Origin of the sequence: Methylosinus sp. KRF6, from assembly GCF_018887255.1 — a bacterium.
In the GTDB taxonomy this organism is placed as follows: domain Bacteria; phylum Pseudomonadota; class Alphaproteobacteria; order Rhizobiales; family Beijerinckiaceae; genus Methylosinus; species Methylosinus sporium.
In genome coordinates this window covers 3,649,981-3,706,760 of the sequence record NZ_JAHLJF010000001.1, presented here as the reverse complement: position 1 = coordinate 3,706,760, position 56,780 = coordinate 3,649,981, and the positions used below count along the sequence as shown (strand labels likewise).

General features: G+C 66.0%; 48 protein-coding genes and 1 tRNA gene. 25 read left to right on the top strand and 24 right to left on the bottom strand.

Features of this window, described 5'->3' with window-relative positions; translation table 11 throughout:
- Positions 1-1,039: 1,039 nt before the first annotated feature.
- The 5 genes from KP010_RS17615 to KP010_RS17595 form a co-directional block, all read right to left on the bottom strand.
- Positions 1,040-1,360, bottom strand: a complete 321-nt coding sequence (locus KP010_RS17615) for a hypothetical protein (protein ID WP_216281270.1) — start codon at positions 1,358-1,360, stop codon at positions 1,040-1,042.
- A 597-nt stretch (positions 1,361-1,957) separates the two neighbouring features.
- Positions 1,958-3,082 (bottom strand): ABC transporter permease, encoded by a 1,125-nt coding sequence (locus tag KP010_RS17610; RefSeq protein WP_216281269.1) that lies wholly within the window; start codon positions 3,080-3,082, stop codon positions 1,958-1,960.
- The gene (gene rbbA / locus KP010_RS17605; RefSeq protein WP_216281268.1) at positions 3,083-5,824 is read right to left on the bottom strand and encodes a ribosome-associated ATPase/putative transporter RbbA; all 2,742 of its coding nucleotides are present in this window, start codon (positions 5,822-5,824) and stop codon (positions 3,083-3,085) included.
- A gap of 2 nt (positions 5,825-5,826) precedes the next feature.
- Complete coding sequence (locus KP010_RS17600; RefSeq protein ID WP_253203657.1) at positions 5,827-6,837, bottom strand: HlyD family secretion protein; 1,011 nt, start codon at positions 6,835-6,837, stop codon at positions 5,827-5,829.
- A 1,508-nt stretch (positions 6,838-8,345) separates the two neighbouring features.
- Entirely contained in the window at positions 8,346-9,983 is a 1,638-nt protein-coding gene (locus tag KP010_RS17595) for an FMN-binding glutamate synthase family protein (protein ID WP_142862870.1), read from the bottom strand.
- A gap of 746 nt (positions 9,984-10,729) precedes the next feature.
- Here KP010_RS17595 and KP010_RS17590 point away from each other — a divergent pair.
- Entirely contained in the window at positions 10,730-11,542 is an 813-nt protein-coding gene (locus KP010_RS17590) for a uridine kinase (protein ID WP_142862869.1), read from the top strand.
- A 7-nt stretch (positions 11,543-11,549) separates the two neighbouring features.
- Positions 11,550-12,383 (top strand): molybdenum storage protein subunit alpha, encoded by an 834-nt coding sequence (locus KP010_RS17585; protein WP_108915445.1) that lies wholly within the window; start codon positions 11,550-11,552, stop codon positions 12,381-12,383.
- 124 nt (positions 12,384-12,507) lie between these two features.
- Here KP010_RS17585 and KP010_RS17580 read toward each other — a convergent pair whose 3' ends face one another.
- Positions 12,508-13,953, bottom strand: coding sequence for an MFS transporter (locus KP010_RS17580; RefSeq protein ID WP_142862868.1), 1,446 nt, complete (start codon positions 13,951-13,953; stop codon positions 12,508-12,510).
- Positions 13,950-15,080: a cobalt-precorrin-5B (C(1))-methyltransferase gene (locus KP010_RS17575; RefSeq protein ID WP_142862867.1), complete on the bottom strand. Its 1,131-nt coding sequence runs from the start codon at positions 15,078-15,080 to the stop codon at positions 13,950-13,952. Before KP010_RS17575 ends, KP010_RS17580 begins: the two co-directional genes overlap by 4 nt.
- Positions 15,081-15,176: 96 nt before the next feature.
- Between KP010_RS17575 and KP010_RS17570 the strand changes: the two genes are divergently transcribed.
- From KP010_RS17570 to KP010_RS17560, 3 genes are all read left to right on the top strand, one after another.
- Positions 15,177-15,728 carry a YbhB/YbcL family Raf kinase inhibitor-like protein gene (locus KP010_RS17570; protein ID WP_185966493.1) on the top strand — a complete coding sequence of 184 codons (552 nt, stop codon included), beginning with the start codon at positions 15,177-15,179 and terminating at the stop codon, positions 15,726-15,728.
- A gap of 3 nt (positions 15,729-15,731) precedes the next feature.
- Complete coding sequence (gene cbiB / locus KP010_RS17565; RefSeq protein ID WP_142862866.1) at positions 15,732-16,709, top strand: adenosylcobinamide-phosphate synthase CbiB; 978 nt, start codon at positions 15,732-15,734, stop codon at positions 16,707-16,709.
- Positions 16,710-16,876: 167 nt separating this feature from the next.
- Positions 16,877-18,139 carry a polyhydroxyalkanoate depolymerase gene (locus KP010_RS17560; RefSeq protein WP_142862865.1) on the top strand — a complete coding sequence of 421 codons (1,263 nt, stop codon included), beginning with the start codon at positions 16,877-16,879 and terminating at the stop codon, positions 18,137-18,139.
- Between the two features lie 182 nt (positions 18,140-18,321).
- On the opposite strand, the gene KP010_RS17555 is transcribed toward KP010_RS17560, so the two are convergent.
- The gene (locus tag KP010_RS17555; RefSeq protein WP_142862864.1) at positions 18,322-19,371 is read right to left on the bottom strand and encodes a WcbI family polysaccharide biosynthesis putative acetyltransferase; all 1,050 of its coding nucleotides are present in this window, start codon (positions 19,369-19,371) and stop codon (positions 18,322-18,324) included.
- 217 nt (positions 19,372-19,588) lie between these two features.
- Between KP010_RS17555 and KP010_RS17550 the strand changes: the two genes are divergently transcribed.
- From KP010_RS17550 to KP010_RS17540, 3 genes are all read left to right on the top strand, one after another.
- On the top strand, positions 19,589-20,650 hold the full coding sequence (locus KP010_RS17550) for a GSCFA domain-containing protein (RefSeq protein WP_142862863.1): 1,062 nt from the start codon (positions 19,589-19,591) through the stop codon (positions 20,648-20,650).
- Positions 20,651-20,722: 72 nt separating this feature from the next.
- Positions 20,723-21,151: a DUF1772 domain-containing protein gene (locus KP010_RS17545; RefSeq protein WP_142862862.1), complete on the top strand. Its 429-nt coding sequence runs from the start codon at positions 20,723-20,725 to the stop codon at positions 21,149-21,151.
- Between the two features lie 100 nt (positions 21,152-21,251).
- Entirely contained in the window at positions 21,252-21,710 is a 459-nt protein-coding gene (locus KP010_RS17540) for a DUF2147 domain-containing protein (RefSeq protein ID WP_142862861.1), read from the top strand.
- Between the two features lie 179 nt (positions 21,711-21,889).
- Here the strand turns inward: KP010_RS17540 and KP010_RS17535 are convergent, their stop codons facing one another.
- Both KP010_RS17535 and KP010_RS17530 read right to left on the bottom strand, forming a co-directional pair.
- Positions 21,890-22,768, bottom strand: a complete 879-nt coding sequence (locus KP010_RS17535) for an anti-sigma factor (protein ID WP_142862860.1) — start codon at positions 22,766-22,768, stop codon at positions 21,890-21,892.
- Positions 22,769-22,778: 10 nt separating this feature from the next.
- On the bottom strand, positions 22,779-23,279 hold the full coding sequence (locus tag KP010_RS17530; protein ID WP_142862859.1) for an RNA polymerase subunit sigma-24: 501 nt from the start codon (positions 23,277-23,279) through the stop codon (positions 22,779-22,781).
- A gap of 300 nt (positions 23,280-23,579) precedes the next feature.
- Here KP010_RS17530 and fabI point away from each other — a divergent pair, with 300 nt between their 5' ends.
- The 3 genes from fabI to KP010_RS22850 all read left to right on the top strand — a co-directional run bounded on the left by fabI (position 23,580) and on the right by KP010_RS22850 (position 25,193).
- The gene (gene fabI / locus KP010_RS17525; protein WP_108915435.1) at positions 23,580-24,458 is read left to right on the top strand and encodes an enoyl-ACP reductase FabI; all 879 of its coding nucleotides are present in this window, start codon (positions 23,580-23,582) and stop codon (positions 24,456-24,458) included.
- A gap of 149 nt (positions 24,459-24,607) precedes the next feature.
- Entirely contained in the window at positions 24,608-24,889 is a 282-nt protein-coding gene (locus KP010_RS22855; protein WP_142862858.1) for a type II toxin-antitoxin system RelB/DinJ family antitoxin, read from the top strand.
- Positions 24,858-25,193 carry a type II toxin-antitoxin system YafQ family toxin gene (locus KP010_RS22850; RefSeq protein WP_142862857.1) on the top strand — a complete coding sequence of 112 codons (336 nt, stop codon included), beginning with the start codon at positions 24,858-24,860 and terminating at the stop codon, positions 25,191-25,193. Before KP010_RS22855 ends, KP010_RS22850 begins: the two co-directional genes overlap by 32 nt.
- Positions 25,194-25,284: 91 nt before the next feature.
- On the opposite strand, the gene KP010_RS23145 is transcribed toward KP010_RS22850, so the two are convergent.
- A complete protein-coding gene (locus tag KP010_RS23145; protein WP_281405373.1) occupies positions 25,285-26,877 on the bottom strand; it encodes a L,D-transpeptidase family protein in 1,593 nt (530 codons plus the stop codon).
- Positions 26,878-27,147: 270 nt separating this feature from the next.
- On the opposite strand from KP010_RS23145, the gene KP010_RS17510 reads away from it, so the two are divergent.
- The 5 genes from KP010_RS17510 to KP010_RS17490 all read left to right on the top strand — a co-directional run bounded on the left by KP010_RS17510 (position 27,148) and on the right by KP010_RS17490 (position 30,959).
- Complete coding sequence (locus tag KP010_RS17510; protein ID WP_166141332.1) at positions 27,148-28,251, top strand: choloylglycine hydrolase family protein; 1,104 nt, start codon at positions 27,148-27,150, stop codon at positions 28,249-28,251.
- Between the two features lie 147 nt (positions 28,252-28,398).
- Positions 28,399-28,483, top strand: a tRNA-Leu gene (locus KP010_RS17505).
- Positions 28,484-28,692: 209 nt separating this feature from the next.
- Positions 28,693-29,517, top strand: a complete 825-nt coding sequence (locus tag KP010_RS17500) for a bifunctional 2-polyprenyl-6-hydroxyphenol methylase/3-demethylubiquinol 3-O-methyltransferase UbiG (protein WP_166141333.1) — start codon at positions 28,693-28,695, stop codon at positions 29,515-29,517.
- Positions 29,518-29,553: 36 nt separating this feature from the next.
- The gene (locus KP010_RS17495; protein WP_142862854.1) at positions 29,554-30,633 is read left to right on the top strand and encodes an SGNH/GDSL hydrolase family protein; all 1,080 of its coding nucleotides are present in this window, start codon (positions 29,554-29,556) and stop codon (positions 30,631-30,633) included.
- Positions 30,634-30,731: 98 nt separating this feature from the next.
- A complete protein-coding gene (locus KP010_RS17490) occupies positions 30,732-30,959 on the top strand; it encodes a hypothetical protein (protein ID WP_108915616.1) in 228 nt (75 codons plus the stop codon).
- Between the two features lie 5 nt (positions 30,960-30,964).
- On the opposite strand, the gene KP010_RS17485 is transcribed toward KP010_RS17490, so the two are convergent.
- Positions 30,965-31,306 carry an Hpt domain-containing protein gene (locus KP010_RS17485; RefSeq protein WP_185966492.1) on the bottom strand — a complete coding sequence of 114 codons (342 nt, stop codon included), beginning with the start codon at positions 31,304-31,306 and terminating at the stop codon, positions 30,965-30,967.
- 374 nt (positions 31,307-31,680) lie between these two features.
- On the opposite strand from KP010_RS17485, the gene KP010_RS17480 reads away from it, so the two are divergent.
- A complete protein-coding gene (locus tag KP010_RS17480; RefSeq protein WP_216281264.1) occupies positions 31,681-39,042 on the top strand; it encodes an apolipoprotein acyltransferase in 7,362 nt (2,453 codons plus the stop codon).
- Between the two features lie 311 nt (positions 39,043-39,353).
- Positions 39,354-40,358 carry a TorF family putative porin gene (locus tag KP010_RS17475; protein ID WP_142862823.1) on the top strand — a complete coding sequence of 335 codons (1,005 nt, stop codon included), beginning with the start codon at positions 39,354-39,356 and terminating at the stop codon, positions 40,356-40,358.
- Positions 40,359-40,471: 113 nt separating this feature from the next.
- Here the strand turns inward: KP010_RS17475 and KP010_RS17470 are convergent, their stop codons facing one another.
- From KP010_RS17470 to KP010_RS17460, 3 genes are all read right to left on the bottom strand, one after another.
- Complete coding sequence (locus KP010_RS17470) at positions 40,472-41,416, bottom strand: hypothetical protein (protein ID WP_142862822.1); 945 nt, start codon at positions 41,414-41,416, stop codon at positions 40,472-40,474.
- Positions 41,417-41,486: 70 nt separating this feature from the next.
- Positions 41,487-43,952, bottom strand: coding sequence for a YfhO family protein (locus KP010_RS17465; RefSeq protein WP_142862821.1), 2,466 nt, complete (start codon positions 43,950-43,952; stop codon positions 41,487-41,489).
- Positions 43,953-44,134: 182 nt separating this feature from the next.
- Entirely contained in the window at positions 44,135-44,869 is a 735-nt protein-coding gene (locus tag KP010_RS17460) for an aldolase/citrate lyase family protein (protein WP_246659827.1), read from the bottom strand.
- Positions 44,870-45,018: 149 nt separating this feature from the next.
- Here KP010_RS17460 and KP010_RS17455 point away from each other — a divergent pair, with 149 nt between their 5' ends.
- A complete protein-coding gene (locus tag KP010_RS17455; RefSeq protein ID WP_142862819.1) occupies positions 45,019-46,215 on the top strand; it encodes a DUF2336 domain-containing protein in 1,197 nt (398 codons plus the stop codon).
- Positions 46,216-46,236: 21 nt separating this feature from the next.
- Here KP010_RS17455 and KP010_RS17450 read toward each other — a convergent pair whose 3' ends face one another.
- The 4 genes from KP010_RS17450 to KP010_RS17435 all read right to left on the bottom strand — a co-directional run bounded on the left by KP010_RS17450 (position 46,237) and on the right by KP010_RS17435 (position 48,366).
- Positions 46,237-46,758, bottom strand: coding sequence for a GNAT family N-acetyltransferase (locus tag KP010_RS17450; RefSeq protein ID WP_142862818.1), 522 nt, complete (start codon positions 46,756-46,758; stop codon positions 46,237-46,239).
- Positions 46,755-47,030, bottom strand: coding sequence for a DUF1778 domain-containing protein (locus KP010_RS17445; protein WP_142862817.1), 276 nt, complete (start codon positions 47,028-47,030; stop codon positions 46,755-46,757). The genes KP010_RS17450 and KP010_RS17445 overlap by 4 nt, the downstream gene beginning before the upstream one ends.
- Before the next feature lie 121 nt (positions 47,031-47,151).
- The gene (locus tag KP010_RS17440; protein ID WP_142862816.1) at positions 47,152-47,943 is read right to left on the bottom strand and encodes an NAD kinase; all 792 of its coding nucleotides are present in this window, start codon (positions 47,941-47,943) and stop codon (positions 47,152-47,154) included.
- Positions 47,944-48,051: 108 nt separating this feature from the next.
- Positions 48,052-48,366 (bottom strand): hypothetical protein, encoded by a 315-nt coding sequence (locus tag KP010_RS17435; RefSeq protein ID WP_108915613.1) that lies wholly within the window; start codon positions 48,364-48,366, stop codon positions 48,052-48,054.
- Between the two features lie 163 nt (positions 48,367-48,529).
- Between KP010_RS17435 and KP010_RS17430 the strand changes: the two genes are divergently transcribed.
- Complete coding sequence (locus tag KP010_RS17430; protein WP_166141340.1) at positions 48,530-48,697, top strand: hypothetical protein; 168 nt, start codon at positions 48,530-48,532, stop codon at positions 48,695-48,697.
- Position 48,698: 1 nt separating this feature from the next.
- Here KP010_RS17430 and KP010_RS17425 read toward each other — a convergent pair whose 3' ends face one another.
- The gene (locus tag KP010_RS17425; RefSeq protein WP_108915424.1) at positions 48,699-49,904 is read right to left on the bottom strand and encodes a GNAT family N-acetyltransferase; all 1,206 of its coding nucleotides are present in this window, start codon (positions 49,902-49,904) and stop codon (positions 48,699-48,701) included.
- A gap of 163 nt (positions 49,905-50,067) precedes the next feature.
- Between KP010_RS17425 and KP010_RS17420 the strand changes: the two genes are divergently transcribed.
- The 3 genes from KP010_RS17420 to KP010_RS17410 all read left to right on the top strand — a co-directional run bounded on the left by KP010_RS17420 (position 50,068) and on the right by KP010_RS17410 (position 51,893).
- Positions 50,068-50,307, top strand: coding sequence for a zinc ribbon domain-containing protein (locus tag KP010_RS17420; protein ID WP_108915423.1), 240 nt, complete (start codon positions 50,068-50,070; stop codon positions 50,305-50,307).
- 79 nt (positions 50,308-50,386) lie between these two features.
- Positions 50,387-51,334 carry a 50S ribosomal protein L11 methyltransferase gene (locus KP010_RS17415; protein ID WP_142862832.1) on the top strand — a complete coding sequence of 316 codons (948 nt, stop codon included), beginning with the start codon at positions 50,387-50,389 and terminating at the stop codon, positions 51,332-51,334.
- Between the two features lie 325 nt (positions 51,335-51,659).
- Entirely contained in the window at positions 51,660-51,893 is a 234-nt protein-coding gene (locus KP010_RS17410; protein WP_108915421.1) for a hypothetical protein, read from the top strand.
- Positions 51,894-51,907: 14 nt separating this feature from the next.
- Here the strand turns inward: KP010_RS17410 and KP010_RS17405 are convergent, their stop codons facing one another.
- The 4 genes from KP010_RS17405 to KP010_RS17390 form a co-directional block, all read right to left on the bottom strand.
- A complete protein-coding gene (locus KP010_RS17405; RefSeq protein ID WP_216281262.1) occupies positions 51,908-53,017 on the bottom strand; it encodes a M48 family metallopeptidase in 1,110 nt (369 codons plus the stop codon).
- Between the two features lie 23 nt (positions 53,018-53,040).
- A complete protein-coding gene (locus tag KP010_RS17400; RefSeq protein WP_142862814.1) occupies positions 53,041-53,601 on the bottom strand; it encodes a LemA family protein in 561 nt (186 codons plus the stop codon).
- A gap of 136 nt (positions 53,602-53,737) precedes the next feature.
- On the bottom strand, positions 53,738-54,157 hold the full coding sequence (locus KP010_RS17395; RefSeq protein WP_142862813.1) for a hypothetical protein: 420 nt from the start codon (positions 54,155-54,157) through the stop codon (positions 53,738-53,740).
- The gene (locus tag KP010_RS17390) at positions 54,154-54,846 is read right to left on the bottom strand and encodes a hypothetical protein (RefSeq protein ID WP_246659826.1); all 693 of its coding nucleotides are present in this window, start codon (positions 54,844-54,846) and stop codon (positions 54,154-54,156) included. Before KP010_RS17390 ends, KP010_RS17395 begins: the two co-directional genes overlap by 4 nt.
- A gap of 210 nt (positions 54,847-55,056) precedes the next feature.
- Between KP010_RS17390 and def the strand changes: the two genes are divergently transcribed.
- Both def and fmt read left to right on the top strand, forming a co-directional pair.
- Positions 55,057-55,593: a peptide deformylase gene (def, locus tag KP010_RS17385; protein WP_142862811.1), complete on the top strand. Its 537-nt coding sequence runs from the start codon at positions 55,057-55,059 to the stop codon at positions 55,591-55,593.
- 7 nt (positions 55,594-55,600) lie between these two features.
- The gene (gene fmt / locus KP010_RS17380) at positions 55,601-56,530 is read left to right on the top strand and encodes a methionyl-tRNA formyltransferase (RefSeq protein ID WP_142862810.1); all 930 of its coding nucleotides are present in this window, start codon (positions 55,601-55,603) and stop codon (positions 56,528-56,530) included.
- Positions 56,531-56,780: the final 250 nt, after the last annotated feature.

The following is a 56,780-nucleotide window of genomic DNA, read 5'->3' as shown; positions in this document are numbered from 1 at the left end:
ATCTTCGCTCTATGAGAGCCGCGTTGTGCATTGAGCTTCACGACACGCGCCTTGACGACGACGCGACGCGATCGAAACCGTCCGGCAGAGTCGCGCCGCCAGCCGCCGCCGTTTCTCGGAAGGGCCGCCGCCACCTTCGCGCCTCGTCCCCGCGCGTTGAACCGGCCGCTTCCTTCTCCTTTCCGGCCTTCCGCCAACGCCGGACCTCGGCCGATCCGGCTGGGATCGCCGCCGGCCTTTCGGACGGCGATCTCGACCTGCCGGACGAAGGAAAGCGAGCGCGGACTGACGCTCTTTCCGCCCGCTCTGGATCGGCCGGGTCGAATATGGAAATCCTCTCTGTCGTCGCTCGCCATTCGGAGATGATCGGCGCCGAAATCGGTCTGCGCAACCGCCCTCGAACGCCGATCGCAGTCAGGCGTGAAAATACCCGCTGTAGCGTACAGCCGGCGGGACATGCCACGCCGCACCTCTCGAGCGCCAGCGTCTATGAGGCTGTAAAATCGAACGAATTTGATTCTGCCGGAAGCCGCCGCGCATCTCGCGGCGCCATGCCTGCGCGTTTGTAGCCTGCAAAAACCAATGTGCAGACAACAAATTACGAGCCCCGCGAGGTGCGAACGTCAGTTCGCTTTATCTTGCCGTCTTAATCGGGCCGTCTTAATCGGGCGTCGTCGTGTTGTCTTCTTCGCCATGTGTGTCTCCGTCTTGGGATAGTATCCGTTTATTTTCTTCGATGCGACAGCCTGCGCCAGTATGCGATGAGAAGCGCCTGGGGGTCCATGCAGTCTTTCGTGCTCGGTCCCGCGTGCCGGGCGGGCGCACATTTTTGCATCGGGATCGCGGGGCCACACAAGCATTCGGGCGCGCTGTCGGCCTCCGAGGAGGCGTCGTCGCCGGCAAGATATCGTGCTCTCCGCATCCGCTTCGATCTACCAGGTTCTCTCCCGCCGAATGGCGGAACTCGTGTCGGCGCCGCGCCGTCAATTCGTCGTCATCTCGTCGTTCCTGTGCGTTTCGGTCGACTCCGGCGGCGCGCTCACGACGCGATCGCCAGCGTCCTCTTCGCTCCTCTTTTCGGCGAGCCCGAGGACTCCTCCTGCGCCGAGAAGCGGAACGCGCTGCCGTCGATCCACATCCGATGCATGATGACAGCGAGCTTGTGCCACCGCCACGACGGCGCGCTTGTGGCCGCGCTTCGCCGCGATCTTGACGTGCTCGCGCCTTCAAGTGTGTACCATTTCTTGGGGCGCACGAGCACGGCGAGCGCACCCGCTGCATTCTGAATGCGGCGCGACGTCAGTCCGAAATGCGCGCCGACGGTCTGGGATTTGGCGAAGCAGGTCGGATCGTCGACCACCGGCGACAGAACTCGTCGGCAGCGTGCGCAGCCGCTTGTATTCGCCCCGCAGTGTCGACTAGGCGCTCATCACGCACTCCGTCGCGCTCGCGATGAGCCGAACATAGGCCACGAACACGCGCACGCGCGTCTCGAATGAGCCGCGTTGAACGCTTGGACCCACCATCAGACCGAAATTCTTCAGCGTTGTCGATGTCGAGAAACTTGCGCTTCAGCGTGAGCCGATGCGCGTCAGCAGCAACCGCAGCCGTTGGCATCTCATTCGGTCGAAGCGTCGGCAGTCGCTCCACTAAGGTCCGAGATGATCGCGATCTCGTGCCGCGGCTATGTCGTTTCCAGGCATAGATTCGCTCTTTCAACTCGGTGCCGGCCACCATCGAGGATCGCCAGGATCCCTTTATCGAGCTCTGTGGTCCCCACGCTCCAATTCGCGTTTACCGCCGCCAGATCGGTTCTTCGCTCGGCCCGCAGCTGGTTCACTGCGCAACCGTAACGCCATCGAGCGAATGTTCTGTCGCCTGAAGGATTTTCGCTGCGTCGCGACCAGCCATTTGAACGTGACGCGATACTGTGGGTCGTCCGCTGGAATGTGGCGTTCTATTGCGTCGCTGCAATCGAGCGTCGGAACAAGACGAGGCTTGCGGTCAGAAACGCAACTCCCATCACCAGGACTGTCACAAACTCCTTCCAGACGAGGTCGAGGCTCGCGCCTCGATAAACGATCGCTTGCGTGAAGGCCACATAGTGTCGTGAAGGGAAGAACCATGTGACATATTGAACCCATTGGGGCTGGCTTTCGATCGGAGACATTCCGCCCGACAGCATCATCATCGGCATGACGGTCATCATCATCAGAAGGGCGAACTGTGCCATGGTGCGCGCGAGCGTCCCGAGGAAGATTCCAATTGCTGCGGTCGCGAAGACATAAATGATCGTTCCGAGCAACAGGAGAGCGCGCGAGCCGGCTATCGGGACGTTCAGAACGCCTTCGACGACAAACAAAAGAGAGCAGATGAAGGCGACAATAATCACCAGCCCATTCGACCAGACCTTGGCGAGCGCAATCTCGAAGGCCGTGAGTGGCATGACGAGCAGGTGCTCGATCGTGCCGTGCTCTCGCTCGCGCAGGAGTGCCGCGCCGGTAAGGATAATGATCAGCATCGACAGTTGATCGGCAAGGCCGACGATCGAACGGAACCAGGACTGCGTTCCGTTGGGATTGAAAGCCCTCCGGACGGCGAGATCCGAAGCAAGACCGGTCGTGTGCTCCATTTCCTGTCGATAGCGCTTGATTTCATCGCTCACCATGTTCTGGATATAGCTCGCGCCCAAGGACGCTTGCTGGACGGCGGTGGCGTCCACGTTGACCTGAATCTCCGTATCGCGCCCCTTTCGCGTGTTTGCCTCGAAGCGGGGAGGAATGACGATGACGAACATGTAGAGACCCTCGTCCATGGCGCGATCAATGTCGGCGGCGCTGATCGATTTGACCGTCTGGAAGTAGGGGGGGTAGAAAAGCCCGGCGATCGATCGGGAGAGCTTGGAATTATCCTCGTCGACGATCGCCACGGAGGCGTTGTTGACGGTCTCTCCGGCTCCGGTCGACTGCGTATAGATGCTGACGCCGAAGGACCAGATGATGAAGAGAATCATCATCAGATCCTTCGAGAGCGTGCGTAGCTCCTTGGCGCCGAGCCAGAAGATATTGGAGAGGCTCGGCACTTATTTCTCCTGCTTCTTCAAGAGGAGCGCGGACAACAACAGAAAGGCCGGACAAAAGAGCGCGAGCGCCAACAAATCGGTTGCCATGTCACCGAGGCCGAGGCCCTTGGTGAACGCGCCGACGCTCATATGCACGTAGTAGCTCGTGGGCCAGAGCGATCCCATGAGGCGCGCGCCGCCTTCCAGCGTCGAGACAGGCTGCATCATGCCGGAGAATTGCATGGTGGGCAGCATCGACAGGACGGCTCCGGCGAAGACGGCTGCGACTTGGCTCGATGTGAAGGTCGAGATGAAAAGCCCGTAACCGGTGGCCGCGCCCGTATAGAGAAGAGCTCCGAGGGATAGAGCCAAACCGTCGCCTTTGAGCGGAACCTGGAAGAGGAACAAGACAGTGCCGGTCATAATGAGGAAATTGATCATGCCGACGCCGATATAGGGCAGTTGCTTCCCGATAAGGAATTCCAACCGGGTCGTGGGGGTCGCGTAGAAATTGGCGATCGTGCCGATTTCCTTTTCGCGGGCGACGCTGACGGCCATGAGGATCGCCAGGAACATCATGAGCAGCAAAGCCGGCACGGATGGCCCGATCGAATAGATGCTCTCGGACGTCGGATTGTAGCGGTTGCGGACCAGAAGGCTCGTCGTCGGGGCGGAACTCGCCGGGGCGCTGGACTCCCGATTTCTTCGTTCGGAAAAAAGATTGTGCGCTTGTTGAACATAGCCCTCGATCGTGGCGGCGCGAGAGGTATTCGCTCCATCGATCCAGGCTGAGACCTGCCAATCTGAGCCACGCTTCACCATGCGGCCGAAGTTCGGTGGAATCTCGATGGCGAGCGTGATGTCGTTGGACTTCAGGCGCCGTTCCATTTCATCGAGGCTGTGGATAGGCGTCCGTTCGATGAAGTATCGAGAACTCGAGAAATTGGCGAGATAGGTTCGGCTCTCCGGCGAATTGTCATGGTCGAACGCCGCGTAGGTGAGATTGGTCACATCGCTGGAGACGCCGGAGCCGAAGATCAGCAGCATGATGAAGGAGCCGAGGAACGCGAAGACCAGCCGCACCGGATCGCGCATAAGCGACAGCGTCTCGCATTTGGTGTAGGCGAGGAGACGTCGCAGAGGCATGAAGGTCGAGCGACCGAGCGAGGGAGCCTCTTCATTCTGAATGGTCATCACCCGGACCTCCGCCGCGGCGGGCGCGGATGGAGAGGTCTCCGCCTCCTCGATATAGGCGATGAACGACTCTTCGAGATCGGCCCCGCCTTTGGAGGCGATGACGTTCTTCGGCGTGTCGCAGACGAGGACTCTGCCGGCATGCATCAATGAGATGCGATCGCAGCGCATCGCCTCGCTCATGAAATGGGTGGAGACGAAGATCGTGACATTGCGCGTTCGCGAGAGATCTGCGAGCAGACGCCAGAATTCGTCGCGCGCCAGCGGATCGACGCCCGAAGTGGGCTCGTCCAGGATCAGGAGTTCGGGATCATGCACGATCGCCACAGCCAGAGAAAGGCGTTGCCGCACGCCGAGCGGGAGCGAATTGGCCTCGGTGTCGGCATATTCGACAAGACCGACATCTACCAGGAGCTTGGCGACACGGCCATCGACGTCGCCCTCGGCTATTTGGAAAAGGCGGGCATGAAGAAGGAGGTTCTGCCGCGTGGTGAGCTCGCCGTAGAGCGAGAAGGATTGCGACATGAAGCCGACACGCCGACGTATCGACAGGTCGCTGGCGTCGACGGGCCTTCCGTAAACCTCGGCCTCCCCTTCGCTGGGGGCCAAGAGTCCCGTCAACATTTTCATGGTCGTCGTCTTGCCGCAGCCGTTCGACCCGAGGAAGCCGAAAATCTCCCCACGTTCGATGGTAAAGCTGACGCGATCGACCGCAGTGAAACCGTCAAAACGACGCGTCAGATTTTTTGCGACAATTACGGGAGCCTCCGTGCTCTGCGTGCGTGGCGGAATGACGAGACGCCGAGATTCTGATTTTTGTCCTGGTTGGAGGGCGACAAAGACAGCTTCGAGGTCTTGTTGGCCCGTCTTCGCGCGGAGTTCATCTGCAGTGCCGGAGGCGAGCACTCTCGTGTGATCCATCACGACGAGCCAGTCGCAATGGCTCGCCTCATCCATGTAGGCGGTGGAGACCACGACACTCATCGTCGGCCGCTCGCGCCGCAGATCGCCGATGAGATTCCAGAACTGTCGGCGCGACAGCGGATCGACGCCGGTTGTCGGCTCGTCGAGGATGAGAAGGTCAGGTTCGTGAATCAGCGCGCAGCAAAGACCGAGTTTTTGCTTCATGCCGCCCGATAGCTTTCCGGCAGGCCGATCGAGAAAGGGGAGCAAGCCGGTCGCCGCCGCCAGGCGGCGGGTGCGCGTTTCACGCTCCGACGCGGACAGACCGAAGAGAGTTCCGAAGAAATTCAGGTTTTCGCGGACGCTGATCTCCTGATAGAGGTTTTTGCCGAGTCCTTGTGGCATGTAAGCAATACGAGTGCAGACAGAGCGGCGATGCCGCGCGTCTCCCATGCTGCCACCGAGGACCGCGACCGATCCTGTCTGCAGCTTTCGGGCTCCCGCGATCAGGCCGAGAAGCGTGGACTTTCCGGCGCCATCCGGACCGATGACGCCCGCCATCCGGCCGCTCGGCAGCTCGAGCGACACACTGTCGAGCGCTCGGATATCGCCGTAGATGTGGGTGGCGCCCGAAACCTCGGCGATCAATGGCGCGGAAACCGTCATCGTCAATCTCCCGCGTCGAGAAGATCACCCTCGATACGCTTCTGCAAGAAGGCCGGCCAATCGGGTGGATTCGGATCGAGACGCACATAGCCGACGCCACGGGCGCCCGTTTTCACCTGTTCGATGTGGCGCTCGATGAGGCTCGGAGGTATGCGCAGCTTGACCCGAAACATCAGCTTGTCTCGTTCGCTGCGCGTCTCGACCTGCTTGGGCGTGAACTGAGCCTCCGGCGACACGAAGCTCACTTTGGCCGGAACGGCGAAATCGGCGCCGTCGAACTGGATTCGCGCTTGCGACCCGATCGGCACCCGCATGACCTGCTCGGAGGGGAGATAGATCTCCATATAGATCTCCGACAGATTGACGATCGTCAGAACCTTGCCGCCGGCCGAAACGACTTCTCCGGGATTGGCGAGACGATAAAGAACGCGGCCCCGCACAGGCGCCACGAGGATGGCGTCGGCGATCTGGGCGTCGATCTGATCGACAAGGGCTTTCGCGGCCACGATCGACTGCTCGCGAGCCGTCACGGTCTTCTCCGCGGCTTCGAGGACGGCTCGCGCTGCGTCGCGTTCACTCCGCGCCTCATCGCGGTTCTGCTTGCTGGCGGCTCCGACGCCGACGAGCCCGAGGACTCTACGAAGGTTTTCTTCCTTGAGAAGCAACTCCGCTTGCCGTTGAGCGACTGTCGCCTTCGCCGAGAGCATCGAGGCCTCCTCGGACGTCACGTCGGCGGCGCTTTTGGCGCGTTGGGCTTGCAACTCCGTGGTGTCGATGCGGGCGAGCGCTTGTCCCGCCGAGACGAGATCGCCTTCTCGAGCCAGCACCTCTCGGACGCGTCCAGCCGACTTTGCGGCGATGTCGACCTGATCGGACTCCATCCGTCCGTTGCCGAACTGAAGTCCTTCGGGCAGCTTGTCTTGCCGGCTTTGCCACCAATGCCAGACGCCGCCCGCGCCGGCCAGGACAAGCAAAATCGGAACTAGGACAGCGGCATTCGTCAGGCGGCGCATCGTTGTGGGCCCAGGACTTTTATCTCTGCGTTCAGTGCTCATACGTTTTCCCTCGACGAGAGGACCTCGCGACTGCTCCCGAGTCTGTTGCATGATCGACGATCGAGACGGCCTCGAGGCGAGGAAAAGCGAGCGCGTTTTCAGGAGCCGATAACCATCGTCATCGACATCGGATGGTGTGTCATTCCGCTCCTCGGCACAGGCCCGCTATACAAAGATTGGATGCTCGACCGCTTGGAAAGCGGCGAGCACAGCCCGCGATAAGGTTGGAGATCGAGACGGGCATGGTCGAGCGGCTCTTGATCCTTCCCGAGCAGCCCCTGATATCGCGCCAGACGAGGAGCGCCATGACGACGAACTCAATCCCTGCCGAGAAGAGCCGACGGCCCGGATGCATTTGCCTTGCCTACAGAAGAAGCCGATGCGACCAGCTTTTCCGTGAGAGTGCCACGGCTGAGCCGAGGCTGTCGACCTATAAATCCAGACCTCGACAGCCGTCAAGCAATTGATTGTTTTATATGCATATTTACATAATGTGTCGCGATCGTTCCAGTGCTCGGGCGTCAGGCCGGCCGCCTCGATGCCCTGTTCGGCGAAAAGCGGCGCAAGACGGTTGGATGGGGCGGAAGCCGCAGGCGATCCGGAGCCTGAACCGCGCAGGAATCGCCGGAGGCCGCGCGGGCAAGCTCGTCAAGACCCGCGCCGCCGCGCGCATGGGCGAGCATCTCGATTTGCCGTCGCGCCCCAGGCAGACCGTCGCCGGCTTATTTATAGCAGAGTGACCTCCAAAAGCTTGTTGAAACCGGAAAGCCCGCAAAAGTCGTCATAACCGCCGTCATGCGCAAGCTCGTCATCCTCGCCAACGCCCTCTCGCGAAGTAACCGCCTATAGCAAGACTACACCAGCGTCACAGCCGCCATGAAAGGTTCGTAAATCGGCTCGTCCGGCAACAAGGGCATGGCTGCTCGTTGACAGCCGAAATACGCCGTCCGTCATTCTGAAATGGCGAGCATCCTCATTCAAAAGATCAAAGTGTTATTTCAAGGCTATAGGCGTTCGCACTTTTATCCTGACCGGCGCGCCATTTTTCCGCTCGAGCTGCGCGTGTGGCTCTTTGTCCACCGAGTATAAAGAGCTTTCCGACGTCTGGTCGAGCTCGCAGGGCGGCTCGGGTCATCCGCCTCCGCTCGCGGCCCGATATCTGGGCCATTTCGCCGGCGCGCGCTCTCGCGGTCAAATCCTGCGAGAAACGATCGAGCGCGGGCTGGCCACGGGTCTCGCCCGCGCCGATCTCGAGCGCGCGGCAGTCCTGAAAAGGCGAGTCGGCGCGTCCCATCGCTCGCCGAGCCGTGTCGGATGCGTCCAATGGCGGACGGCGCCGGGATGATCTCGCTCGTCATGGACATTGGTCGTGGGAATGCGCTCGGGTCATGGGAATGCGCACGCGATATCGATGCGATCGTCGGCGAATTCGCTGCGTCTGACAAGCTGCGCGGCGTCGCCGCGGCTCAGGAGAAAGGGACGCGCGGAGCGGCGCGAAACGAATCGGGCCGCGCGCGGCGCCATGCGGCGGAAAAGCGCGCGTCCATCTCGCCGCGAAGAAAAGCGCCGGACGCGGGCGCCGGATAGAGATCGGCGAAGCTCGCCGCCTCATGCGCGGAAATGCGGCGGCAGAAATGTTCCGGCGCGAATTCGCTCGGATGGTCGAGGCCCGCCGCGGCGGCGAGCTCGGCGAGCGCCATCAGCGTCGCGCGATGGAAATTGCGCACGCGCTCGGCCTTGTCCGACACCACCAGCGCGCGGGCGCGCGAGGGATCCTGCGTGGCGACGCCGGTCGGGCAGCGATCCGTGTGGCAGGACAGCGATTGAATGCAGCCGAGCGCGAACATGAAGCCGCGCGCGCTATTGCACCAATCCGCGCCGAGCGCGAGCGCCCGCGCCATGTCGAAGCCGCTCGCGATCTTGCCGGCGGCGCCGATGCTGATCGTCTCGCGCAGGCCGACGCCGATCAGCGCATGATGCACGAAAGCGAGGCCGTCGCGCATCGGCATTCCGATATGATCCATGAATTCGAGCGGCGCTGATCCCGTCCCGCCCTCCTTGCCGTCGACGACGATGAAATCGGGCCGCAGCCCGGTCTCCAGCATCGCCTTGCAGATGGCGAGAAACTCGGAAGGCTGGCCGACGCAGAGCTTGAAGCCAACCGGCTTGCCGCCGGAGAGTTCGCGCAGCCGCGTGAGGAATTGCAGCAGCTCGATCGGCGTCGAAAAGGCGGTATGCGCCGCCGGCGACACGCAATCCTCGCCCATCGGCACGCCGCGAATGCGCGCGATCTCCGCGCTCACTTTCGCGGCCGGAAGCATTCCGCCATGGCCGGGCTTGGCGCCCTGGCTCAATTTCACCTCGATCATCTTGATCTGCTCCCGCGCGGCGACCGCGGCGAATTTCTCCGCGTCGAAACCGCCTTCGCGCGTGCGGCAGCCGAAATAGCCGGAGGCGATCTGCCAGACGACGTCGCCGCCGCTCTCGGCGTGATAGGGGCTGAAGCCGCCTTCGCCCGTGTCCTGCGCGAACTCGCCTTTGCGCGCGCCGAGATTGAGCGCGCGAATGGCGTTGGCGCTCAAGGCGCCGAAGCTCATCGCGGAAATGTTCAGCAGCGAGACGTCATAGGGCTGCGCGCAAAGATCGGCGCCGACGCGCGTGCGAAAATGTTCGCGCGAGACGGTCTGCGCCGCGATGGAGTGACGCAGCCATTCGAAACCCTCCTCGTAAACATCGATCTCCGTGCCGAAGGGCCGCTTGTCCATGTCCATCTTGGCGCGCTGATAGACGATGGCGCGCTTGTCGCGACTGAAGGGACGACCGTCCTTATTGTCCTCGAAAAAATATTGCCGCAGCTCCGGCCGCACATTCTCGAGCAAAAAGCGTAGATGCGCGGAAATAGGATAGGAGCGCAAAATCGCATGTTTGCGCTGATAGAGATCATGCGCGCCGAGCGCGACGAGAACGCCGAAGACGAGCGCCGGGAGAAAGAAAGCGCTCGACCAGTCGCCTTTCGACGCGACGACGCAGCCGAGAAAACCGGCGACGCTGAGGGTGAGCGCGACGAAGCGCGGCGTGAAGGGGAGAAGGAGCAGGCGCAGCATGGCCGAATTCTCGTCCGGGAATATGACAGGCGAACAGCGCCGCGAGGGCCGCTCGGCGGCTTTTCCGCGGCGGCCGGGCGAATGCGCCGAGAGCTTTCATATCCGATGTCTTTTTGCAACGATCACGCTCGGCCCGCCGCTGCGCGCGCGGCGCCGCTCGTCTATCGCACCATGAGCATCGGCGGTTCGTCGATCGGCCGACGCCGCCCGCGCCGCGCGATTTCGCGCGTTCGGTCGTTGGGCGCGGCGTCGGCGCGCAGGCGGGGCGTCCACTGCGGAGGAGAAGGACGGCGCATCCGCTTCGGGCGACGGCGGGCCGACGATCACGCCGCTGACCTCGCATATCCTCCTCGCCCCCGCGACGCAGCGTTTCGCGATGTGTGAATCCGATAGTCCCTCGAGGGGAGTTGGAAGCGCTCCTGAGCAAAGGACGCTCTCTATGGGGCCGACGCCGCCGCGCCGAAAAGGCGCGGCTTTTTTTGAGCCTTTGTCGGCTGTGTGATCTACGAGCGCGCCGATGGACGGCGTGCGACTTTGTCGCATCCTTGACGCGCCGGTCGCCGCGACTAGCTGACATGGGCCGAATATGCGTTTTGCGGCGTTTTTTCCGCGAAGATGAAACAGGCGCATTGTTTGCGTCTTCGTCGGCAATACCGCATTGTTTTCGCATATTGCGAGCCTCTTCGATGCAATCTACCAACTGGCGCGTAGTCGACGACAACAGACAAAGGACGAAAGGCGTCTCTATGGCCCATACGACAGCAGAGCTCGAGGCGATCCTCATGCAAAGGTCGCTCACCGACGCGGAGCTTCTCGCAGCGGCGGACAAGGCGGAGGATTTTCGAATCCTGCCGGACGCGACTGTGATCAAGATCGGCGGCCAGAGCATCATCGACCGCGGCCGTTCGGCGGTGTTTCCGCTGGTCGACGAGATCGTCGCTGCCCGCAAGACGCATCAGATGCTGATCGGCACCGGGGCCGGCACGCGCGCGCGTCACCTTTATTCCATAGCGGCGGGCGTCGGTCTGCCGGCCGGCGTGCTCTCGCAGCTCGGCGCCTCCGTCGCCGACCAGAATGCGGCCATGCTCGGTCAGCTGCTCGCCAAGCACGGCATTTCGGCGGTCGACAGCGCCGGCCTATCCGCCGTGCCGCTCTATCTCGAGGAGGTGAACGCCGTCGTGTTCAGCGGGATGCCGCCGTATAATTTGTGGATGCGTCCGGCCGCCGAGGGCGTCATTCCGCCCTATCGCACCGACGCTGGCTGCTTCCTGCTCGCCGAGCAATTCGGCTGCAAGGCGATGATCTTCGTCAAGGACGAGCAGGGCCTGTTCACGGCCAATCCCAAGACCGACAAGAATGCGAAATTCATCCCGAAAATCTCGGTCGACGAGATGAAGGAGCGCGGCCTGCAGGATTCGATTCTCGAATTCCCGCTGCTCGATCTTTTGAAGGCGGCGCGTCACGTCAAAGAGGTGCAGGTCGTCAACGGCCTCGTTCCCGGCAATATGACCCGCGCTCTTTCCGGAGAGCATGTCGGCACCATCATCACCGCGAGCTGAAGATATCATGACCCACAGCTACAACATCAAGCATGTCGCCTCTCCGCTCGCGCGGCAGACCCTGCTCGACTCCGAGCTGACCCGTCCCGTCGCCGGCAAGCGTCCGATTCGCGTGCTGCCCTGGCTGCAGGTGGTCAAGATCGGCGGGCGCTCCATCATGGATCGCGGCGCCGAGGCGATCCTGCCGCTCGTCGAGGAGATCAGGCGGCTGATGCCCGAGCATCGGCTGCTGTTCCTCACCGGCGCCGGCGTGCGCGCGCGCCATCTCTATGGCGTGGGTCTCGATCTCGGCCTGCCGGTCGGCTCGCTGGCCCCGCTCGCCGCGAGCGAGGCCGGGCAGAACGGCCATATTCTCGCCTCGCTGCTCGCGCCGGAGGGCGTCTCCTATATCGAGCATCCGACCATCGCCAATCAGCTGGCGATCCATCTCAGCGCGACCCGCGCGGTGGTGGGCAGCGGCTTCCCGCCCTATCACCATCACGAGTTCCCGGGCTCGCGCATTCCGCCGCATCGCGCCGACACGGGCTCCTTTCTGCTCGCCGACGCCTATGGCGCCGCCGGCCTCACCATCGTGGAGGATGTGGACGGCGTCTACACGACCGATCCCAACGGCCCGGACGGCGAGAAGGCGCAGCTCATCCGCGAGACGAGCTGGGCCGATCTGGCCGAGCACGAGGGCCCGCTGCCGATCGACCGGGCGATGCTCGAGGTGATGGCGACGGCGCGCCATATCGAGCATGTGCAGATCGTGAACGGCCTCGTTCCCGGCCGGCTCACGGCGGCGCTGCGCGGCGAGCATGTCGGCACGTTGATCCACACGGCCGCGCGCCGCAACGACTGACGAAATCGCCGGCCGAGGGGCGTAGCGCGCCTCTCGGCCGGCCTCTCCGCGCCGGCCCGAGCCGCAAAGCTTCGCGAATCGATAGCCCATTGTCCGGGCGTCGATCTTTTCCGATGAGCGACTCTCACCTCTCCCGGCGCAAATCCCTCTCCTCCATTCGCGCGAGGAAGAAGAAGCACAGCGCGATGAATAGCGCGCCGATCAGAAAAGCCGTGCGGAAGGTCTCGCGCAGCGCTTCCACGCCCGCTCCGGTGGCGACCTCGGCCGCGAGAGCGCCATGGCCGGCGCCGATGACGATCGTGCCCATGATCGCGACGATCAGCGCCGCGCCCAGCTGACGCGAGAATTGCATCACAGCGGTCGCCGTTCCGAGATTATGCCCCGGCGCCGCGCTCTGCACGCAGACCGTCGTCACCGGTAGCATGGCTCCGACGCCGAAGCCGACGATCGCCAGCAGCGCATCGAGCGCGGCGAGCGGCAGATCGGCGAGGAATCGCCGCGCGATGAGCAGTGCGACGAAAGCGAGAACGAGCGCCGTCAGCGGCGCCGCCTTGTAATGGCGCAGGCGGCTGAGCAGCCGCCCCGAGACGGCGGCGCCGGTCACTGTCGCCACGGTCAGCGGGATCAGCGCGAGGCCGGACTGGTCGGCGGAGAGGCGCAGCGCGCCCTCGAAATATATGGGCATGTACATCGTCAGCGCGACGAAGGTTCCGAGCCCGAAGCCGCCCGCGAGAATGGCGTTGCGAATGACGTCGTCGGCCAGCACGGCGAGCGGGATCAAAGGCTCCTCGGCCGTCTTGGTGCGCCAGGCGAAGATCGCCCAGCCGGCGAGCGCCGTGGCGATCAGCGCGAGAATGGGCGACGAGCCCCAGGGATAGCGCACGCCGCCCCAGGAGAGCGCGAGCAGCGAGGCGACAGAGGCGATGATGAGCAGCGCCGCGCCGCCGATATCGACGCGATGCGGATGGCGGCGCAGCGGCAGCCGCGCCAGCTTGAAATAGGTCATGAAGAAAGCCGCGAGGCCGAGCGGCAGATTGATCCAGAAGATCAGCGACCAATGCAGATATTCGGCGAAGACGCCGCCGAGGATCGGCCCGCCGATGCTGGCGCCGGCGAAGACGACGGAGAAATAGGCGAGGGCGCGGCCGCGCTCGCGCACGCTCACGAGATCGGCGATGATCGTCTGCGCCAGCGCGATGAGCGCGCCGCCCCCCGCGCCCTGCGCCGCGCGCGCGATGGCGAGCCAAGTGAGGTTCGGCGACACGGCGCAGGCGAGCGAGCCGAGCACGAAGGTGAAGATGCCGATCAGCAGCATCACGCGCACGCCGTGAATATCAGCGAGCTTGCCGTAGAGCGGCGTCAGCGCGGTCGCGGCCACGAGATAGGCGGTGACGATCCAGGGCAGATGCTCGAAATCGCCGAGGTCCTTGCCGATCGTCGGCAGAGCGGTGGCGACGATGGTCTGGTCCAGCGCCGAGAGCAGCATGGCGAGGCCGAGCCCGATCATGATCTGCAGCATTTCGCCTCGGCTGAGATCGGCGTGCGAGAAGCCGGCGGCGGGCTTGTTCACTTTTGGGGGTCCTCTCCACGAATCGCTGGGCGAAAGCCTGAGCGTGCGAGTATGGCGCCGTCGCGGCCGACGACGATGATCTCGAGCGCGGTCGCCGGATTTGCGAGCGCTGCGGCCGCCGTGTCCCATGCCCGATGCGCGATCGGCGCGGCGAGGTCCACGCCCGCCGCGCGGGCGGTCGCCTGCGCCTCCAGCGCGCTATTGGCGTTTTCGATCGCCGTGCAGAGCGCCTCGCCGGCGCCGGCCGCGCGGGCGATCGCCGCGAGATCGGCGAGATCGACCGAGGAGCGGCTGGAATGAAGGTCGAGCCGGCCCTGCGCCAGCTTCGTCAGCTTGGCGAAGCCGCCGGCGAGGGTCACGCGCGGGACCCTATGCTTGCGCAGATATTTCAGCAGGCCGCCGGCGAAGTCGCCCATTTCGATCAGCGCCTCCTCCGGCAGGCCATAGAGCTTGCGCACGGCGTCTTCCGAAGTGGAGCCGGTGGTCGCGGCGATATGGTCGAGGCCGCAGGCGAGGGCGACGTCGACGCCGCGGTGGATGCTGTCGATCCAGGCGGAGCAGGAATAGGGCACGATGATTCCCGTCGTGCCGAGAATGGAGAGTCCACCGACTATGCCGAGCCGTCCGTTGAGCGTCGAGCGGGCGAGCTCCTCGCCATTCTCGACGGAAATCTCGATTTGCGCGTCCGGCGCCGCGCCCAATTCCGCCGCGGCTTCCGTGATCGCCTGCCGCATCATGGCGCGGGGGACGGGATTGATGGCCGGCTCTCCGGGCGGCAGCGGCAGGCCGGGGCGCGTCACCACGCCGACGCCGGGGCCGGCCGCAAAGCTCACTCCCGTGCCCGCCGGCGCGCGCCGCACCTTCGCGCGGATCAGCGCGCCATGTGTGACGTCGGGATCGTCGCCGGCGTCCTTCACCACGCCGGCCTCGGCATAGTCCGCGCCGCGCGAGAATTGTGCGAGCGCGAAGGCGACGCGCCTCCCGCCCGGCAGGCCGATCTCCACCGGATCGGGCGGCTCGCGCCCGGAGATGAGCGCGCAAAAGGCCGCCCGCGCCGCCGCAGTGGCGCAGGCGCCGGTGGTCCAGCCGCGGCGCAGCGGGGGTTTTGTCGGGTCCGCGTCTGTCATGGGCGACACATAAACCGCATTCTCTCCGCGCGACACTGCGCGCGAGTTGGACTAGAAGAAGCCTCCTCATCCCGAGCAGCGAGACAGGGGGCCGAAATGACGCGCAATCTCCTCGATTTCCACATTCTCCTCGCGCCGGCGGAGGCCGCGGGCGGCGGCTTCTCGCTGTCCAGCCCGGATATCGCCAAGGGCGCGACCATCGATCGCAAATTCGTTTTCGACGATTTCGGCGGGACGGGCGACAATGTCTCGCCACAGCTGAATTGGAGCGAGCCGCCGGCCGGAACCAAGAGCTTCGCGCTCTTCTGCCATGATCCCGACGCGCCGACTGGCGGCGCCGGCTTCTGGCACTGGCTCGTCGTCGATATTCCCGCCTCCGCGCGCGCGCTGGCGCAAGGCGCCGGAGCGGCGGGCGACGCCGGTCTCCCGGCGGGCGCGAAGCCGATCCGCAACGACTATGGCTTTTCCCATTGGGGCGGTCCTTGCCCGCCAGTCGGCGATCCTCCGCATCGCTATGTCTTCACCATCTATGCGCTGAGCGTCGAGAAAGTGGAGGCGCCGGAGGGCGCGACGGCCTCGCTCGTCGGCTTCATCGTCAATCAGAATGTCCTCGCCAAGGCGAGCCTCACCGGCCTCTACGGCCGCTGAGCCTTGCTCGCTGCTCTCGCGGATAATTTGGCGCTCGCCGCGCTCGGTCTGTCGATCGAGGCGGCGATCGGCTATCCGCCTCGCCTCTTCGCCGCCATCGGCCACCCGGTCACTTGGATCGGCGCGTTGATCGCGGCGCTGGATCGCTCGCTCAATCACGATGGCGCGCCGCCTCTGCTGCGCCGCCTCGCCGGCGTCGTCGCGATCCTCGCTGTCGTCGCCATCGCCTTCGCCATCGGCTGGCTGCTGCAAGCGGCCTGTCTCGCGCTTCCGTTCGGAATCGTCCCGCTCGCCGTGCTGACGTCGAGCCTCTATGCACAGCGCAGCCTCTATTCGCATGTGAAGGAGGTGGCCGACGAACTCGATCATTCGCTCGAGCGCGGCCGCGCCAGCGTGGGAAAAATCGTCGGCCGCGACGTCGCGCGGCTGGACGAGGCGGGCGTGAGCCGGGCGGCGATCGAAAGCCTCGCCGAGAATTTCTCGGATGGGGTGATCGGCCCGGCGCTCGCGACCATCTTGTTCGGCCTGCCCGGCGTGCTCATATACAAGGCCTCCAATACGGCCGACAGCATGATAGGCCATAGGACCATGCGACATGAAGCGTTCGGTTGGGCGAGCGCCCGGCTGGACGATCTCCTCAATCTCCCGGCCGCGCGCCTCTCTGCGGCTCTCATCGCCACAGGCGCGGCAATGACGGGAGCCTCCCCTCGGGCCGCAGTTTCGACCTGCCTCCGCGACTCGCGCGCGCACACCTCGCCCAACGCCGGCTGGCCGGAGGCGGCGATGGCCGGCGCGCTGGATTTGCGGCTCGGCGGACCGCGCGCCTATGGCGCCCATGAGGTCCACGGAGCCTGGCTCGGCTCGGGCCGTACGGCGGCGACGCCGACGGATATTCGCTGCGCTCTGCGGATTTTCAGCTGCGCTGCGGCGACGGCGATCTGCGCTTTTGCAGGCGCCGCTCTGATGATGCTCAGTAATTAAGCAGATTAGCTGGTGCTTAGGCGGATGCAGTGAAAAATTTTTGGCGCCTAGCGCAAAACATCACCAGATTTCATTTCAGGAAACCTTGACTATGCTATAATTTCTTTTTTGTGCGTCGCAGCACGGCTCGAAGAGCGGCCGCTGCGCATGAAGGGGAGCGTGGAGAGATGGACCGGATATCGTACCAGTTCTACGAGATGATGCATCTGGCTTTCGCCCCGGCGCGGGCGATGTCGGACGCGACTCTCACGACCTTCAAGAATCCGTTCAATCCCTTCGCGCATACGTCGGTAGGGCGCAGCGTCGCGGCGGCGGCCGAATTGTTCGAGCGCATGACGCGCCGCTACGGCAAGCCGGTCTTCGACCTTCCCGAGACGCTCATCGACGGCGTGGCGACGCCCATCGTCGAGGAGGTGGTGTGGGAGCGGCCTTTCTGTCGGCTGCTGCATTTCCAGCGCGTCTTCCAGGGCGAGGCGCCGCGCCAATCCAAGCTGCTGATCGTCGCGCCCATGTCCGGCCATTACGCCACTCTGCTGCGCGGCACGGTCGAGGCTTTTCTGCCGAGCCATGACGTCTACATCACCGACTGGTGCGACGCCCGCGCCGTGCCGAATGAGAAAGGCGTCTTCGGCCTCGACGATTATGTCGATTATCTCGTCGACATGCTGCGCCTCTTGTCGAAGCGCGACGACGGCGTTCCGCTGCATACGCTCGGCGTCTGCCAGGCGTCCGTGCCGCTCATCTGCGCCATCTCGGCGCTGGATGGCGAGGGCGGCGTCGATGCGCCCGAATCCATGGTGCTGATGGGCGGGCCGATCGATCCGCGCCGCAGCCCGACCGCGGTCAATCGTCTCGCCGTGGAGCGCGGCGTCGATTGGTTCCACCGCAATTGCATCCATTCCGTGCCCTTTCCCCATGCCGGGTTCGGGCGCAAGGTCTATCCGGGCTTTCTGCAGCTCTCGGGCTTCATGGCGATGAATCTCGAGAAGCATGTCGCCGCGCATTTCGACATGTTCAACCATCTCGTCGAGGGCGACGGCGATTCCGCCGAGAAGCATCGCGACTTCTACGACGAATATCTCGCCGTCATGGACCTCGCCGCCGAGTTCTATCTCGAGACGGTCGAGAAAGTATTCATCCGCCACGAGATTCCGCAAGGCCTGCTGCGCCATCGCGGCGAGATCATCGATCTTTCGGCCATTCAGCGCACCGCTCTGCTGACGGTGGAAGGCGAGAAGGACGACATCTCCGGCGTCGGACAGACCTACGCCGCGCAAGAGCTGTGCGCCAATATTCCGGACGTCCGCAAGCAGCATTATCTGCAAGAGGGCGTCGGCCATTACGGCGTCTTCAACGGCTCGCGCTTCCGCCGCGACATCGTTCCGCGCATCCGCGAGTTTTGCGCGCGGGTGGAAACGCCGCAGGCGTGAGCGAAGCGGCGCGCGATCTTCGAGATCGGCGGAAACTCCGCGCCGCGCCCGAAGGTCGTCCTGGTCGGGACCAGCCCGGCCAGGAGGTTGTGGGCGAGTTGGAAGATATGTGAATCTGCGAGCCGCTCGCGGGGCGGGGCGCCTCGCGAAGCGATCCATCGCCGCGGTTCCGCGCCGCCGCCTCACGCAGGCAGCAGCCCCTTGCGCAGATTCTCCCCCGCCAGCGTGATGATGCGGCCGACCGCCGCAGGATCGGCGAGCCAGGCCTCTATGCGCGGATGGCTGAGCTGCGCTTGCGTGCAGCGGCGATAGATCTTGTAGCACTCGGAGAGATAGTACGGCAGCGACACGAATTCGCCGACCTCGCTGGAGAGATGATAATTCTCGAGCTTGAACGTGTAGCTGCCCTGCACGCCGAAATATTCGCCGATCGGCGGATAGATGGGGAATATCTCCGCGCGGCCGAGATCGTCGATCGCGTAATAATCGCCATTGATCGGCGCCGGAGTCGGCAGGCCGGCATGAGCGAAGAATTTCTTGGCGAGATCGAAGAGCACGAATGGCCGCGGATGCACCAGCGAATACATGAACACGCCGCGGCGCGACCAATTGGCGATCTCGCCGGAGAGATCCATGTCGAATTTGCGCTTGCCGGTCTCGACCAGCTCGTTCACGGCGTCGTTCCACACGTCGAAATAGCCGAGCGCCTCGAACACATTGCGATTGAACAGCGCATGAGCCTCCTCCACCGAGAGGCCGCGGCGGAAGGCGAAGACGGCGAGCGCCGAATGATAGGGGCCGACGGGGCCGATGGTCGGCGCATGGCCGCGCGTTTCGTCCAGCAGATAGACGAGATCGGGATGGAAGGCGGAAAAGGTGATCGAGGGAATCATGATCACTTTGTCCAGCAATTCGCACAGCTCCGCCGAGCCGCCGCCGCGCACATGCCCGTGTAGAAACTCGTGACAGAACACATAGTCATAGGTGGCGAGCGTCTTGGCGAGCAGCTTTATGTCGGCGAGCGTCTTGGCGATCGCCGAGAAATGCGAGACGCGCGCGGAAGGGTCGAGCAGCTTCATCGCATAGGCGAGACCGAAAGCCTGGCAATTGCCGATGACGGCGATGCGCGGCCCGGTGAGGCGCGGACCCTTGGAATGGAAGGGCGCGAGCCGCGGCTCGACGAGGTGAGTGTACCAGGAGCGGATGATCTGTCGGTCGATCTGTGACAACATGCGCGGGTAACGCCATTTCGTCGCGGCCCGAAATCGAAGTCGGCGCCGAAGGATGACAAGCGCCCGGTCGCCGTCTATGCTCCCGGCCGCATCGATGAGGCCGCCGCATTCATCCTGTTGCGCCGCGCCGTTTCGCCTTTGCGAGAGCGGACCGCGCGTCTCAGATGAACCCTGCTCGACGAGCCCTGCGGCCGGCGGCTTTCCAGGAGACCGACAATTGGCGGAACATCCCTATAGCTCCCTACCCGACCATCGCTTCTGGCGCAAGGCGGTGACGCAGACGCCGCCCTTCGCGATCGACCCCATTCTCTCCACGCCTTTCAAAATCTCGCTGCGCGACAAGGTGGCGACGGCCGGGAGTTGTTTCGCGCAAGAAATAGCTCAGAAACTGAAGGCGAGCGGCTACCATTATTATCTTGCCGAGCAGCCGCCGGAGGGCATGTCCGCCGCCGAGGCGGAACGGCGCAATTATTCGATGTATTCCTGCCGCTACGGCAATCTCTACACGACGACGGCGCTGCTCCAGCTGTTCGACCGCGCCTATGGGAAGTTCCAGCCAGAGCTCGTGCATTGGGTGCGGCAGGAGGACGGCCGCATCGTCGATCCGTTCCGCCCGAGCATAGAGCCGGACGGCTACGACTCGATCGAGGACATGCTGGCCGAGCGCGAGCGGCATTTCGCCGCCGTGCGCAAAATGTTCGAGACGATGGACGTCTTCATTTTCACCTTCGGCCACACGGAGTCCTGGCGCTGCCATGATGGCGCGGTGCTGCAGCAGGCGCCGGGCGTCGCCGGCGGCGTCTGGGATCCTGCGGTTTTCGACTTCCACAATATGACCGTGTCGGAAGTGGTGCGCGACTTCCTCGCCTCGGTCGATCGCATCCGCTCGGTCAATCCGAATTCGCGCATCATTCTCAGCGTCTCGCCGGTCGGCATCATCGCCACTTACGAGAATCGCCATGTGCTCGAATCCAATTCGGCGATCAAGGCGATATTGCGCGCCGCGGCCGACGAGGTGGTGCGCGCGCGGCCCAATATCGCTTATTTCCCGTCCTACGACGTCGCGACGGCGCCGCCCAATGTCGCGCGCTTCTATCGGGACGACGTGCGGCGCATAAATTCCTTCGGCATCGGCCAGACGATGCGCCTGTTCTTCGACCATTTCACCGAGCGCGAGACGCAGACGGCCAAGATCGAGCCGCTGAAATTCGACGTGGCGGCGGAGGCGGAGAGCAATTCCCGCATCGTCTGCGACGAAGAGGCGATCGAAACCGCGTGAGGCCGTGATCTACGTTTCGCGAAACTAGAGCTTATATATCCTCTGTCGCCGTTCGAACGGAGGATTCGCCTCATGGTCACGGGCTCGCTCGCTCTCGCTGTCGCCGGCGCTTTCACGGGGGCGTCTCTCTATGTCAATTTCGTCGAGCAGCCCGCGCGGCTGAAGCTCGACGACGCTGCGCTCATGAAGGAGTGGGAGACTTCCGATCATCGCGGTTTCGCGCTGCTCGCCGGGCTCTCGCTCCTCTCCGCGCTTCTCGGCTTCGTCGATTACAAGACCTCGGACGATGTGCGCTGGCTCGCCGGCGCGGCGGCGATCATCGCCGCCTGGCCTTTCATGTTCTATGCGGTGTCGCCGCTCGACAATCGCATTCTCGCCCTGATTTCCGCCGAGGACGGCGTCGACGCGCGCAAAGCGATCGTGCTGTGGGGTGAGCTCGAGCTCGCGCTTACCGCGCTCGGCGCATTGGCGACGGCGCTTTTCGTCTTTGCGAATGGCTGATGTGATTTTCCGGCCGAGTCGTTCCGCTTTGTTTCTCCCGGCCGAAGATTCGACACGATGCTCGTCGATCCTCCGTCTTCACAGCAGAAGGAGGATCGATATGACGCGCTCTTTCGCCCGCGAATTTCTGGCGCCTTCCGCCGGGGCGCTGCTCGCCGCCGCAATGGCCGCGAGCCCTGCGACAGGCGCCTCGTCCCATGATCTGCGCCATGATCCGCGCGGCGTCTGGCTGCGGCCGGAAGGCGGCGTGCAGTTCAGCTTCTATGATTGCGAGAACGGCAAGCTCTGCGCCAAGGTCGTAGCGGCGCAGAGCGCCGAGGACCGCTCCGCGATCGGCGCGGTGATCCTGCGCGGCGCCCGGCAGACGGGACCCAATGAATGGTCGGGCCGGCTGTTCAATGTCGACGACGGCAAGACCTATGATGGCTTCATCACTGTCGAGAGCGCGACGCGATTGACGCTGAAAGGGTGCCTCTGGGGCATGTTGTGCAGCGACGAGACATGGACGCGCGTCTCCGCGCCGCCGGCGGCGCACGCAATGGTCGACGATCTGCGATAGGTCTTCGATTCATCGGCGGATCGATTTGATCTCGAAGCGCGCCGGCAGCGCGCCTCTGTCGACGAGAAGATGCGCGGCGACGGAGAGGCGTCGGCGTCGCATCCAACACGAAATAGAAATAAATCTCGTAGTTCGGCGTCCAGCTCGGCTTGAAGAAGGGGCGTGTAATTGGGAGATTTTTAGCGAATGGCTTGAGCGGCGGCGCTTTCGGAGGCGGCGCGGGCGACCTCGGCCGCGAGCGGGCCGATGAGGACGAAGGCGAAGCCCGCCGCGCGCCATTCCACCGCGGCGAGGCCGGGCGCCGTCTTGGGTGGGGCTGCCGGAAGACGCTCGCCGCCGGCGCGCTCGAAATAGAGCGCGGCCGGTCCGCTGGCGGCGGAACGGTAGATCAGCAGGCCGGCGGGCGCGAGCACGCCCGGCACGAGCCGTCCGCCGACGAGCTCGAGCCCGGCGGCGGAAAGATCGGGCAGACGGGCGAAGCCGACGCGCTCGCCGAGCCATGTCGAAAGCTCGGCCTTGCGATCCGCGCCGATCTCCACCGGGCGCGTATCCTGCGCATAGGTTTGATAGGCGAGCTGGGCGTGGGCGAGGAGGCCGGGCGGCTCGATGACGACGCGCTGCGGGGCGGCGGGCGGCGAGGCCGGGCCGGTGAAGGCGAGCAGCGCCGCTCCCGCCACCACCGCGCCGGCGAGCAGCGTCACCAGCGACATGACGATGGCGGGCCGGCGCGGCGGCCTGCGGCTGGTGTCCGAACGCCGCATGGCCCGCAGCGAGGCGCCTTTGCTAGGGCTGAAGCGCGCCCAATTGACGCCGGAGCCGAAGCTGCGCGTCAGGCTCGTGACCGAGGCCGTGCGCAATCCCGAGGGCAGCGGCTCCTTCACCGTCTGGGCGAAGGCTGCGCGCAACGCCGCATTCTGCCGGCGCCAGCCCTCCACCAGCGCGGCGTCCTCGGCGTGATTGTGAAGATGGTCCTCTATGCGCCGGCGATTTTCGGCGTCGAGCTCGCCATCGACGAAACCATGCAGATCGGATTCGTCGACATGCTCCCCGGGGCTCATCGTCGGCTCGTTATTTCACGACGCGCAAATGCGGCCCGGATCGCCGGCCGGCGTCGGCGCCCGGCGACGGATGGCGATCCAGCGCCGTCAGCGCCGAGCGCGCGCGCATCAGCCGCATGAGCGCCACGGGCCGATCGGTGCGGGCGATGCGCGCCACTTCTTCGTAGGTGAAGCCCTCGAGCGCCACGAGCAGAAGCGTCTCCCGCTCCTCGAAGGGGAGATCGGCGAGTCGATGCATGATCGCGGGCTGGCGCAGCGACGGCCGATGCGGGGCGGTGGACCGCAGCCGCCGTTGCGCGGCATGGGTCAAGGATGCGTAGAGATCGACGCGAATGTCGAGAACGGCCCCCGGAGCATCGTGCCGCGCCTCGTCCGCCGTGGTCTGCAGCGCGGTCTGCACGAGCTCGTCGGCGAGGTCATTGGCCGCGCCGCAGAGCAGCGCGCGGGCATAGCGGCGCAGGCCCGGCGTGAGCCTCTCCAGAGTCTCCTCGAAATCCTCCGCCTGTCCCATCGCTCGGCCCGTTTCGCGCGGCCCACGACGCCTCGTCTGCGCGGCGCTGGTTCGGTTTGCTGGACACAGATATTATGCCAGTCCGGCGTGATTGACTATCTCCGCGCCCTGAGATTTATGTGTTTTTGTAAGGGGCCGGGGGACGCTTCCGGTGGGTCGGCCCGCGCCGATGTCCCGAGCCCGTGTCCCGAGCCCATAGTCCCAAGCCCGCGCGCATCTCGCGTAGCCCTCCAACGGCGTTGCCGACAGGCGGCGGAACACCCCGCCTCTCGATCGCAGATTTATGGAAACTTTGCTCCCATGTCGCAACCGGAACCGACGTCGAACGGCAATATTTTCAGCGGCGTTCTCGCCGGCAAGCGCGGCCTCGTGCTCGGCGTCGCCAATAATAAATCGATCGCCTGGGGCATAGCCAAGGCCGCGGCCGACGCCGGCGCCGAGCTCGCCCTCACCTATCAGGTCGAGGCGTTGGAGAAGCGCGTGCGTCCGCTCGCGGCGGAGATCGGCGCGACCGTCGTCGGCCGCTGCGACGTCTCCGAGCCGGAGACGATCGACGCCGTCTTCGCCGAGGTCGAGAAGCTGTGGGGCAGAATCGATTTCGTCGTCCATTGTCTCGCCTTCTCGGACAAGGATCAGCTCGACGGCCGCTATGTCGACACGACGGCGGAGAATTTCACGCAGTCGCTGATGATCTCCTGCTTTTCCTTCACGGCCGTCGCGCAGCGCGCCGAGAAGCTGATGAAAGACGGCGGCTCGCTGCTCACCCTCACCTATTACGGCGCCGAGAAATGGATGCCGCACTACAATGTGATGGGCGTCGCCAAGGCCGCGCTGGAGGCCTCGGTGCGCTATCTCGCCGCCGATCTCGGCGAGAAGAACATTCGCGTCAACGCCATCTCCGCCGGGCCGATCAAGACTCTGGCGGCCTCCGGCATCGGCGACTTCCGCTATATTCTGCGCTGGAACGAATATAACGCCCCGCTGCGCCGCGTGGTGACGATCGAGGAAGTGGGCGAGACGGCGGTCTATCTGCTCTCGCCCATGGCGCGCGGCGTCACCGGCGAGGTGCTGCATGTCGACGCCGGCTATCATGTCGTCGGCATGATGAATCCGGGCGCCGCGCCGAAAATGGCCTCGCTGCTGGCCCTGCTGCCGCAGCATACGACCGAGGCGAAATAGTCTTCATTCGGCGACGGCCGTCATTCCCCCGATGCGCGCGACATCGCACGATCGGGAAATGCGCAGGCTACGAGCGAATGCCCCGAGCCGCGCTGCTTGATAGCGTATCTCATTTGAGATACGCTATTCGATGAATAGGGGGTAAGCACATGGCCGCGCGCTCTTCCATGTTGCATGTCCGAGTGGACGACGAAACCAAGGAGAAGGCGACGGCTGCGCTCGACGCCATTGGCCTGTCCGTCTCCGAGGCCGTGCGGCTATTCTTGCGTCGAGTCGTGGCGGACCAAGCCTTCCCGCTGGAGCTCAAGGCGCCGAACGCGGAAACGCGTTCGGCCATGGCGGAGGCCGAAGAAATCGCCCGGACTCGCCACGGCCGCTTCGCAACCGCCGGCGAATTGTTTGCCGACCTTGAAAAAGCCCGCGGCGAGTAAGAGAGCGCAGCTGCCTCGTGCGGCAGATTACGCAAAGTCTTTCCTGAAAGATTGGGAACGACTGTCGCGCTCCGGTCGGTTCGATATGAACCGACTCAAAGAGGCCATGTTGCTGCTCATCGCCAACAGCGCCCCACTCGGACCGGAGTGGCGCGACCATCCGTTGAAAGGCGAGTGGAAGGGCTACCGAGAATGCCATATCGGCGGCGATTTCCTGCTGGCCTACAAGGTAGACGACAGCGACGAGGCGGGCCTCATCGTCTTTATTCGCGCCGGCGCTCATGCCGACCTTTTCGACGAGTAGCCGGCGTGTCCATCGATGGTTCATAACGCGGCGTCGCAAACGCTCATTAATGCATACTCGGACCGCGAGCTTTCAGGCTCGCATCGCTCCTTCAGCGGAACTTCACCGTGAGATCCGTGCCGACGGCGCTGGTCTCCGAGCTCGGCCCCTGATCGGAAATAATCATCGAGCCGCCGAGCCATAGGCGATCGGCGATTTTCTGGCGCACCTCGTCGGAGAGCTCGATGCGATCCAGAGCGTCGGCGGCGCTGGAGGCCGCGCCGAGTGGAGCGGCGCTGCGCTGCTCTTCCACTATGCCCTTTTTCTTATGCGAGGCGCGCGCCTCGGCGATGCGCGGCGGCATGGAGAGAACCGACCATTTCAGCGCGCCGTCGCCGCCGGCCGCGGTGGCGATATAAAGATGCGAGCCGAGCGGGCGCTCCGGCTCGCGGACAGTCGCCGGCGCCTCGAAGATCGGCGTCAGCCCTTGGCGCACATAGATGCGCTGATTCTTCTTGCTCACCAGAATGGAGATCGGCGCGGTCCGCAATTGCGCGTCCTTCTCCGCCTTGGCGGCGGCGGCGGCGGCTTCGGCCGCCTCGCGCGAGCGGCGGACGGCCTCGACATGTTCCGCGTCGCTGGAGTTGTAGGCGGTCCTGGCGGCCTCGAGCCGCGTCCTGGCCTCGGCGAGGGTGGCGTCCGCCTTGGCCCTGGCCGCTTCGGCGGGGCTGGCGCCGTCGCTGGCGGACAGCTCCGGCTTGGCGGTCGCCACTTCCTGCCGCTTGGCGGCGACGCTGTCGGCGGCCTTGGCGGCGGCTTCGGCCTTGGCGCGGGCTGTGGCTTCGGCGGCTTCGGCGGCTTTCAGCTCCGCCGAGGCGCGCACGGCCTCCAGTCGCTTGGCGTTCAGCGCGGCGGAGGCTTCGGTCGCGGCCTTGGCGGCGGCGGCCGCCTCCGCCGCGGATTTCACTCTCAGCTGCTCGGCGTAGCGGCGCGGATCAATCAGCGCAGCGGCGCCGCCGTCGGCGAAGCCGTCGCGCAGCCCGGCGTCGGCGAGCGCCGCGGCCGAGGCTTCCGTCGCCGAGCGCATTTTGGGCGTCGGCAGCGCCGGATGCGCGATTTCCGCCGGTGAAAGATCATAAGGAGCGATGACGACGCGCTCGCCGATGCGGGTCATGCCCCACAGCTTCTGCGCGAAGGCGCCCGGCAGGCGAATGCAGCCATGTGAGGCCGGGTGGCCGGTCACATGGCCCGTATGCATGGCGACGCCGGACCAGGTGATGCGCTGCATGAAGGGCATGGGCGCGCCGGCGTAGAGATTGGAGCGGTGGAAACGCTCGCGCCCGAGAATGGTGAACATGCCTTCCGGCGTCGGATGGCCGGGCACGCCGGTGGAAATGACCGAGCGGTCGACGAGGCCATTGTGATTATAGATCGAAATATGCTGCCCGCCGAGCGACACGACCGCGAACAGCGGCCGCGCGAGGCTCACGGTCTCGGCGGCCGGCTTGGCTTCGGCGGATTTCGCGCGCTTGCCGCGCTTGCGCGGCGCCGGGGCCTCGGCGTCGGAATTGGCGGAATAGCCGATAGCGGCTGCGGGTCTCGCCTCGAGGGCGAGGACAGTGGCGGCGACGCTCGCGGCGCAGACCGCGGAAAAAGCGCGAGCGCAGACCCTGCGGCTGCGGGCGACAGCTGCGACTTCCGACATGACGCGAAAACTCCTGACACACACGAACTCATTGCTCGAGCAAATAACGCTCTGTCTCGAAGTGGACAGAGCCTCGCCCTCGCCTGCATTGCTCTTATTGGTTAACGATCGGCTGAAATCTATGCGCCCGCGCACTTTACGAAGAATTGCGGGGAATTTTCCTTTTCGCCGCCATAATGTCTCGAGGCCGTTCGCCGCTTTCCCCCGCCGCGCGCTCGGGCGCGCGAGGCGCGCGCCTTATCTGTCGCCGCAGACGGATCGGAGAGAAAAATGGCGGCGACCAAATTTCGAAATGCGCTGGGGCGGCTCGCGACGCTGCCGCTCGTTCTCGCTCTCTCGCTCGCGCCGGCTCGCGCCTGCACCAGCTTTCTGCTGAGAGCCGCGGATGGCTCGGCGGTCTATGGGCGGACGCTGGAATTCGGCTTTCCGCTCGAATCGGAGGCGATCGTCATTCCGCGCCATCACGCCGCGCGGGCGAGCGGGCCGGAGGGCAAGCAGACCTGGGGCTGGAAGTCCCGTTATGCGATCGCCGGGCTCAACGCCTTCGGCTTGCCGGTCGTCGTCGACGGGATGAACGAAAAGGGCCTCGCCGGCGGCATACTCTATTTTCCGGGCTTCGCCTCCTACGCCGACTCGAAGACCGCCGACCCCGGCCACGCGCTCGCCCCTTGGGATTTCCTCACCTGGGCGCTGGGCAATTTCGCCAGCGTCGCGGAGCTGCGCGAGGCGCTGGACACGATCGCCATCGTCGATGTCGTCCAGCCGACGCTCGGCATCGTCCCGCCTTTCCACTACACGCTGCACGACGCCGGCGGCGCCTCGCTGGTGGTCGAGCCGAGCGGCGGAAAGCTGAAAATCTATGAGAATCCGCTCGGCGTCGTCACCAACGCCCCGTCCTTCGACTGGCATCTCACCAATCTGCGCAATTATGTGAAGCTCTCGCCGGTCGATGCGCCGTCGCTGAAGATCGGCGACGAGAGCTTCGCCCCGCTCGGCGCCGGCTCCGGCCTGCTGGGCGTTCCGGGCGATCCGACGCCGCCGTCCCGATTCGTCCGCGCGGTGGGGCTCGTCCTCTCCGCCGAACCGCAGAAGGACGCCGCCGGCGAAGTGCGCCTCGCCGAGCACATCCTCAATAATTTCGACATTCCGATGGGGCTGGTGCGCGTGTCGCCCAAGGAGACGTCGCGCTTCGAATATACGCAATGGTCGTCGATCGCCGATCTCTCGGGGCGCGTCTATTATGTGAAGAGCTATGACAATCAGGCGCTGCGCAGCATAGATCTGACCAAATTGGAGCTCGAAGGGCGCAGCGTGCGGGCGGCCCCTCTGCGGCCCTCGCTGCGGGCGGCTCCGGTGGAATTCCCCAAGCGGTGACGCCTCCGGCCGGGCGCGGACGAAGGCCGGCCGGCTGCCCTTTTCTCGAAATCCCGCTCGCGGCGTCGAGAACGCCTTGTCATGGGGGAGGCTTTTTGTTAGACGGGCCGCCTGCCGGCGCTTTGGTTTCGACCAAGGAGCCCCGGCGCGGTCGTGGCGGAATTGGTAGACGCGCTAGCTTGAGGTGCTAGTTGGGCAACCAGTGGAGGTTCGAGTCCTCTCGACCGCACCAAGCCTCTCGTTGCGGAGGCTTCTCATCGTTCGGCTTTCGACGCGAGGCTCCGGCCGCGCATCGCTCTGGACCGAGCGAGAGCCCCCTTTTTCCAGAAAAAGACCGGCGCGCCATGGCGACGGGATAGACATGTCCGCGCGCTGCCGGAGCAGCGCCTGCGGCGCCGTTCGGCCGAAAGCGGCCTCGAAAAATCCGGTTGGGATCGAAAAATGTCGGGTCGCGCATTCGGTTTGGACAGATTGCTGAAAATTTTCGACCGCAAGACGCAGACATTCGATCGTTATGTCGACGCGCTCCCGACGCATCAGAACGCCATAGACGCCATTCCGGGGTGGAGCACCGCTTTCCCCGAGGCTTTCGGCGTGACGGCGGGAATCGTGCCGACCTATTACGACCAGCGGATTTTCTGGGCGATCGACTGTTTCGGCGCGCTCGAGGGGCGCGAGGTGCTGGAGCTCGGCCCGCTCGAGGCCGGCCATACTTATATGCTGGAGAATGCGGGCGCGCAGGTGGACGCCGTGGAGGCCAATCAGCTCGCCTTCATGCGCTGTCTCGTCGCCAAGGAGATTTTGGGCCTGCGGAAGGCGCGCTTCTGGCTCGGCGATTTCGTCAAATGGCTCGAGCAGACCGACAAGAGCTATGATCTCATCGTCGCCTCCGGCGTGCTCTATCATCAGCACGATCCGCTGCGGCTGCTGGAGCTGATCGCGCAGCGCGCCTCGGCGGTCTTCATCTGGACGCATGTCGTCTCGGAGGCGATGCCGGTCTCCGATCCGCGCCGCAGCGTGATGGCCGATGTCCCCGAGGAACATTCCTTTCACGGCGTCGTCGTGCGGGCCTATCCGCGAAGCTATGTGAAGACGCAGTCCAATCCGGCCTTTTGCGGCGGGATGCGCGACGATCATCGCTGGCTCGACAAGGACGATCTCATCGCCGCGCTGCGGGCGCTCGGCTTCGACGATATTCGCACCAACCACGACGAACCCGACCATGTCTACGGCCCGGCCGTCTCGATCTTCGCGCGCAGGTCATAGTATGAGGCGAGCGGATCGGCGAGGCGGGATGGCGAGATGAGAGTGCTGCTGCTCGGCGGGTCCAACGCCGGCGTCTATTTCGGCTGGGCCGCCCAATTGCAGGGCCTCATGCCGGCACATGAGATCGTCAACCGCTTTCTCGGCGCCGTCGGCTCGCTCTATGGGCTCTCGCGTCTTCAGGACGCGGAGCGCCGCGGCGAGCCCGCGCCCGATCTCGTCGTTTTCGAATATGCGCTCAACGACATGATCCTGCTGGATGCGGGCTTCGTCACCACGGCGCTGATTCACGATGCGCTCGCCGGCGTCGCGCAGTTTTGCGCGCTGCGCGGCGTGCCGCTGCTGTTCTTGTGCCTGCATCCGCGCCCGAGCGGACGCGCGCGCGTCGCGTCCAATGTTCGGCGCGTGGAGCGCATCTATCAGCGCGTCGCCGAGGCCCATGGCATGGCGCGCTGCCCGACGCTGGAGACGATCCTCGGGCGCGTGCGTCCCGAGGATTTCGTCGATCCGCATCATCTGACCGCCGAGGCGTCGCTGCGCTGCGCGAAAGTCGTGGCCGACGCCGTCTCCGGCGGCCGCATTCGCGTTCCACGCGCCGGCCGCCTTCATCCGCCCTCCATCGATTACGTCCCGGCGAGCGCGGCCGAGTCCTCGGGCCGCTGCCGCCGCATCGAGATCGCATCGACGGTTTTCTCCGGGAGCTTTCTCGAGCTCGCCCGGCCCGGGGCGAGCCGCTGGCCCGGTCGCGGCCGGCTCGCCGGGCTGCTGCTGCGCTCGACGCAGGACAGCGGCGTCTATCGCGTCGCGGCCGGCGGGCGGGCCTATGCGCGGACCGCGCAATCGGACATGCGCGAAATCGTGCCCAATCTCATTCTTCTCCATTACTCCCGCCGGCGTCCCTGGGCCGAAAGCGATCTCGAGGTCGCCATGCCCGACGACGAGAGCGCCCTCGCGGCTCTGCCCCATGAACCGACGCTGCTGCCGGCGGAGCCGGGCGCGCCCTTCGGCGATCAGACGCTCCAGATCGCCGGAGCCGTTTTCTGGCGTCCGTCCTTCTGGCGGCGCTGGCTGGCTTTTCTCTTGCTCCGTCTGAGTTTTACAAAGCAAAGCTCCAGATAGGCCAGGTATTTCCGTCCTTCTCGGCCAAGCCGCGACCACAATTGGGCGGCAGTGTCCGCCGCGCCGATGCGACGAACCAGAGAGAGGCGCCGCCATTCATGTCCGACGAGACGAGTGACCATACTGTCGATCTGAGCGACCCTTCCGAATATGAGGATATCGTCTCTCAGCGCGCTATCGCCTTCTGCCACCTCGCCAAAGTCGCCGATTCCGTCCGCGACGAGCAGGTCAAGGAGCAGTGCCTCATCATGTTGCGCAAGCTCAACGCCAGCATTAGGGCGCCTTCCACCGCCGAAGTGCGGGCGATCGACGGCGGCCAGTTCTGAACGCCTCAGCGCTTCAGGCGGGACGCGATCGCCTGCTGCGCCTCGGCGAGGCGCGCCTCCAACGCCCGCAGCCGCGGGGGCTCGGCAATGGCGGATTCATAGTCTTCCGCCGCATCGCCGAGCGGGAAGGCGCCGATGGCGCGCGACGCGCCTTTGAGCGTATGGGCGAGATCGAGCCGAGCCTTGTCGGAGGCGGCGGCGGCGAGCTTGCCGCTGAATTCGGCGGCCTGGGTCGCGAACAGCGCCAGCAACTCGGCTTCGAGCTCGACGTCGCCCATGGTCTGGCGGGAAAGATGCGCCCAGTCGATCGCCGCTCTCGAATTCTTCGGGCCGGCGCCATCCGTCATTCTACGTCTCCGATCGGTCTCTGCGGGAAAAGCCATGCTTTTCCTGTGGATTGCGCCGCGCCCGCGCGACGGGCCGCGGCGAATGCGCTCGTCGGGTCCGATGGGGCGTCGTATTCTCATACGAATCAATTCAATGTAAACATTGCTTCGGTTTTCCGGCCAGGCTCCAGATCGCCGGTTGTGCTCCGCTCCAGGCTGGAGCCGAAGCATCTTCCTCCAATCGCGTTAACGACGATTTCGTTTGGCCGCCGGCGCCCGTTTCATTTGCGGGCCGACGGCGGTAATATTTGGTTAATCTTTTCTGCTCGATGTGAACGGCAAAGTAAGGTGAGCGGCGTCATAAAGCGGAACCATGACCGCTCGGAGAGGTGACGATGGCGAAATCGGGCAAGCCCCAGGACGCGGCTATCGCTGCGCTGTCGGCGGTCGAAGAGGCGTTGAATCTGGGCTTGGAGTCCAGCGCCGAGGCCGTGACGGAGGCGGGCGAGAAAGCCGCGTCGCAGGCCGACAAGGGCGCCGAGCCCGCGGACAAGGGCGTGGCGAAGGGCAAGGGCCAGAGCCAGGGCGAAGGCAAGACCGCGCCCGGCTTCAACTTCAGCCTGCCGTCGCGCCGCCAGGACGGGCGCGAGGCGGCGTCTCGCCCGGCGGAAGGCGCCGCGCCGGCGGCCGCTCGCGGCTCGGCCAAGCCTCCGGTCGCCCCGGCCGGCGCGCCGGCCAATGACGATCGCCAGACGATCGGCGAGCTGCGCGCCGCGCTGCAGGTCCGTCCCAACACCGCCATTCTGGGCTATACTTTCCTCTCCATCGCCGCCTGGGCGGCGCTGTGGACTCTCTTCGTCTATTTCAATCAGGGCGAGATTCTCGATCGCGAGAACGGCTCCTTCCTCGCGCCCAAGCCGGTGCTGACGCTGCTGGCGCTTCTCGCGCCGATCGTATTCATCTTCGTGACCGGCGTGATGGCGCGCCGCGCCCATGAGATGAAGCAGGTCGCCAATTCCATGGCCGAGGTGGCGATCAGGCTGATCGAGCCGGAGACCATCGCCACCGAGCAGATGGTGACGCTCTCGCAGGCGATCCGCCGCGAAGCCGCCTCCATGGGCGACGGGATAGAGCGCGCGCTGGCGCGGGCCAGCGAGCTCGAGATCATCGTACGCACCGAGGTGTCCAATCTCGAGCGCTCCTATTCAGAGAACGAGCGCCGCATTCGCGTGCTCATCGACGAGTTGACCCGCGAGCGCGAGGCGATTCTCGTCAACGCCGACAACGCCCGCACGGCCTTGCTCGGCGCGCGCGAATCGCTGTCGGCGGAGCTGCAATCGACCTCCTCCCATCTCGCCGAGACGGTGAGCGAGGCCGGCGGCCGCGTGACCGCCGCGCTCGGCTCCAAGGGCGAGGAGATTCGTCTGGCGCTGGAGCATGTCGGCGACGGCTTCAATTCCACGCTGTCGACGCACGGCGAGGATATGGTTCTGCGTCTCTCCACCGCCGGGGAGACGATCGCCGCCAGCCTCAATCTGGCCTCCGAGGAGGTCACGCGGCGCTTCTCCGACGGCATAGCCGAGGCCGACCGCAAGCTCCAGGAGCGCGGCGAGGCGCTGGCGAGCGATTTCGAGAGCCGCGGCGCCTTCGTCGTCGAGCGGCTCGACTCCATCGGCGGCCATCTCGTGCAGGCGGTGGGCGAGCGCGGCGAGAGCTTCGTCGATCGTCTCGCCGAGACGAGCGGGCGCGTCGACGAGGCGATCGAGACGCATGGCGGCGCGATCGAGCGTTCGCTGCTCGCCGCCTCCGAAAATCTCGCCGCCCAGCTCGCCGACAAAGTGGCGGCGACGGAGACGGCGTTCAAGACAGCCGGCGACCGCCTCGCCGAATTGCTGGAGGAAACGCGCGAGCGCGCCAGCGGCGAGCTCGCGGCGCATGGGGCCTGCCTCAACGAGCGTTTCGCGCAGTCTCTGGCCGACAGCGCCGGCGCTTTCACCGAGCAGGCCGAGGCTTTGCACGAGCGTTTCGCCGCCGTGGCCGGAGAGGCGATCGCCGCCATCGCTTCGCATGGCGACCGCGTCACCGAGACTTTGGCCGATCGTCTCGGCGCCTTCGAGGAGAATGTCGTCGTCCAGGGCGGCGAGATCGCGACGCGCCTCGCCGAGCAGAGCGAGCGCATCGGCGCGGCGCTGACGCAGGGCGTCACGGAATTCGAGCAGAGCGTGGCGCTGCGCAGCGCCGAAGCAACGGCGCGTCTCGCCGAAGAAGGCGCGCGTCTCGGCCAGACGGTGGCGGAAGGCCTCGCCGTCTTCGAGGAGCGCGTCGCGGGCCAAAGCGAGGACGCCGTCTCGCGGCTCGCCGCCCATGGCGAGGCGATCGGCGCCGCAGTGGCGGAGGGCCTCGCGGCTTTCGAGGAGCGGGTCATCGGCCACAGCGAGGAAGCGGCGACGCGTCTTTCCACCCGGGGCGAGGAGATCGGCACGGCGGTCGCCGCCGGCCTCGCCGCTTTCGAGGAGCGCGTGGCGGGTCGCAGCGAGGAAGCGGCCGAGCGTCTTTCGACGCGGGGCGAGACCATCGGCGCCGCCGTCGCGGCGGGCCTCGCGGCCTTCGAGGAGCGCGTCACCGGCCACAGCGAGGACGTGGCGGCGCGGCTCGTTCTCCATGGCGACGCCGTCGGCGCCGCAGTGGCGGAAGGCCTCGCCGCTTTCGAGGAGCGCGTCGTCGGCCATAGCGAGGATGTCGCCAATCGTCTGGCGTCGCATGGCGATACGATCGGCGCCGCCGTCACCGAAGGTCTTGCGGCCTTCGAGGAGCGCGTCGCCGGCCAGAGCGAGGATGTCGCGGCGCGGCTCGCGGCACATGCGGACGCCATAGGGACGGCCGTCACCGAGGGGCTCGCCGCTTTCGAGGAGCGCATTTCCGGCCAGAGCCTCTCGGCCGCCGAACGTCTCATCGAGGAAGGCGCGCGCATCGGCCTTTCGGTCTCGGAGGGGGTCGCGGCTTTCGAGGCGCGGGTCATCGGCCACAGCGAGGCGGTCGCCGATCGTCTCGTCGGCCATGGCGACGGCATCGTCGCGGCGGTGACGGAAGGTCTCGCGGCTTTCGAGGCGCGAGTCGTCGGCCAGAGCGCCGAAGCGACGGAACGTCTCGCCGCCCATGCGGAGGCGATCGGCTCGACCCTCTCCGAGAGCCTCGCCGTTTTCGAAGAGCGCGTCCTCGGCCAGAGCGAGCAGGCGGCCGAGCGCATCGTCGTCCAGGGCGAGGCGATCGGAGCCGCCGTCGCCGAAGGTCTCGCGGCCTTCGAGGCGCATATCGCCGGCCAGGGCGAGGATATCGCACAGCGTCTCGTCGCTCACGGCGATTCGATCGGCGGCATCGTCACCGAAGGGCTCGCCAAATTCGAGACGCGCGTGCTCGGCCAGAGCGAGGAGGCCGCGGCGCGGCTCACCGCTCACGGCGAGGCGATCGGCCTCGCCGTGGCGGAAGGCATCGCCGCATTCGAGGATCGGCTCTCGCAGCAGCACGAGGCGACTCTCTCCACGCTCGAGGAGCAGAGCGAGCGCGCCACGGCGGCCGTCGCCGGCGGGCTCGAGGCTTTTCGCGAGGCGGTCGTCCAGCAGAGCGAGGAGACCGCGACGCGCTTCCTCGATCAGGGCGAGAAGATCGGCCATGCCGTCGCCGAAGGGCTCGCCGCTTTCGAGGAGCGCATCGCCGGCCGCAGCGACGAGACCGTCTCCCGGCTGGTCGAGCGCGGCGACGAGATCGGCGCCTTTCTCTCCCAGGGCCTCGCCGCCTTCGAGGAGACGGTGGTGCGCCATGGCGACGAGGTCGCCGCCCGCGTCGCCGAAAATTCGGATCGCATCGCCACTGTCCTCTCCGAGCGGCTCACCGCTTTCGAGGACCAGGTCGTGCGGCAGAGCGGCGACGTCGTCGCCCGCGTCACCGAGCAGGCGGAATGGGTCGACGGCGTGCTGGTCGGACGGCTGGACGCGCTGGAGGAGGCGACCGCGCAGGTTTCGCGCACGCTGGACGAGACGCGGAGCCGCGCCGAGGCGGCCTTCGCCGATGGCGGCGCCGCGCTCGAGGCCGGCCTCGCCCAGGGCGTCGCCGATGTGGCGACGACGCTCGCCGAGCAATCGGCCGCGCTGCAGGAGCGTTTTGCCGCCACGGCCAGCGAGGCGGCTCTCGCCATCGCCACACAGGGCGAGCGCATAGAGGAAGCGCTGACCGCGCGCATCGCTGCTTTCGAGGCGATGGCGATCGATCAGGGCGGCGCGCTGGCTGCGGCTCTCGCGGCCGGCGGCGAAGGGCTCTCGCGCGATGTGGCCGAGCGCCTCGTCGCGCTCGACGAGACCTTGCGCGGCCATTCCGAGCGGCTGGCGGAGCAGATCGGCGAGCATTCGCAGCTTCTGGCGGCGGAGCTCGCCGAGCGTCTCACAGCGGTCGATTCCACCATCGTCAACGAAGGCGCGGCGCTGGTGGCGGCCATCGCCGCCAATGGCGAGGGCTTCACCCGCGACGTCGGCGAGCAATTGGCCGCCTTCGACGAGGCGCTGCGCAATCGCGGCGGCGAGCTCAGCGCGCAGATCGGCGAGCATTCGCAGCTTCTGGCGGCGGAGCTCACCGAGCGTCTCACCGCGGTCGATTCCGCCATCGTCAACGAGGGCGCGGCGCTGGTGGCGGCGATCGCCGCCAATGGCGAGGGCTTCACTCGCGACGTCGGCGAGCAATTGGCCGCTTTCGACGAGGCGCTGCGCAATCGCGGCAATCTGCTGGCCGAGCAGATCGGCGAGCATTCCGATCAGCTCGCGGCGGCGCTGGCCGAGCGGTTGTCGGCGGTGGACACCACCATCATCGATCAAGGCGGCGCGCTGGTCGCGGCGCTGGCGGCCAGCGGCGACGGCGTCGCCCGCGGTGTGGAGGAACAGCTCGCGGCCTTCGACGAGCGGCTGCGCCATCAGGGCGGCGAGCTCGCCGCGCAGATCGGCGAGCGCTCGCAGCAGCTCGCCTCGGCGCTGGCCGAAGGGCTTTCGGCGGTGGACACCACCATCGTCGATCGCGGCGGCGCGCTGGTCGCGGCGCTGGCGGCGAGCGGCGACGGCGTCACGCGCGGGGTGGAGGAGCAGCTCGCGGCCTTCGACGAGCGCCTGCGCCATCAGGGCGGCCAGATCGCGGCGCAGATCGGCGAGCATTCGCAGCAGCTCGCGGCGGCTCTGTCGGAGCGGCTGGCGGCGATCGACGCCGCCATCGTGCAGGAAGGCGGCGCGCTGGCCGATCGGCTGGCGGAACGCGCCGAAGAGATCGCGGCGCGCATCGGCGATCAGTCGCAGCGACTGTCGGAGGATGTCGGCCAGCGGCTCGCGGCCATAGACAAGACGATTTCCGGCGACGGCACGGCGCTGGTCGAATTGCTCGGCGCCCGCGCCGAGGAGATCGCCGCGGTCATGTCGTCGAAGATCGAGAGCTTCGAGACCGTCTCCAACTCCCGCACGCGGCAGGCCGCGGACCGCATAGACGCGCTGGTCGGGCGCGTCGATTCCGGCCTCGACTCGGCTGGCAAGGCCTTTCAGGAAACGCTCGCCCGTCACGCCGTCGAGGTGGCGCGCGCCATGGGCGAGGGCGGCCGCGAGGTCATTCGCTCGCTCGACGAGAAGGTCAAGGACATCGACGCGGTGCTGCTCGCCCGCTCGACCCAGCTCACCGAGACGCTCTCCTCCAAGGCGGAAGAGATCAATTCCACGCTCGGCGGCCGCGCGGAAGAAATCGCCGGCACGCTGGACGGACGCATCGGCGTCTTCGAGAACAATGTCGTCGGCCGTCTGGACGCGGTCTCCGGCGAGATCGGCGAGCGCAGCCGCGTCGTCGTCGAGACGATCAACGCCCGCATCGAGGAGATCAACGCGACCCTCGCCTCGGCGCGGCGCGATCTCGACACCACTCTGCACGCCCGCACCGGCGATCTCGGCCAGGCGCTGACCGAGCGCGTCGGCGAGATCAGCTCGACGCTGGAGCAGCGCCTCACGCAGATCCAGACGACGCTCGGCGATCGCGGCGGCGAGGTGACGCGCGAATTGGCCAATGTCGGCGAGCTGGTCGCCCATGCGATCGAGAGCCGCGGCTCCGCCATCGTGCAGCATCTCGGCGAGAAGCGCGACGAGCTGGCGGCGGCGATCGACCAATCGGCGGAAGAGCTGAAGAAAGCTCTCGCCGACGGCGCCGGGGGTTCGGTGCGCGCGCTGCTCGACATCAATGAGAAGCTGCGCGCCGAGCTGCCCGAAGTGCTCGACCGGCTCGGCGAGACCAATTCCTCGCTGCAGACGATCATCTCGACGGCCGGCGGCAATCTCGCCAATCTCGACAGGGAGCTCGGCGGTAAGCTGCGCGAATTCCAGGGCGCGATCGAGACGGTCGGACAGCATATCGCGCAGATCGGCGAAGTGTCGGGCGGCGTCATGCGCGACGCCGGCTCGGTCGTCGGCGCGATGGAGACGCATCAGCAGAGCCTGACGCAGAGCGCCGAGCGGCTGGCGCAGAGCCAGTCCGAGCTCGACGCCGCGCTCGACGCGCGCCGCCTCTCGCTGGAAAATCTCGTGCTGCTGGTCGAGGACAAGCGCCGGGATTTCGAGGAGGCGGTCGCCAATTTCTCAGGCCTCGTCGAGCAGAATTTCCGGCGGGTCGAGGAGCGTGCGCGCGATGTCGGCGGCTTCATCACGCAATCGACGCAGGAGACGGCCGATCTCGTCGACGAGCGCTTTTCCGCCGTGCGCGACGCCGCCTCTCGGGAACGCGAGGAGACCACCGCGGCGCTGCGCTCGGCCTATGAGCAGGCCAATGACGAGCTGGCCGATATCTTCGGCCGGGCGACGGAGAAATTCGCCGCCGCCGCCAATGAGATCCGCGGCATGTCCGCGCAGATTCAGAGCGAGCTGGAGCAGACCCGCGCCGAGCTGCGACGCGGCGCACAGGAATTGCCGCGCGAGACGGCCGAGCAGGCCGCCGCGCTGCGCCGCGTCGTCGGCGAGCAGGTCAAGGCGCTCAACGAGCTGACCGACATCGTCGCGCGCTCGGGCCGCGCCTATGACATCGCCGAGCCGGCTCCGGCGCCCGCCGCTCCGGCGCGGCGCGGCTTCGAAGCGCCGGCTCCGGCCGCCGTCGCGCCGGTTCCGCCTGCGCCCCCGGCTGCGCCGGTCGTGGCTCCCGCCCCGCGGGCGCCCGAGCCGAGCTGGGCCAGCCGCGCCCCGCGCGAGGAGGCGCCGCGCAGCGCGAGGGCCATTCAGCCCGCGCCGTCGCCCGCTCCCGCGGCGCGGCCCGCGGCCTCCGCCACGGAGGACGGCTGGCTCTCCGATCTCTTGGCGCGCGCCTCGCGCGACGAAGCGCCCGCGCCGCGCGTGAACGCCGCCCCCGGGAGAGCCAAAGCCTCCGGCGCGCTGGACAATCTGACGCTCGATATCGCCCGCATGGTCGATCACGCCGCGGTGGGCGAATTCTGGGACCGTTTCCAGCGCGGCGAAAAAGGCCTGTTCACCCGCCGGCTCTACACGGCGCAAGGGCAGCAGACCTATGAGGAAATCCGCCGCCGCTATCGCGTCGACGCGGATTTCCACGCCACCGTCGATCATTACGTACAGGAGTTCGAGCGGCTCGTCGCCGAGACCAGCCGCAATGATCGCGACGGCGCGCTGACGCGCGGCTATCTCACCTCCGACGCCGGCAAGGTCTACACCATGCTCGGCCATGCGGCGGGTCGTTTCGAGTAGCGAATCTTCGCCGCCGGCGCCCAAGAGTTAGGCGCCGGCGATATTTCGTCCTATCGCGGATCTCGTGTCTCGTCGGTCGGCGCGACGCGCGGCCGGCGTAAACGCGCCATTTCTTGTTCCATTTCGACAAAATTTGTCGTCTTCCAGACCGACTATGTGACATTTTCGCCACTCTCGTCACAGAAAACGCGTCGATTCTCCCGATTTGCTCGAGGCGTAGGCAATTGCTTCCCTGTTCCGCTTGAGTGCCTAAGGGCTTTGTCGCAACAATCGCAACCGAGGATGATTCCAGTATCGGGGAGCCTAAGACAATGAAATCAATTCTACTCGCCGGCGTGGCAGCCTTCGCGCTCGCAGCGCCCGCCTTTGCCGCCGAGCCCGCCAAGCCGGAGGCGAAGCCTCTGATCGCCCTGCCCGAGCCCAATGTCGATTTTCTCGGGGCCGGTTTCGACTACGCCTATGGCGCGAAATTCATGTCGGACTATATCGTCCGCGGCATTTCCAATAGCGCTCACCGCCCCGCGGGCAGCGTCTATGGCGAATTGCGTTATGGCTGGTTCTACACGGGCCTCGCCGCCACCAATGTGACGCTGGCCACCAGCCCGCTGGCCGAGGTCGACATCTCCGCCGGCATTCGTCCGACCTGGGGTCCGCTGACGCTGGACTTCGGCGCCATCTATTACGCCTATCCGAGCAACCATCAGCAGTGGTTCATCGGCGGCGCGATTCCGGTGACGACCTTCAAGAATTCCTACACCGCTCTGCCCACCACGGCTTTCGATCCGAGCTATATCGAGATCTACTTCAAGCCGAGCTGGGCGCTGAACGACTATCTGACGCTCGGCGGTCAGCTGGCCTATGCTCCGAATTGGAACCGCTATAACGCGCATTCGCTCTATTCGGAGATCAATGCGAAGGTCACTCCCTTCGCCAATACCGATTATTCGGGCCTGTCGATCTCCGGCGCCTTCGGCCATTACTATCTCGGTATGTCCGACGCGAGCTATGGCGGCAGCTATATCGACCCCGACTACGCCTTCCTGTCGACTGGCATTCTCGGCACCAAGGGCTTCAAATTCGCCAGCTACAACACCTGGAACGTCGGCGCTTCCTATAATTGGAACGTGGTGACGCTCGACCTGCGCTACTATGACTCGAACCTCACCCGCGCGGGCTGCTTCCTCAATACCTCCGACCCGTCGGGCAATATGATGGCTTCGCTGAACACTCTCACCGGCCAGAGCTCGTCGAGCTGGTGCGGCTCGCGCTTCGTCGCGTCGCTGTCGGTCGATTTCAGCTCGGCCACCTTCAAGTAAGACTGCGCCGACGCCTTGCAACGAAACGGACCCGCTACCCGCGGGTCCGTTTTTTTTTGCGTTGGCGGCGCCGCAGCCTCGAAGAGTCGGGTAAGGTTGGGGCCGATCGCGTCTCACTGCGCCGATATTTCGACGTCGCGATCCTGCGTCGAGGTCACTTTGAAAGTGGTCTGAAAGGTTTTGCCTTCGCGGCGCGCGATGGCGACATATTCGCCCTCCGCCAGCGCCAGCGACGGAAACGCGCCGATCAATTCGCGAATGACGTCGCCGCCCGGCGTCAGCACCGAGAAAAAAGTGTTGGCGAGCGCCTCGCCGCCCGGCGTCTTGACCAGCTTCAAGGTCATTGTCGCGGCGCGGTGACGCAGCGTGGCCTCTATGACCTTGCCGGCCGGCACGCGCAGATCGGCGGTGACGACGGAATTGGTCGTATTATTGTCGCCCTGCGATCCTTGGCTCACATCGAGCAGCGTCGAGACGATGTGATAGGCGCCCTCGGGCAGAGAGATGATCTCGCCCGAACGGGCGTTGGCGAGCACCAGCTTCGCCTCCGAATTTCCCCGCTCCGGGACATAGATGGAAATGGCGAGCCGCTGCGCCGGAAGCTGCGTGTCGCCCAGAAGGTCGATGAGCTTCAGCCCGCCGGCGTTGAGCGTCAGCCGCTCGCTGACATTGCGGCCGTCGATCACGATGCGGCGCGTCGCCCCGGCGAGGCCGAAAGCGGCGTGAACGATATAGGCGCCATCCGGCAATTGCCCGGAATAATTCGCCTCGCGCGATTCCGCGACGAGCTTGCGGGCGCCGTCCGGCTGCGACGAATCTTCGAAAATGCGCCAGACGACGCCGCTGCGAATCGCAAAGGAATCGTTTTGCGTCAGCACGGCCGAGAGGCGCAGCGTCGCGCCGGCGGCGGGCTTTTCCTCCTCGGTCGGCGCGGGCGCCGGCGCGGGGACGCCCGGCTTGACGGAGCGGCCCTTCTGCTGGGCGGGCGGGGCCAGGGTCTGCGCCGCCGCGCCGCCGGCGAGGAGCATTGCGAGAGTGACGAGGATTGGTGACTTCATGCGCCGCATCTGAGGGGCGGGCGCGAGCGCCCGATTTCGACGTTCATTGTGACGCCCGCCGTCCGCCCTGTCACTCCTCCCGGTGGTCGAGCAGGGTGGAGGCGGCGGAGCCGAGATTGGCGAGCGAAAACGGCCGAAATAGGAATTCCACCTTATGGCGGCCCTTGGCCATCGGCACGCCGCGGAACAGAATATTGGCCTTGACGATCGGCGCCGGCGCGCCGTCCACGCGCGCCTCCCAGCCGGGATAATAGAGATCATGGAGGACGAGCAGCCCATCCTGCTCCGATTCGACATCGATCAGAATGCGGTCGTTCTCATAGGAGACGATCGTCGCTCGTCCGTCCGGCGCGCCGGCCGCGATTGCGCCGGCGAGGGCGGGATCGAGTCGCGGCAGATCGGCCAGATCGACCAGCGCCTCGCGGGCGCCGTCGAAATCGGGGATGTCGTCCTCGGCGATGGCCGCGTCGGAATCGACGCCGGCCACATGCGTGGCCAAATAGGCGCGCGGCGCGGCGCGGCCGAGCTTGTAGACATAGATCTGGTCGGAGACGAAGATCGGCGAGGCGCTGGGGCGCGGCATATGCCGCGGCATACGCGCGAGCGGGCGGCCGAGCACCAGATAATCGAGGCCGAGCAGCCGCGCGAGCTTGCATTTATAGCCGCGGAACGTGCCCGGATAATGCCGCAGATTGGGGTCGACGGCGTTGTCGCCCGGCCCGACGGCGCGCTCATAATCGGCGATGCGCAGCGGATTATAGCCGAGCGTGTCCTCGAGGCCGAGAATCATAGAGGCGTTCTGCCAGCCGCCGGGCAGGCCCAGAATTTCGATGCGCGGACGCTCGCCCTTGGCGGCGCGCTCGGAAATGTCTTTGCGCAGCGCGGCGATGGCTCCGCGCTCGGCGGCCGAGGCGTCGTCGAGAATGGAATAGCGCGTCGCCGGCTCTGCGTTCAGCGGATCGGCGGCGTTGCGCCACAGCAGTTCGCCCCCGGTGGCGGCGACGAGCAGAAACGCGACGAGGCCGCGCCTCGCGAATCTGTCGCCGAGAACGAGAGCCGCGGCCACCGCGCCGGCGACGAGGAGAGATGCGGCCACGGCGACGAGCGACTCCGCGCCATGGCCATGGGCGAAGGAGAAGGCCAGCCCGCCGAGGATCAGCGCGAGGGCGGCGCCGACGGCCGCCGCAGAAAGCCCATGGGCGAGTGCGCGCGGCATTTTCTGAAACGGGCGCGGCGCGCCGTGAGCGACATAGCGATGCAGCAGATAGGCGGCGCTGAGCGCGAAGCCGGCGTTGAGCACGAAGGCCGCGTCGGCCGGCCGGCGATAGAGCGACACGCCGGGAAAGAAATCATAAATGGCGGAAAACACGGGCGTCCAGCGGCCGAGCGTATAGATCAGCGCGGCGGCGAGCATGTAATGGAAAAAGCGCATCTCCTCGGCGAAGATACGCCCGCCGGCGAGCCCGTGCCAGAAGCCCAGAACGACGGGCGCGGCGCCGATGAAGAGATAGTCGATGGCGCGATCGGTCCAGTCCGGCGCGGCCATGGTGTCATAGCCCGGGCCCCAATAATCATAGCTCTTGTTCAGCGAGCCGAAGATGTCGGGCGCGAGCAGAGTGGCGAGATTGACGGGCGCCAGCGAGCCCGCCGCAGCGACGCCGAAGGCGATGCCCGGCCGGTTGGAGGCCGCGAGAAATTGCAGAGTCAGCAGCACAGGAACGGCGAGGATCGCGCCGCCCGTCGCGCCAGCGGCCAGCAGCGCCGGCCAGCGGCCGAGCAGATAATCCAGCGGCCGGGAGGAGACGGCCGCCGCATGGAGCAGTCGAGCGATCAGCACGAGGCAGAAGAGAAAGGCGACCTGATCGCGACCGAGCGCCATCAGGCTGGCGAGAATTCCGAAGCCGACGCCATAGAGCAGGCGCGGCTTCTCCAGCATGATCTCCAGCGTCAGCAGGGCGAGCGGGAAGAAGCTGTAGGAGATGATCATTCCCGTATGCTGGAGCCGCGAGGCCGCGACCCCGCCCAGCATGAAGATCATCCCCGCCAGAACGGCGGCCGTGGGGACGAAGCCGCGCCGCGCGCAGAGCGCCAATATTCCGGCGCCGCCCATCAGGAGATGCGCCAGCACGAAGACATCGAACTCCTGCATCGTCGCAGCCGGACGCAGCAGCGCGAAGAGGAAGAAGGTCGGCGCGAAAATCAGCGATTGCGGATCGGCGACAGAGGGATGTCCAGCGAAATGATAGGGATTCCAGAGCGGCACGTCGCCCCGGCGCAGCGCCTCGCCGAGAAAGCGGAACATGGGATAGAAATGGTTTTTCGAATCCCAGGGCACCACCGCGCCGCTCGCCAGCCACAGGCCCGCCGCCAGAGCGATGAACAGCATGAGGCCGGCGAGGGCGGCGAAGGCGTCGCGGCGCGCCCATATATGGGCGTGGAGGGCGTCCGGTCCGGCGAGCGCCCGGCGCGTTTCGCTGAGCGCGAGCGGGGAGTCCTCGGCGCCCGATAGGCCGAGCGGGCGGTCGCTGATCGACATGTTCGAACCTGTCTGAACCATCGCGAGCCGGCTATCGGCGGCGTCGCGCGACGGCAATTCACTCTCGAGAGCGGGATGTCCGGGCGGGAGCGCGTCGCTCGGCGACGACGCTGCGCTCGAATTCCCGCTCAGATTGATTTCACTTTCATGAACTCATGATGAATGCGTTCGGGCGCGGCCTTCTATAGCGCAGGCGGGGTCTCGCCGAAAGTCTGGTTTATCACTGGGATTTGTGCGGCGTCCAAAGCGAGCTTGGCGCCGAATCCGTCGCGCCGCGCGGCGCGGCATTGCGCGACGAGGCCCTCCGCATCGCCGATGGCCGCGAAAGGCGCGTCGATCGCCGCGACGCCGGCCGCCGCCGCGCCGAGCAGCAGCAGCGCGCGCGCGACCGAGACGGGCGAGGCCGGATCATTCGCCGCCACGCTGTGCGGCTCCACGCCCAGCGCGCGGCGCAGCGGCTCGACATCGAAGGCGAGCGCCTCGAGGCGGGCGGAGGCGCCGGCGTAGCTGGACAGAGCGAAGATCGCCGCCGGCGTCTGCGTGGCGAGAGCGACGATGCGGGTCGCGCCGTCGGCGCGGCCGCATTCGGCCTCCTGCACGGCGAGCTTGGCGGACACATGCTGCACGCTCGCTCCGCCGCAGGCCTGCGGCAGAAAGATCCCATCCGCGCCCGCGCCGACGACGGAAGCGAGATCGGCGTCGATGGCCGCGCTGTCGAGCGCCGCGATGCGCGCGTAGAGCCGCAGCCCGGGCGGGCGCGGACGTCGGATCAGCGCCGCAGCGCCGCTCCGCGAAGCTTCGCGAGAGTCGCAAAGATCGAGGACGATGGCGTCGGCGCCGCTGGCGAGCGCGGCGGCGAAGGCCTCCTCGCGCGGCGCGACGAGAAAAAACGAGCGCATCTTCGATACATCCGCCATTCGCCGCCGTGATCTTAAGCGGGCATTTACCATAAGTCGCGATTCTCGACGGGAACGCGTCAAGTCCGGTCGAGCACATAGAGCGCTTCCCGCCGAAGCGGACCCCGGTTCGGCATTGGAAGCGCCGTCGAGAAAAGCCCAGAGCGCCGATGATCGTAAGAAATTTTCTGCAATGGGCGCAAACCGCGCCGACGGCCCTCAGAGTGGAAGGCGCAGCCGCCTTGGCGCGCGCCTATCTCGTCAGCGATCTCGACGCGCCGATGAAGCGCGAGGCGGAGACGGTCCTCGCCGCTCTGCTCGACGATCCGTCGCCGCTGGTGCGCCGCGCGCTGGCCAAGGTCTTCGCCAGCGCGCCCGACGCGCCGCATTGCATCGTCTCGGCGCTGGCCAATGATCAGTCGGACATTGCGGCCATGGTGCTGTCGCGCTCGCCGCTGCTCGGCGAGAGCGAGCTCATCGATTGCGCGGCTGTCGGCGACGTCTTTTCGCAGAGCGCCATTGCGCTGCGCGCCCATGTGCCCACCGGCCTCGCCTCGGCCATCGCCGAAATCGGCGCCTGCGAGGCGTTGATTTCGCTCGCCGTCAATCCGGGGGCCGAGCTGCCGGCCTTCGCCATGCGCCGCATGATCGAGCGGTTCGGCGATGATGCGCAATTGCGCGAGGCGCTGCTCTCCCGCCCCATTCTGCCGGCGGCGGTGCGCGTCGATCTCGTCGAGGCGACGGCCGCGAGCCTCGCCTCCTTCGTGCTCGATCGCGATTGGCTGTCGCCGGAGCGAACGCGTCGCATCATGCAGGAGGCGCGCGACAAGGCCAATATCGTCATCGCCGCCACGGCGAACGATAGCGAGGGCCGCAGAGGCGTGCGAATGCTGGTCGGCCATTTGCGGCGCAAGGCGCGGCTGACGCCGAGCCTCGCTCTGCGCGCGCTGCTCTCGGGCAATCGCGCGTTGTTCGAGGCGACGCTCGCCGAATTGTCGGGCCTCGACGAGGAGAAGGTCGCCGGCCTGACGCGCGATTTCGACGGCGCCGGCTTCGCGGCGCTCTATGCGCGCGCGGGAATGCCTGCCAATCTTCTGCCGGCCTATCGCGCCGCATTGGAGTCGCAGAGGGCGTTCGGCTATGCGGGGGCGCCGTCCGGCGCGCGTTTGTCGCTGGCGATGGTGCAGCGTGTGCTGACCTCTTGCGACGGGATCAAGGGCGGCGAGCTGGACCGGCTGACGGCGCTGCTGCGCCGCTTCGAGGCCGAGGCGCTGCGCGAAGACGCCCGCGAGGCGGCTGCGGCGCTGACGAGCGCTTCGCTCGTCGACATGGCGGCGCTGGAGGCGCAACTGCTCGTCGCGGCGTGAGGGTGGGGCGGCGGCGGCGCGCTAACTCTCCTGCTTCAGAGCTTTCTGGACGACCGAGAAGGGCAGCACGAGCGAGAGAGGCGCATCGAGAAGACGCGACGCGCCATAGCCTTCGTACCATTGCGCGGCCCGATCGTTCTTGGCGTCGATCAGCAGAGCGACCCCGCCCACTTCTCGCGCGACCGTCATGCAACGCTCGGCGGCGCGCAGCAGCAGCCGTCCGCCGAGCCCGCGTCCTTGCACGCCGAGATCCACGGCGAGTCGATCGAGGCGGAAGGCCGGGACTTGATAGCGGCCGAGCCCGCGTGTCACGACGGCCGGAGCGCGGCTGAATTCGATCGAGGCGGGGCTCAGCGTATAGAAGCCGAGGATGCGCGCCGGCGCGTCGCACGGCGTGGCGACGAAGCATTTCGCGCCGCCGCTCTCATGATTTTGGCGTGCGTAGCGCTTCAGATAGGTGTCGAGTATGCGCTCGCCGCAGTCGAAAGCGTTGCGGTCGTGGTTCTTGCCGAGCGGCGCCTCCTCCCAAACGAGAGCCGTCACTCGAGAACGAAGCCCGCCTTGGCCGCGCGGACGAGGCGCGCGGGCGGGTCCGGCGGATTTTCGAGCAGATCGAGCACGCGCGAGGAATCGCGTTCTGACAGCGACAGCTTTTCTGATTTGGAAATGACGGCGCGGGCGCGCGGCAAGACGGCGCGCAGGATGAAGCTGGTGAGGTCGAGTCGCTCGAGCGCGGCGGCGCGCGCCAGCACGGCCTTGTCTTCGGGCGCGAGCCGCAGCTCGACCCGGCCGCTATCGACATTTTCGCGGGGCATGGTCCTCACCTCTCGGCCGAGCATACGGATTGTATCCGTACATAGCAAGGAAACACGGTCTGGCTAGACCGTGGTCTTTCGCGCTCGGCCTTCTATCTGGCGATGTCCTCGCCGCCGCGTCTCAATAGCCGAACTGCTCGCGCAATATTCTCTCTTCCAGCGAGTGCCCCGCGTCGTGCAGGAGAATGAGATCTGTCCCGTGATCCATCTCGACGTCGACCTGTAGCGCATCGCGAAATTCGTCGTGATCGGCGACGACGGAGACCGGGCGCTTGTCCGCCTCCAAGACTTCCAGCCGCACTTTGGCGGCGTCCGGCAGCAGCGCGCCGCGCCAGCGCCGCGGGCGAAAGGCGGAGATGGGCGTCAGCGCCATCAAAGGCGCGTCGAGCGGCAATATGGGGCCATTGGCGGAGAGATTGTAGGCGGTGGAGCCGGCCGGCGTCGCCACCAATACGCCATCGGTGATGAGCTCGGGCAGGCGCTCCTGGCCATTCACCAATATGCGCAGCTTGGCGATCTGCGAGCTCTGGCGCAGCAGCGAGACCTCGTTGATCGCATGGGCGGCGAATTCGTCGCCATGCGTGTTGGTCGCGCGCATCAGCAGCGGATGGATGATCGAGGGCTTGGATTCGGCGATGCGCTTGCGCAGGGCGCTCTCGCGATACTCGTTCATCAGAAAGCCGACGGAGCCGCGATTCATTCCGTAGATCGGCTTGCCGGCGCCCATGAAGCGATGCAGCGTGCGCAGCATCAAGCCATCGCCGCCGAGCGCGACGATGCAATCGGCCTCCTCCGGCGCAACCTCGCCATATTTGGCGACGAGCCGCGCCCGCGCTCCATCGGCCTCCGGCGTGCCGGAGGAGAGGAAGGCGAGCTTTTTATAATTGTTCGGCGTTTCGCCGGACTCGGACATGGGGGGACCTGGCTCGGCGGGGGCCGCGCTCGCGGCGGCGTGGGCCGAATTCCATACACCCGGCGAAGTCGGAAGGAAACGGGAGGCGATCCCTCGAGACGAGCGAGATTATTCTATGCCCGCCTCGCGGTTGCGCGCATTGATGGCGTTGCGGAGCTGCTCGTTGATCGCGACCGGATCGGTCGGCGAGGGCTTGGCCTGCAGCAGCGCGCCGCGGACAAGGGATGCTTCCTCGGCCGTCAGCACCACAGGGCCGGCCATGAAGGCGGCGTTGGGCAGCGTGTGCAGAATCCGCAAGCGATTGGGATGGTCCTTGACCTCGACGACGCGATCGGCGACCGGCTTGCCGTCCACACAGACATAAGGACCGATGACTTCTACTTTATGGCCATCGTCGGTATTTCTGATGAAAGTCGTTTGCATTGTCGTCGTCACTCGTGCTGGATTGAACTTCGCGACGAAAGCCAGCAAATTTTGTGCCGGCTGGCGCCGTCGCCGTAGAACAGAGACAGAGCCATTCCCGCCGCGCCCATCAGCGCGAGGAAGAGGCAGAAGCCGACAAAGAGCCGCAAGATCGAGCCCCGCTATGACCGAGGAAGGAAAGAAAAGCCGCCAGCCGCCACCGCCGCCCAAGAAGAACGCCGCGGCGCTGGCCGCCGCGCTCAGGGCCAATCTGCGCCGACGCAAGGCGGCCGCGCAATCGTCCGGCGCGCCCGAGAGCGAACCGGAGGCGAAGACGCCGGATTCGCGCTGATTCACGATTCGGCGTCGCCCGCCTCGTCGCGGCGGAAGGGCAGGCTCGCCTCATAATCGGCGATCGCCTCGTCCACGGCCACTTTCTCGCGCGAGAGAAACTCGACCACCGCGGTTCGCAGCCGCGCGTCGGCGAAATCATGCGCCGAATGGGTGGCGACGGGCCGATAGCCGCGCGCCAGCTTGTGCTCGCCCTGCGCGCCGGCCTCCACGCGTTTGTAGCCATGGCGAATGGCGTATTCGATCGCCTGATAATAGCAGACCTCGAAATGCAGGAAGGGCCGCTCCTCCAGCGCGCCCCAATTGCGGCCGTAAATCGCATCGTCGCCCAGAAAATTGATCGCCCCGGCGATGTAATGCCCATCGCGCCGCGCCATCACCAGGAGGATGCGGTCCGCCATCGTCTCGCCGATGCGATCGAAGAAATCGCGCGTCAGATAGGGCCGTCCCCATTTGCGCGCGCCCGTGTCCATATAGAAGGCGTAGAATTTCTCCCAATGCGCGGGCTGTATGTCCGCCCCGGTCAGAAGATCGATCGAGACGTCGTCGCCCAGCGCGTCTCGGCGCTCGCGCTTGATCGTCTTGCGTTTGCGCGAGGAGAGCGCGGCTAGGAAATCGTCGAAATCGCGATAGTTTTCGTTGAAGAAATGGAACTGCTCGCCGGCGCGCGGGGCGAAGCCCTCGGCCGCCAGCGCGCCGACCTCGCCCTCTGTCGCGAAGGTGACATGGATCGAGGAGGCCTCCGCCGCTTGGCGCAGCGCGCGCAGCGCATGGATCAGGCCCGGCAGCGCGCCCTCCGGCGCGTCGCGGGCGACGAGCAGCCGCCGCCCCGTGGCCGGGGTGAAGGGAACCGCCACCTGCACCTTGGGATAATAGCGCCCGCCAGCGTTCTCATAGGCCTGAGCCCAGCCGAAATCGAAGACATATTCGCCCATGCTGTGCATCTTCATATAGGAAGGCGCGGCCGCGACGAGGCGGCCTTCGGCGTCTTCGAGAATCGTGTAGAGCGGCGTCCAGCCGCTGCGCCCGCCGACCGATTTGGAGCGCTCCAGCGCCAGCAGGAAGGCGCTGGAGATAAAGGGATTGTGCCGCTCGCCCCCGGCCTCCTCGGCGGTGAGGCCGGGCGGATTGGCGAGCGCGTCCCAGGCCGCGGCGTCGATCTGCTCGAGCGAGGGGACGAAGCGGGCCGTCAGACGAGTGGAAGACATCCTATGATCTGAACACATGGCGCCCGCGATTTTGCAGAGAGCTGCACACTCTACGCGAAGCGAAAGACGTTCCAATCGGCTTTTTGTCCGCCCTCCTCCGGTACGGTTATTGCTTCAAAAATAGGCGCCTATCCGCCGATGAGAGGAATGGACGAGGGAACTAATGCCGCTCTACTCCTATGAATGCCGAGACTGCCATGCGGAGTTCGAACTGCTGGTCCGCGCTTCGGACACGCCCGTCTGTCCGTCTTGCGGAAGCGAGAAGCTGGAGCAGCAGGTCGCCAAAATCTGCGTCGAGATCAAATATCCCGCCATCGCCAAATCCTGGCGCAAGGCGGCCGCCGCCGAGGGCGAGCTGTCCAATTTCAGCAAGAAGGAAATTCAGGCGAAGCCGAAGAGCTGACAGCGCCCGCCGAGCGGAGCCTCCGGCGCTCCGCCAGAGGGCGGGATGACGCCGCCGTGTGGGCGTGCTAAGCGCGCTCATGCTCGAAGGACTTCCCCCCAATGGCGCCAGCCACGGCCTGCGCCTCGTCTGCGACCAAACATCCGCGCGCGCCATCGCCGATCTCGTGGTCGAGACCTTCGACCCGGCCGAGACCGCGGCCACGGCTTTCGAGGAGCCGGACGAAAAAAGCTGGGCCGTCGAAGTCTATTTCGGCGATCCGCCCGACGAAGCGCAGATCCGCGCGCTGATCGAGGCCGCCGCCGGCGCGGAGGCCGCCGCGGCCGCGCAATTTTTCGAGATTTCGCAGAAGGACTGGGTCGGCGCCTCGCTCGAGGGCCTGCGGCCGGTGCGCGCCGGGCGATTCCTGGTCCATGGCTCGCATGATCGCGGCCGTGTGCGCTCTAGCGACATCGGCATAGAGATAGAGGCGGCGCTGGCCTTCGGCACCGGCCATCACGGCACCACGCTCGGCTGCCTGCTGACGCTGGCCGAAATCTGCAAGCAGCGGCGCCCGCAGAATGTGCTGGATGTCGGGACCGGCACCGGCGTGCTCGCCATCGCCGCCGCGCGCCTGCTGCGACAGCCCATCGCCTGCGGCGATATCGACCCTGTGGCGGTGGAGACGGCCGGCGTCAACGCGCGCTTCAACGGGGTCGGCGATCTGGTGCGGCCGGTCGTCGCGGTGGGCGTGCGGCATCCGGCGCTGGCGCCGGACCGTTATGATCTGATCTTCGCCAATATTCTCGCCAAGCCGCTGCGCCTGCTCGCGCCCAAGATCGCCGCCGTCGCCGCGCCGGGGGCCGAGCTCGTGCTCTCCGGCCTGCTGGCGCGCGACGTGCCCGGCGTGCTCTCGGCCTATCGCGCGCAGGGCTTTTCACTGGCGAAGCGCCGCGACATAGACGGTTGGGCGACCCTGCTGCTGCGCAGCGGCGGCGCCGCGCCCCGGCCGGATTGGCGCCTGCCCGATGACGAAGACGACGACTGAGACGAAGGGGCCCCCCGCCGCCTTGGTCTCGACGACCTTGCCGAGCGCAACGAGCAGCGCCATGCCGAGCGGAACGAAAGGCAGAAAATTGGCGATCGGCGCGCCCGATTCGAAGAGGTCCTGATAAAGGCTCCAGGCCGTGACGGGCCGAGAGAAAAGGTTTTTGCATAGCGCCGTTCGGGAGCGTGTTTATTCTTTTGGAAGTGTTCTATTAAAAGAACATACTATTTGACATAGCGAACAATCCGCAGGAGCCTATGTGCTCGAAAGCAGCGAAGCCCGCAATGATTTTCGAGGGCGCGCGCCGCGGAGAAGGAGGCCGAAAATGTCCGACGCCTATATTATCGAGCTCGGCGAGGAGGCCGTCGGCGTCATCGCCCGTGACGCGAACGGCTATCGTTTCTATGCGGCGAAGCAATCGTTTCGGCCGCTGGAAGGGCGCTTGTTCCAATCGGCGGAGACGGCGCGCAATGCGGCGCTGGAACTGCGGCGCGACGCGCCGCCGCGCGTCTCGGCGCTGACCTCGCTCGCCCTCGTCGCCGAGCAGGGATGCGGCTGACGCCTATCCGCCGTTCAGCCCCAAGGTCCGTTCGAGGCGGAAGGCGGATCGAGCGGGCTGCGGCCGTCGCGCGGCAGAAAGCCCGGCGCGTCGGGCGCCGGTTGCGCCTCCCAGGGCCCGTGATTCTCGATCGGCGGCGGCGGCTCCAGTTTCGGCATGTCGCGCCCGCCGGCGTAGCGCACCAGAGCGGCGACGCGATCGTCGACGGAAGGATGCGTCGAAAACAGCGCGCGCGCCTTGCGCGGGCTCTCGATGAAGAAGGCGCCCATGCGCGAGGGCATGTCGGGGATGAGGGCGTTCGCCTCGATCTTGCGCAGCGCCGAGATCATCGCATCGGGATTTTTGGTGAGCTCCGCAGAGCCCGCGTCGGCGAGAAATTCGCGCGAGCGCGAGATGGCGAAGCGAATCAGCACCGAGAGGCCCCAGCTCAGCGCGATGATGGCGAGAGCGATGATTATCGCGAGGCCGGCGCCGCTCGCGCCGCCGCGATCGCGGCCTTCCTCGGCAGTGCGTCTGGGCGAGAAACCAAAGCCCCAATTGCGAATGACGAGATCGCCGACGAAGGCGAATATGCCGACGAAAACCGCGGCCACCACCATCAGCTGAACGTCGCGATTGCGAATATGGGTCAGCTCATGGCCGATCACCGCCTCGATCTCGACGTCGTCCAAATGGTCGAGAAGGCCGCGCGTGACGGTGACGGCGTAATGGCCCTCGCTCACGCCGGAGGCATAGGCGTTGAGCGCGCCATCCTCGATGATCTTCAGCGCCGGCGTCGCAATGCCGCGCGAGATGCAGAGATTTTCCAAGAGATTATAGAGGCGCGGAGCATCCTCGCGCGTCACATCGGCGGCGCCGGTCGCCATGTCGATGAGTTTTTGATGAAAGACATAGGCGATGGCGAACCACAGCCCGGCGGCGCCGAAAGCGATCGGCCAGCCCTGCTCGAGATCGCGCAGCGCGCGCGCCATGATCTGCGGCAGCGTTGCATCCTCCGACGCCTCGAAGAGAAGCGCCGCGGCGAACATCAGCGCCAGCAGCAGGGCGACGAATCCCGCGAGCAGCAGCAGCGAGCGCAGCCGATTGGCTCGGATATGAGTGTAGAGGCCGTAAGCGTGAAACATGGGCCCAGCGTGTTGAGGGAGGCTCAGAACTGCACTTTGGGAATCTCTCGGACGGCCTTGCGCTCGCCATCCTCGAGATTGAAGAACTCCTGCGGCGCAAAGCCGAAGGACGCGGCGTAGAAGGCGGCGGGGACGCTCTCGCGGGCCGCATTATATTCGGCCGAGGCGTTGTTGAAGAAGCGCCGCGCCGCCGCGATCTTGTTCTCCACGTCGGACAGCTCGCTCTGCAGCTGCTGAAAGTTCTGATTGGCTTTCAGATCTGGATAATTCTCGGCGAGGGCGAACAGCCGGCCGAGCACGCCGTTGAGCGCGCTCTCGGCCGCGGCCTGCGCCTGCGGCCCCTGCGCGGCGACGGCCTTGTTGCGGGCGGCGACGAGCTCCTCGAGCGTGCCGCGCTCATGAGCGGCGTAGCCCTTCACCGTCTCCACCAGATTGGGGATGAGGTCATGACGCTGCTTCAGCTGCACGTCTATGTCCGAGAAAGCCTGACGGCAGCGCTGGCGCAGCGTCACCAGGCTATTGTAGGAGCCGATGAGCCAGAGGACGGCGAGAACCAATACGCCGAGAAGGACGAGAGCGGTCATTTGGGGCTCCTTGGATCTTCCCGCCGCACGCCGACGGCGGAATGCGCAAGTCGTATCCGGCTTTCGCGACACGCGAAAGTGCGACGGCGCACAATGGAGCAGGACCTACCCGTCGAGCGCAAATCTGCCGAAATCCTCATAGGGGCAAAGATCGAAGCCTGACATTCTTGCCGATCGGAATCTCATGCATCGAAGGCGGCGCGATCAATTTGGTGACGGCCTCGATTTCAGGCCACTTCCAGACGAGCGTGGCCGCGACCTGATGCAACGGCGTCTTCTGATATGCGGGCGCGACAACGAAGCCGTGAAGACCGGCCGAGCGAAGCGCAGCGCGTTCGGCCGCATTTTTCAAGATGCGGCCGTCTCCCGAAACGAACATCCATGCGTCGGGACTTTTCCGTAGATAGTCGATCCATTCGAAATCGGAGGCATGGCGGCCATTGGGCAACCCCGGCGCGTCTTTGATATGAAATGCGCGATGTCCAAATGATGAAACAAAGCCGTCTAAAGTCGACGCCATGACCGGCGCTGTGCAATTGTCGAACAGCACCTTCACGCGGCGAGCCGCCGCTCTAGTTCGGCCTCGAACTCGACAGCGCGTCTGACCGAGGTCTCGGGGACATCAAACGCCACGGCGGCCGTCTCGACCCCGTCTCGATTTGCCGCCACGGCCAAGACCGCGGTCGGCACGCTCGTCGAAGCATCGATCGGCTGGCCGAACGACCTCGCTGGATCGACCACGACGTTCGTGCGACGCCCGGCCGGCCACCATTGAAAAGGCGCGCCTTTGTCATCGAAATCGACCGACTTCAGCAATGGCTCGATGATCTGCTTGAACTCGTATTGACGCCGGAACAGGTTCAACAATCCTTCCCGCTCTTCCCCATGCTCGTCGGTTTCGGCGACGCGCAGAAAAATGTCTCGACCGTCTGTCCGAAATCGATCGGTCGACAGCGGCCGCTCATCGCCGATGATCTCGCGCGCGATCTGGATCGCCGCGCGCACGCGTCGGGACGAGACTCCGCAACGCATGAACTTGTCGGCAATTCGCGCTTCCATGAGATCGCGAAATCCCAAATAGACATGGCCGTTGTCGAGGTCGATTTGCGATTTCCAAAGCGGAGCATATTCATGCTCGCCGACGTGACGGCCGCGCAGCCACCGCGCCAGCTTTCCAGGGGCGATCGCGAGGAGCCGGCCCGCCTCCGCCGGGGTGTACAACCCCACGCCTATGAGATTTTCCATGAGCGCCTCCTGCGCCGTCATAGATTCAGCGCGATGGCGCGCTGTCAACAAAATCCTCGGCCAGTGCGCCGCCCGATCGCGCTTACATTGCGGAGCGAAGCGGAATATAATCTGCGACAAAGCCGCGCCGGCGTCCATTTGACGGAGACGGGGCGCATCCCTATTTCGAGCGAGAAACCCTCGACCGCGAGACCCTCAGGCGCGACAGCAATGGCCATTCGTCCCATCATCACCCTGCCCGATCCGCGGCTGCGGCTCGTCTCCGAGCCCGTCGCGACCTTCGACGGCGAGCTTCAGCGGCTTCTCGACGATATGCTCGAGACCATGTACGAGGCCCCTGGCGTGGGCTTGGCGGCGATCCAGATCGCCGTGCCCAAGCGCATCGTGGTCGCCGACGCGACGCGCGGCGACGAGCCGAAGAATCCCATGTTCTTCATCAATCCCGAGATCGTCTGGGTCTCGGAGGAGCTGTTCGTCTATCAGGAGGGCTGCCTCTCGGTTCCCGATTATTTCGAGGATGTGCAGCGCCCGGCGCGCGTGCGCGTGCGCTATCTCGACCGCACGGGCGCGACGCAGGAGATCGAGGCCGACGGGCTGCTCGCCACCGTGCTCCAGCACGAGATCGACCATCTCGAGGGCGGCCTCTTCATCGACCATCTCTCCCGGCTGAAGCGCGAGCGCGTGGTGAAGAAATTCGCCAAGGCCGCAGCGCGCGCCGCTCCCGTCGCCGACAAGGTCGAGGCGTAACGCCCTCATGCGCGTCGTCTTCATGGGCACGCCCGATTTCGCCGCGCCTCTGCTCCAGAAAATCATCGCCGACGGCCATGAGGTCGCGGCCGTCTACACGCGCGCGCCGGCCCCGGCCGGCCGCGGCATGGAGCTGAAGCTCTCGCCCGTGCATCGGCTGGCCGAGACGCTCGCCATCCCCGTCTTCACGCCCAAGAGCTTCAAGAACGCCGAGACCATCGGCGCTTTCGCCGATCTTCGCGCCGATGTGGCGGTGGTCGCCGCCTATGGGCTCATTCTGCCGCAGGCGGCGCTGGACGCGCCGCGTTTCGGCTGCCTCAATCTGCATGGCTCCCTGCTGCCGCGCTGGCGCGGAGCGGCGCCGATCCAGCGCGCGGTGATGGCCGGAGACGCCGAGACGGGCGTGATGGTGATGAAGATGGAGGCCGGGCTCGACACCGGCCCCGTCGCCGCGACGGCGCGCATCGCCATCGGCGAGGATATGACGACGGGCGAATTGCATGACGCCCTCGCCGCCGCCGGCTCCGAGCTGATGGCCAAATCGCTGCGCGATCTCTCGGAGGACGGCCTCTCCTTCGCGCCCCAGGCCGAAGAAGGCGTGACCTATGCGCAAAAGATCGACAAGAGCGAGAGCCGCATCGACTGGCGGCGCCCGGCGCGTGAGATTCACAATCTCGTGCGCGGGCTCTTGCCCTTTCCCGGCGCTTTCTTCGAGAGCGATCTCGGCCATGGCGTCGAGCGCGTGAAAGTGCTGCGGACCAAGCTCGAGACAGGCGAAGGCGCGCCCGGCGCGGCGCTAGACGACAAGGGCCTCATCGCCTGCGGCGAGGGCGCCGTTCGGCTCGTCGAGGTGCAGCGCGGCGGCAAGGCGCCCATGGCCATAGCCGAATTTCTGCGCGGCCGCCCGCTCGCGCCGGGCATGACGCTGGCGACGTAACCGCGATGGCGACATTTCAGAAGGCGGCGGCCCCACCTCCCCCTGGAGGGGGGAGGTCGATCGCCGCAGGCGAGCGGGAGGGGGTGACACCCCGGGACTTGGGCGCGGGCCCCCCCCCCCCCGCCCCCCCCGCCCCCCCCCCCCCCCCCGCGGGGGGGGGGGGGGCGGGGGCCCCCCCCCCCCCCCCCCCCCCCCCACGCCGTGGGGCGAGGAGAATATGCGCATTCGATCGCCCTCGAGCGGGAAAAGG

What these genes read in the sequence shown, in the direction of transcription:
- rbbA (WP_216281268.1), bottom strand. Translation starts at nt 5,824, where the DNA reads ATGACGGTTTCCGCGCCATTGATCGCCGAGGTTTCGGGCGCCACCCAC.
- KP010_RS17600 (WP_253203657.1), bottom strand. Translation starts at nt 6,837, where the DNA reads ATGCGCCGCCTGACGAATGCCGCTGTCCTAGTTCCGATTTTGCTTGTC.
- KP010_RS17595 (WP_142862870.1), bottom strand. Translation starts at nt 9,983, where the DNA reads ATGCTGCGCCTGCTCCTTCTCCCCTTCACGCCGCGCTTCGTCGCGCTC.
- KP010_RS17590 (WP_142862869.1), top strand. Translation starts at nt 10,730, where the DNA reads ATGGCCCATACGACAGCAGAGCTCGAGGCGATCCTCATGCAAAGGTCG.
- KP010_RS17585 (WP_108915445.1), top strand. Translation starts at nt 11,550, where the DNA reads ATGACCCACAGCTACAACATCAAGCATGTCGCCTCTCCGCTCGCGCGG.
- KP010_RS17575 (WP_142862867.1), bottom strand. Translation starts at nt 15,080, where the DNA reads ATGACAGACGCGGACCCGACAAAACCCCCGCTGCGCCGCGGCTGGACC.
- KP010_RS17570 (WP_185966493.1), top strand. Translation starts at nt 15,177, where the DNA reads ATGACGCGCAATCTCCTCGATTTCCACATTCTCCTCGCGCCGGCGGAG.
- KP010_RS17560 (WP_142862865.1), top strand. Translation starts at nt 16,877, where the DNA reads ATGGACCGGATATCGTACCAGTTCTACGAGATGATGCATCTGGCTTTC.
- KP010_RS17555 (WP_142862864.1), bottom strand. Translation starts at nt 19,371, where the DNA reads ATGTTGTCACAGATCGACCGACAGATCATCCGCTCCTGGTACACTCAC.
- KP010_RS17545 (WP_142862862.1), top strand. Translation starts at nt 20,723, where the DNA reads ATGGTCACGGGCTCGCTCGCTCTCGCTGTCGCCGGCGCTTTCACGGGG.
- KP010_RS17540 (WP_142862861.1), top strand. Translation starts at nt 21,252, where the DNA reads ATGACGCGCTCTTTCGCCCGCGAATTTCTGGCGCCTTCCGCCGGGGCG.
- KP010_RS17535 (WP_142862860.1), bottom strand. Translation starts at nt 22,768, where the DNA reads ATGAGCCCCGGGGAGCATGTCGACGAATCCGATCTGCATGGTTTCGTC.
- KP010_RS17530 (WP_142862859.1), bottom strand. Translation starts at nt 23,279, where the DNA reads ATGGGACAGGCGGAGGATTTCGAGGAGACTCTGGAGAGGCTCACGCCG.
- fabI (WP_108915435.1), top strand. Translation starts at nt 23,580, where the DNA reads ATGTCGCAACCGGAACCGACGTCGAACGGCAATATTTTCAGCGGCGTT.
- KP010_RS22855 (WP_142862858.1), top strand. Translation starts at nt 24,608, where the DNA reads ATGGCCGCGCGCTCTTCCATGTTGCATGTCCGAGTGGACGACGAAACC.
- KP010_RS23145 (WP_281405373.1), bottom strand. Translation starts at nt 26,877, where the DNA reads ATGTCGGAAGTCGCAGCTGTCGCCCGCAGCCGCAGGGTCTGCGCTCGC.
- KP010_RS17510 (WP_166141332.1), top strand. Translation starts at nt 27,148, where the DNA reads ATGGCGGCGACCAAATTTCGAAATGCGCTGGGGCGGCTCGCGACGCTG.
- KP010_RS17500 (WP_166141333.1), top strand. Translation starts at nt 28,693, where the DNA reads ATGTCGGGTCGCGCATTCGGTTTGGACAGATTGCTGAAAATTTTCGAC.
- KP010_RS17495 (WP_142862854.1), top strand. Translation starts at nt 29,554, where the DNA reads ATGAGAGTGCTGCTGCTCGGCGGGTCCAACGCCGGCGTCTATTTCGGC.
- KP010_RS17490 (WP_108915616.1), top strand. Translation starts at nt 30,732, where the DNA reads ATGTCCGACGAGACGAGTGACCATACTGTCGATCTGAGCGACCCTTCC.
- KP010_RS17485 (WP_185966492.1), bottom strand. Translation starts at nt 31,306, where the DNA reads ATGACGGATGGCGCCGGCCCGAAGAATTCGAGAGCGGCGATCGACTGG.
- KP010_RS17480 (WP_216281264.1), top strand. Translation starts at nt 31,681, where the DNA reads ATGGCGAAATCGGGCAAGCCCCAGGACGCGGCTATCGCTGCGCTGTCG.
- KP010_RS17475 (WP_142862823.1), top strand. Translation starts at nt 39,354, where the DNA reads ATGAAATCAATTCTACTCGCCGGCGTGGCAGCCTTCGCGCTCGCAGCG.
- KP010_RS17470 (WP_142862822.1), bottom strand. Translation starts at nt 41,416, where the DNA reads ATGAAGTCACCAATCCTCGTCACTCTCGCAATGCTCCTCGCCGGCGGC.
- KP010_RS17465 (WP_142862821.1), bottom strand. Translation starts at nt 43,952, where the DNA reads ATGTCGATCAGCGACCGCCCGCTCGGCCTATCGGGCGCCGAGGACTCC.
- KP010_RS17460 (WP_246659827.1), bottom strand. Translation starts at nt 44,869, where the DNA reads ATGGCGGATGTATCGAAGATGCGCTCGTTTTTTCTCGTCGCGCCGCGC.
- KP010_RS17455 (WP_142862819.1), top strand. Translation starts at nt 45,019, where the DNA reads ATGATCGTAAGAAATTTTCTGCAATGGGCGCAAACCGCGCCGACGGCC.
- KP010_RS17445 (WP_142862817.1), bottom strand. Translation starts at nt 47,030, where the DNA reads ATGCCCCGCGAAAATGTCGATAGCGGCCGGGTCGAGCTGCGGCTCGCG.
- KP010_RS17440 (WP_142862816.1), bottom strand. Translation starts at nt 47,943, where the DNA reads ATGTCCGAGTCCGGCGAAACGCCGAACAATTATAAAAAGCTCGCCTTC.
- KP010_RS17435 (WP_108915613.1), bottom strand. Translation starts at nt 48,366, where the DNA reads ATGCAAACGACTTTCATCAGAAATACCGACGATGGCCATAAAGTAGAA.
- KP010_RS17430 (WP_166141340.1), top strand. Translation starts at nt 48,530, where the DNA reads ATGACCGAGGAAGGAAAGAAAAGCCGCCAGCCGCCACCGCCGCCCAAG.
- KP010_RS17425 (WP_108915424.1), bottom strand. Translation starts at nt 49,904, where the DNA reads ATGTCTTCCACTCGTCTGACGGCCCGCTTCGTCCCCTCGCTCGAGCAG.
- KP010_RS17420 (WP_108915423.1), top strand. Translation starts at nt 50,068, where the DNA reads ATGCCGCTCTACTCCTATGAATGCCGAGACTGCCATGCGGAGTTCGAA.
- KP010_RS17415 (WP_142862832.1), top strand. Translation starts at nt 50,387, where the DNA reads ATGCTCGAAGGACTTCCCCCCAATGGCGCCAGCCACGGCCTGCGCCTC.
- KP010_RS17410 (WP_108915421.1), top strand. Translation starts at nt 51,660, where the DNA reads ATGTCCGACGCCTATATTATCGAGCTCGGCGAGGAGGCCGTCGGCGTC.
- KP010_RS17405 (WP_216281262.1), bottom strand. Translation starts at nt 53,017, where the DNA reads ATGTTTCACGCTTACGGCCTCTACACTCATATCCGAGCCAATCGGCTG.
- KP010_RS17400 (WP_142862814.1), bottom strand. Translation starts at nt 53,601, where the DNA reads ATGACCGCTCTCGTCCTTCTCGGCGTATTGGTTCTCGCCGTCCTCTGG.
- KP010_RS17390 (WP_246659826.1), bottom strand. Translation starts at nt 54,846, where the DNA reads ATGGAAAATCTCATAGGCGTGGGGTTGTACACCCCGGCGGAGGCGGGC.
- def (WP_142862811.1), top strand. Translation starts at nt 55,057, where the DNA reads ATGGCCATTCGTCCCATCATCACCCTGCCCGATCCGCGGCTGCGGCTC.
- fmt (WP_142862810.1), top strand. Translation starts at nt 55,601, where the DNA reads ATGCGCGTCGTCTTCATGGGCACGCCCGATTTCGCCGCGCCTCTGCTC.